Raw genomic sequence first — 56,931 nt, 5'->3', positions numbered from 1 at the left:
GCCTGCCCAACCTGCCGTTCCGCTTTTCCGATTGCGACACCACGATTCACCAAGTCGCCCCCGACCTTGGCCAGCACAACGCCGAAGTGGCCGCCGGGCTTGGCTTCAGCCCTGAAGAAATCACTGCCTTGCAGGCGGATGGCGTGTTGTTTACCCACGGAGATGCACGATGAGCGACCGCTACGCAGTGATCGGCCGACCGATCAACCACACCAAGTCCCCGCTGATTCATGGCCTGTTTGCCCAGGCCAGCAACCAGCAGCTGGAGTACGGGGCTATCGAAGGTTCGCTGGAAGACTTCGAAGCCCAGGTACTGCAGTTTCGTAGCGAAGGCGGGAAGGGCATGAACATCACCGCCCCGTTCAAGCTGCGTGCCTTCGAGCTGGCCGACCGGCGCAGCGAGCGGGCACAACTGGCACGGGCGGCAAATGCGCTGAAGTTCGAGGATGGCCGCATCGTCGCCGAGAACTTCGATGGCATCGGTTTGCTGCGGGATATCGAGGAGAACCTTGGCCAGCCGCTGCGCAACCGCCGTGTGCTGCTGCTGGGTGCTGGCGGCGCGGTGCGCGGTGCGCTGCTGCCGTTCCTGCAGGCGGGGCCAAGCGAGCTGGTGATCGCTAACCGGGACATGGCCAAGGCGCTGGCGCTGCGTAACGAACTCGATCACCCGCGTCTGCGCATCAGCCGCTACGAAGCGCTGGAAGGGCAATCGTTCGACATCGTGGTCAACGCCACCTCGGCGAGCCTGACCGCTGACTTGCCGCCACTGCCGGCTGACGTGCTGGGCGGGGCGGCCTTGGCCTACGAGCTGGCCTATGGCAAAGGCCTGACGCCTTTCTTGCGCCTGGCCCGCGAGCAGGGCCAGGCGCGCCTGGCCGACGGCGTCGGTATGCTGGTGGAGCAGGCCGCCGAAGCGTTCACCTGGTGGCGCGGGGTGCGGCCCGACACTCGTGCCGTGATCGATCAGCTGAAAATTCCCCTGGAGTAGGACGATGGTCGCCAACGGGCTTGAATGGCAGCGAGCACTGGTCGGGTCGACGCAGATAAAGGTGGCACGCGTCAGCAGTCGGCGATGCGCCTGAAGTGACCGTAGGTGTGGCGGGTGTCGTGCTGCCTGCCCATCCAGCATGGATGGAAAGCCAGTAGCGACTTGCGTGACTGCATAGTACGGTCCGCTTTCAACAAGCCACCCGGTTCGTTGCCTCCAACCCCACGGACCGGGGCTCTCATGACCTGGGAGGTCGAATGGAAGTCGCTACAACGATCAGTCAACAAGAACTGGATAACGCCTTGGTCGCGTTTGCACGCTACAAAATCGGAGAGATCAAGATCTTCGACCTGGAGCAGGCAATGAGCTTCGACGCAGGGCTAGCCTTGTCCCAAAGCGGGCTGGTCCGGTTCTCAATTACCAAGATGGTGTCAGGACGTTATCGCATCAGCGATGAAGGAGAGAACGCCATCACAGAGGCTGGCCGGGATCGCCTTGAGGTGATCCGCGCCTGACCCTGGCTTTCCAGCCTTGTGAGGGCCGTAGTCGCGTTCTGGGCGGGCGGCAGCGCGAGGCGAGGCTGCAGGTAGAGTGAGATGAGCCTGCTTGTGCTTGCCTAAAGTCCCGAGCGAACCCGATCAAGGACTGACTGCGCGATTGCGCTGTTTGGCTGGTGCGGTGTCAGGTGGGCATCAGGGCGCTGGAATGGGAATTGCTGTGGTCTTGAGACATTGATCATGCGGAGTACGCAGAAATGACTCAGGATGACCGCTATTACATGATTTTCAGCGTGGTGGCTGTGCTGGTACTGGATCTGGCAGCGACTTATGTGTTCCTCAATGCCATCCCCTGACCCCGGATATGGGGCAGGCCATACTCGTAATCGGGGCCGATGCAGGGTGTGAGGCCCCCCAAAAAACCTATATAGCAAACAAACCTGATGCCCTGTTGTCGTTGAGCAGTAACATGGGCAGGACAAAATCAAAAAAAGGGCAGGCTGCTTGGCTACATTTCCCGGTTTTCGATGGGGATGCAGGAGCGTGTCGCGTGAAAAACTCAAGATCGCTAGCAGGTGCAATACTAGTAACCGGGGCAGCCTCGCTGTTGGTGGCAGGCTGCGCACAAAACCCTGATGTGCGTGACAGCCACGACTATACCGCTGGCACTACAGCGAAAAGCTCACCCGCCTATCTGGGCTGTGTCAAAGGCGAGCTACAAGGGAATGTGAAAACCTATGAAGTCGAGGGTGATAACGCGGTCAGGCTTTTCGTCGAAAGCACTGACCCCGACAAGGCAGAGGGGCTTGTAGAGTTGCGGGGTACGGGAACCGAGCGCCACTTTACGGCCTACCAACGTGATGCCTGGTACGACCATGGCAGATTGCTGGATGCTGCATTGATGTGTTCAAAAGCGTAATCATCCAACCCAACACAAAAAGCCCGCCGTCGAGAGCGGGCTTTTTGCCTGAGGGCAACGGCACGAGGTGTCGATCGCCTGCCCGGCTACGTTCAAAAAAATGGCCAGTGGAACCGACTATGGCTTGAGCAGCGTTACTTTTGCATTTGCCGGCCCCGCCCGTAATAATCGGTGTATTTGGATGGAGCGTCGCAGGTGGAAGCAAGAAGCGTAGTCGCCGAAATGTTCATTGGGATACCGACGCATTTCTGGGTTTTGCCTGTTGCCGGCCTGGTTGCCTACTACGGGCTGAAATGGTCCGCCAGGTCCAGTAAGCGTGCCACCCTGCTGCAAGCCTCGACATACCTGTTACTGCTGGTACTGGCCGTTCTGCCCAACGGCTTTTACGCCCTGTTTCCTCCCGCGCCCGCGCCGGATGTACTGTTGAATCAAACACCGTTGCCCAACTACGCAGGGCGCTTCTACCTGGATGCATTCTATGTCTTCAGTGGCTGGGCGCTGAGCAAAGTGGTCAAGTTAAAGTTCAGCTAAGTCGCAGCTCGCTAGCGGATGGGCTGACTGGCGCCGGAGTATCCTCAGTACTTCAGCTTTTCTCCTGTACCTGCAGCACCGAACCCTTGTCGTCAGTTGCCAGTAACCCACCGGCGTTGGTGTCGTCTGATTGTCGCTCGGCAAGTGCTATATCCTGCGAGCGGAAGATACTACGGCCCTGTTCACCGGTTTTAAGGGTGACGAGTTTGCCGTTCTGATAGAAGAACTGGGTGTGGTTGGCGTTCGTTTGCATGGTATGAAGCCCTGCCGAGTCGTGGTGTGATATGCCTCGGGAGTTTCACTGTTGCAGCGTGACCCTGCTACTGGCAGAAATATCAGGTGCGCTGCACTGATCCCATTTGGGCTTTGTCCTGCAGCAAGACTTTGGTTGATTAGCGACGCGGCGTCACGCCCGTTAGAATGCAGCGTATCCATAACGGTGGATTGCAAATGCCTGACTTTCGTATCTTTATCGCCACGGTGTTGGTGGCCAGCCTTGCTGGTTGCGCAACCCCCGGCAAACCCACTGCCAGCAAACTGACCAAGAAATCGCCGCAGCAGTACGCCGCCTGTGTCCTGCCAAAATGGCAGGCGCTCGCCCCACAGGCCACGCAGAAGTCGATAGCCCACGGCTACCGGCTCACGGCACCAAGCGCGGTGGCAAGCGATGATGTGCTTGATGTGGTCGACGCTCACGAGGGCAGCCGCGCGACCTTCTACAAAGGCAGCTTTCTGTCTGGCGACAAGTTACGCCAGGCTGCCAAGCAATGCCTGGATTGAATCAGTGACCCGAGCGGGTTGAGCCGCCGAGATCTCCTGCAGTTACCCCATCTCATCCCGCTTGTTCAAATGCTCGCACTTCACCTGCGCCTCCATGCGGCTCGGATAACTGGGCCTGAGCCGCTCCTTTGCCTGATTGTCATAAATGTCGAACCCTCCACACACGGTAGCGGCGTAGTAGCGGCTGCCAACGCGGAACGATTCCTTTTCGATCGGCACAGCGGGAACGATAACGAATCTTGGTTGCATTTTCGTGCCTCCCCAGGCAGAGACTTAAGTATTAGTCTTGCAGTTGGTAAGCATCAAGCTGGCTCATGAATAAAGGCCCCGGTCCGATCACCGGTGCGTCAATCGCACTGTCATCAAATGAAAACCCACTGTCGTCCGATGCGAAGCATCCCGCAAGCCAAGGGCATACAGTCCAATCACCAGCACTGACGCCTGACGTCCAGATCGATGATTGGAGAGACAAGCATGTCCAAAGTCGTACGTTTCCATCAGACCGGTGGCCCCGAAGTATTGCGCTACGAGGACGCCGAGGTTGGCGAGCCCGGCCCTGGGCAGGTACGTTTGCGCCAGGTGGCGGTGGGCCTGAACTATGCCGACACCTACTTTCGTAACGGCACTTACCCGATCGCGCTGCCCAATGGCATCGGTGTGGAAGCTGCCGGGGTGGTGGAGGCGGTGGGCGAAGGCGTGACCCAGGTGGTGGTCGGTGACCGGGTCACCTACACCGGTTTCCTCAATACCCTGGGTGCCTATTGCACCGAGCGCCTGATCCCCGCGGCGGCGCTGATCAAGCTGCCGGAAACCATTGCCTTCGAGACTGCTGCCGCCATGACCATGCGCGGGCTGACCTCGGCTTACCTTTTACGCCGGCTCTATGACTTCAAACCCGGCGACAGCGTGCTTTTGCATGCGGCTGCTGGCGGGGTGGGCCTGATTGTCGCGCAGTGGGCGCGGCTGCTTGGGCTGAACGTGATCGGCACAGTATCCACCGAGGCCAAGGCTGAGGTGGCCCGCGCCCATGGCTGCAGCCACATCATCAACTACAGCGTCGAAGACGTCGCCAGCCGCGTGCGCGAACTGACCGACGGGGTAGGGGTGAACGTCGTGTTCGACAGCGTCGGCAAGACCACCTTCACAGGCTCGCTCGATTCGCTCAAGCGTCGCGGGCTGATGGTTTGCGTCGGCACGGCGTCGGGCACCATCCCGCCGTTCGACCCGCAGTTGCTGGCAATCAAGGGTTCGCTGCAGCTTACCCGCCCGGCACTGGCCGACTTCATCGCTGATCCTGCAGAAAAGGCTGATCTGGCCGGCGAGTTGTTCGACCACGTCAGCAGCGGGCGCATACGTATCGAAATCAATCAGCACTACGCCCTGCAGGACGCGGTACAGGCCCACCGTGACCTGGAAGCCCGCAAAACCACGGGCTCGTCGATCTTCGTCATCTGAAGAGGGCAACAGCATGCACATTGAACAACTGACCTGCGCGATCGGTGCCGAGGTGAGTGGCGTCAACCTGGCCGATGCGATTCACGACGACGAACTGTTCGCCCAGTTGCGTCAGCAGTTGCTCCAGCACCGTGTGCTGTTCCTGCGCGACCAGCACTTCAGCCGTGCCGAGCACGTGGCCTTCGCCCGCCGCTTCGGCGAGCTGGAGGACCACCCGGTGGCCGGTAGCGACCCGGAGCACCCGGGGCTGGTGCAGATCTACAAGCGCCCGGACCAGCCCAACGACCGCTATGAAAATGCCTGGCACACCGATGCCACCTGGCGTGAGGCGCCGCCCATGGGGTGTGTGCTGCGCTGTGTGGAATGCCCTCCGGTAGGCGGCGATACCCTGTGGGCGAACATGGTGCTGGCCTATGAAAACCTGCCTGACGATGTAAAGGCCAGAATCGAGGGCCTACGCGCCCGCCACAGCATCGAGGCCAGCTTCGGCGCTGCAATGCCGCTGGACAAACGGCTTGCACTCAAGGCGCAGTTCCCCGATGCCGAGCACCCGGTCGTACGCACCCACCCGGAAACGGGGGAGCAGGTGCTGTTCGTCAACGCCTTCACCACCCATTTCAGTAACTACCACACCCCGCAGCGGGTGCGCTTCGGCCAGGATGCAAACCCCGGTGCCGGCGACCTGCTGCGTTACCTGATCAGCCAGGCCTACCTGCCCGAATACCAGGTGCGTTGGCGCTGGAAGCCCAACAGCGTGGCGATTTGGGACAACCGCAGCACCCAGCATTACGCCGTGATGGACTACCCGCCATGCCATCGCAAGATGGAGCGTGCCGGGATCAAGGGCAGCCGCACGTTCTAAGCCAGCCGTCACGAGTGGTAACCGAACAATAACAATAGCGAGGACTACAGCATGCAATTCTTCGACGATTCGTTGCACCCGGAAAACATGGAAAAGGTGGTCATCACCGTCGCCCCTTATGGCCCGGAGTGGATGCCCGAAGACTTCCCTGAAGACATTCCGCTGACCATGGACGAGCAGGTGCAGAAGGCCGTCGACTGCTACGAGGCAGGCGCCACTGTGCTGCACTTGCATGTGCGTGAGCTGGACGGCAAGGGCTCCAAGCGCCTGTCCAAGTTCAACGAGCTGATTGCCGGGGTACGTGAAGCTGTGCCGGAGATGATCATTCAAGTCGGCGGTTCGATTTCCTTCGCCCCGGAAGGCGAAGGCGAGGCGGCCAAATGGCTGTCGGATGATACCCGGCATATGCTTGCCGAGCTGGCGCCGCGCCCCGACCAGGTGACCGTGGCCATCAACACCACGCAGATGAACATCATGGAGTTGCTGTACCCCGAGTACCTTGAAGGCACCTCGCTGGCCAGCCCTGCAATCCATGCCGCCTACAGCGAAATGACCGTGCCGGCCGGCCCGGCCTGGGTCCGCGAGCACTTGCGTCGCCTGCAGGCCAGCCATATTCAGCCGCATTTCCAGCTGACCGGCATGCATGCCCTGGAAACCCTCGAACGCATCGTGCGCCGGGGTGACTACATGGGGCCGTTGAACCTGACCTGGATCGGTATTGGTGGCGGTTTCGACGGCCCCAACCCGTTCAACTTCTTCAACTTCATCCACCGCGCGCCGGACGGCTGCACCCTGACTGCCGAATCGTTGCTCAAGAACGTGCTGCCGTTCAATACCATGGCGCTGGCCATGGGCCTGCACCCGCGCTGCGGCAACGAAGACACCATCATCGACCAGCACGGCAAACGCTTCACCTCGGTGCAGCAGATCCAGCAGACCGTGCGCGTGGCCCATGAGCTGGGTCGCGAGATCGCCAGCGGCAAGGAGGCCCGCGCCATTTACCGCATCGGGCAGCAGTACGACAGTATCGAGCAGACGCTGAAAGCCAATGGCATGGCGCCGAACCGCCAGGCGGGTGAGAAGGGCGTGCCACAGCGCATTTGATGCGGTTATGGCAGGCCCGGCCTCTTCGCGGGCGTACCCGTGAAGAGGCCACAAAAAGCAACGTGAGTTCTGGCTGTTACCCATAACAACAAAAACAACACCCACGCTTCACACCCAAGGAGGCAACATGGCCACCTATCTCGTCAGCGCCGAAGGCTCCGGCACCGACACTGCCAACAGCATCCCCCGGCGCTATGCCTGGGTAGTCTTCGCCTTGACCTTCGGCCTGTTGATCTCCGACTACATGTCGCGCCAGGTGCTCAATGCGGTGTTTCCGCTGCTCAAGGGCGAGTGGGCATTGAGCGACAGCCAGTTGGGCTTGCTCAGCGGCATCGTCGCGCTGATGGTCGGCCTGCTGACCTTCCCGTTGTCGCTGCTGGCCGACCGTTTCGGCAGGGTACGCAGCCTGGTGCTGATGGCCGTGCTGTGGAGCCTGGCCACGCTCGGCTGTGCCCTGGCGGAGAACTACTCGCAGATGTTCATCGCGCGCTTCCTGGTCGGGGTGGGCGAGGCAGCCTACGGCAGTGTCGGCATTGCCGTGGTGGTCGCGGTATTCCCCCGCGACATGCGCTCGACGCTGGCCGGGGCATTCATGGCCGGCGGCATGTTCGGCTCGGTGCTGGGCATGGCCTTGGGCGGGGTGTTGGCCCAGCACCTGGGCTGGCGCTGGGCATTCGCCGGCATGGCATTGTTCGGCCTGGTGCTGGCGATGCTCTACCCCGTCATCGTCAAAGAGGGGCGCATTGCGCCCAAGTGCGCGCAGCAGGCGCTGGACAAGGCCAGCCACCCGCTGCGCACCCTGTACGGCAGCCGTTCGGTCATCGCCGCGTATGTCGGCAGTGGCCTGCAGTTGTTTGTCGGCGGCACCCTGATCGTGTGGATGCCCAGTTACCTGAACCGCTATTACGCCATGGGCACCGACCGCGCGGGGGCAATCGCCGCCGTCATCGTGCTGTGCAGTGGTATCGGCATGATTCTTTGCGCCATGCTTTGCGATCGCCTTGGGCGACAGCGCCCGGACCGCAAGATCAGCCTGGCCATCGGCTATTGCCTGGGCAGTTGCGCGCTGCTGAGCATAGCCTTTGCGTTGCCTGCCGGTACCGTGCAACTGGTGCTGATCTGCCTGGGCATGATGATAGCCGCCGGCACCAATGGCCCGTCCAGTGCCATGGTTGCCAACCTTACCCACGCCGCTGTGCATGGCACGGCATTCGCCACCCTGACCTTGGCCAACAACCTGCTGGGCCTGGCCACCGGGCCGCTGATCACCGGTCGGGTGTCGGACCTGATCGGGCTTCAGGCGGCGTTGCAGTTGGTGCCACTGACAAGCATCGCAGCGGCGGCTGTGTTCTTGGTTGCCAAACGTCACTACCACCGCGACATGGACCGTCTGCGCTTCAGGAATTGAAACTGTGAAACAGCAGTTGTCCATCGAAATGCTCTTCGATTTCGTCTGCCCCTGGTGCCTGATTGGCCAGCGGCACTTGCAAGCTGCGTTGTTGCTGTTGCAGCGAGAGCAGCCACATATGCAAGTGCAGGTTCGCAGGCAGGGCGTGCAGTTGCTGCCGGGGCTGCCGGCCAATGGGGTACCCTTCAAACAATTCTACCTTCAACGCCTGGGCAGCGAGCAGGCAGTGCGCGAGCGCCAGGCTCAGGTGCGCGCGGCTGCCAGCGTGGTGGGCGAGGACATCGACTTCTCGCGCATCGGCCGCATGCCAAACACCGGCAACGCCCACCGGTTGATGCAGCGGGCCGGTAGCCTGCTTGGCGCGTCGCAACAGCAAGCGTTGTTGGAGCGGCTGTTCATTGCCTATTTCCACCAAGGCCGCGACCTCGGCGATAGCCGCACGTTGCTCGGCATCGCTCAGGGTTGCGGGCTTGAGGCCGCGCAGGTAATCGATTGTTTGCGTGATGATGGCAGCCCGTTCCTCGACGGTGCAGGGCGTGCAGGCAGCGCGGTGCCACGTTATCGCTTCAACCTGGGCCCTCTGATTGCCGGGGTGCGGCCAGCCGAGGCGCTGTTTGCGGCGATGACCGACGCGTTGTCAGAGGGAGTGCAGGCATGAGCCGGCGTATCGCCCTGAACCCCAGCCATGTGCCGGAGCGCAATGGCCGGGTGCTGCTGGCCTGCGAGGGCCGCAGCGTCGCATTGTTCAATGTCGCCGGTGCGCTCTACGCCATCGACGATAGCTGCCCGCACCAAGGGGCGTCGCTGTGTGGTGGGCGCCTGGAAGGGCGGGTGATCCAGTGCTGTGCCCACGGCCTGCGCTTCGACCTGGCCAGCGGCTACCTGGTCAATTCCAACGCGTTGAAAGTTACCTGCTACCCGGTGCATCAGGAGGGTGATGCGGTGTTCATCACCCTCGAGCCTGACGGGGCTGGGGAGCAGGGCTGACACTGCGTGCCCGCCAACTGGCCGGTGGCATGCCGTACTGGGCGATGAACCAGCGGGTGAACGAACTGGGCATCGAGTAGCCGAGCATATCGGCTATGCGACCCAGCGAATAGCTGGGGTTCTCCAGGTAGCGCATCACCAGGTCACGTCGCACGCTGTTGATCAGGTCCTTGAAGGTCAACCCGTTTTCTTCCAGCCGCCGCTGAAGGGTACGTACGTTCATGCCCTGGGTTTGCGCCACTTGCTCGAGGGTGGCCCGGCCCATGGGCAGCAGCAGGTAGATGGTCTTGCGCAGCTCCAGCTCCAGCGATGGCTCGCTGCCTGCGGGCAGCGTGTCCAGGTAGCGTCGTGCCAGGCGGGCCATGGCTTCGTTGGCTTGCGGGCTGGCACTGTCGAGGTCGGCGGCAGGGCAGACGATGCCGTTGAACTCGCTGCCAAACACCAGCGTGCAGCCGAAAATACGCCGGTGAATGGCCGGGTCGGCGGGGGCCGCATGGGTGAAATTGGCGCTGATCGGGTGCCAGTGTGTGCCTAGCAGCGCCGCGCACAAGCGCATCATCACGCCGATAGCCAGCTCGGTGGCCTGGCGGCTACAGGGCGCGCGCTCGCTGATCACCTCTTCGCGAATGACCACGGTCTTGCCAGCTTCTTCGATATGAATGGCCAGCGCGTCATTGAGCAGATGGCGGTACTGCACGATCACCTGTAGCGCATCACGCAGGTTGCGTTGGTGGCTGAGCAGCAGGCTGATTTCGCCGAAGTCCGACAACTGGCGCAGTTCGGCCATGCGCAAGCCGAAGCTCTCGCATTGGCTGGCGCTGGCGGAAGCTTCCAGCAGGTTGATCACGCTGGCCACCGGGATACGCCGGTTGGGGTCATCGAGCAGCGCCGTGCTGAGGCCCATCTGTGCCAGCAGTTTGTGGGGGTTGAGACCCAGGTGGCGAGACACTTCCAGGTAGTTGGTCAAGCTGGCGGCGCGGACGAGGGCAGGCATTTTTTATTGTTATCCCTATTGTTCAGGCAACCTGGCGCTTTCAGACAGCAGCACAAGGCTGTTGCTACAAAAAGCACTTGGCTTGCAGGTGCACGGGTTTTATAGCCTGCGTGTCATCAATTGAAAAGCAAAGCCCTGTTCGTGCCATTGTCATCAAATGAAAAGTACCTGACGCCCAATGTGAAGCACCCGGGGGGAGGGCTGTTTACTGTGAACCTCAACAGCTACACCGCACACGAGGTTCACCGTGGAAAAACTGCAAACCACTGCCACCGTGTTGATCGTCCCTGGCCTGCGCGACCACGTCGCCGACCATTGGCAGACGCTGCTTGCCAGCCGCCTGGCGAAGGTGCGCAGCGTACCGCCGCTGAAGGTTGACGGCCTTTGCTGCAACGCCCGGGTAGAGGCGATCCAGCGTGAACTGGAGCAGATCGACGGCCAGGTGCTGTTGGTGGCACACAGTGCCGGCGTACTGATGGTCGCCCACTGGGCCGCGCGTTACGGGTGGCCGATCAAGGGGGCTTTGCTGGCTGCACCGCCAGACCTCAACGCCCAGTGGCCGGCGCACTACCCAAGCCCGGCCAGCCTGGCCGCTCAGGGCTGGTCGCCGTTGCCAACCACCGCGCTGCCGTTCCCGAGCATTGTCGCGGCCAGCAGCAATGACCACCTGGCCAGCTACGCCGCCGTTAGCGAACTTGCCCGCCGTTGGGGCAGTGAGCTGGTCAACCTGGGCGCCGTCGGCCATCTCAACCCGGCGTCCGGTTTCGGCCCTTGGCCGTTGGCCGAGGCCCTGATCCGCCGTCTGGACGCCGATACCCTGCAGTAACGCATGGACGCCCCAGCCACGCCCGCAACAGACGGGCGGCGTAAAAAACAATAACAATACGTGGAGCCATCGTAATGCCAGAACACCGCATTCACCATGCCGTGAAGCCACAGCGCTGCCTGCTCGCCTGCGCCGTCGCCCTGCTCACGCTGCCCGCCGCCCAGGCCGTCGAAGTCGAGACCGGCAATGAAGACTGGGCCGTGCGCTTCGACAACACCGTCAAATACAATTATGGCGTGCGCACGGAAAGCGCCGACAAGCGCATGCTGGGCACGCCCAACAGCAACGACGGTGACTACAACTTCCGCAAAGCCGGCACCAACATCACCAACCGGGTCGACCTGCTGACCGAGCTGGATGTGGTGTATCAGGGCAACACCGGCTTTCGCATCAGCACTGCCAGCTGGTACGACAAGGCCTACGACAACACCGGTTCCAACAGCAACCCGTTCGTCAATGGCAACGGTGATCAGTCGGGCATCAGCCCCAGCCTCAATGGCCTGCCGGGTACTGGCATACCCTTGGGCAGCCCGCACCTGAGCAACTACGCCCAGCGCTACTACAGCGGCCCCTCGGGCGAAGTGCTGGATGCGTTCGTCTTCATGAGCCGTGATGTGGGCGAAGCGTCGCAGGTCAGCGCCAAGCTGGGCCAGCACAACCTGTTCTGGGGGGAAACCTTGCTCAACCCCGTGCATTCGCTGAGCTATGGCCAGTCCGGCCTGGACCTGGCCAAGCTGGCGGCCTCGCCAGGCACCGAGGCCAAGGAGCTGTTCGTACCTCGCAACCAACTGTCGACCTCGTTTCTGGTCAACTCCGAACTCACCCTGGGGGCCCAGTACTTCTTCGATTGGGATGCTGCCCGCTTGCCCGAAGCGGGCACCTATTATGGCGGCGCCGATGTGGTAGGCGAGGGCGCGCAGAGCTTCCTGCTCGGCCACACCGGCACCCCGGGGTTGATCCCGGTGCGCGGAGCGCTGACCACCATCCGCCGCGGCCATGACCTGACGCCCGGCAAGCGCGGCGACTGGGGCATCATGGCCAGGTGGTCGCCGCAATGGCTGGACGGCACCCTCGGTTTCTACTACCGCAAGACGTCCGAGATTCTGCCCCAGGCCTGGCTCGATGCGCGCGGCATGACCGTGGCCAGTGGCCCTTTCGGCAACCCGCCAGGCAGCCGCCAAGGGGCGGTCGGTAACCTGTACAACTCGCTGCAAAGCACCACTTACCAGTTCGCCTACGCCGACAACATCGACATCTATGGCCTGAGCCTGTCCAAGGATGTGGCCGGCATCAGCGTCGGCAGCGACCTCAACATCCGCCACAACATGCCGCTGGCGAGTATCCCGGCAATCGTCAGTGCCCCCGGCCAAGGTGGCCTGGGTGGTGGCTTCGGTTTACTGCCGGCGCGCCTGCCCGGCAGCGGGGTGGTCTACGACGTGCCCAAGGATGGCGACAGCCTGAGCGCCACTGGCGACACCCTGCATTTCACCGTCAACGGCCTGATGACGATAGGTGACACACCGCTGTTCGACTCGGCAACCCTGCTGGGAGAGCTGTTCTACAGCAACCTGCTCAAGCTCGATAGCCACAACGAGGCGTTGTACAAAGGCAAGGCCAGCTACCGCGGCATCGACAAGGTGACCCGCGACAACTGGGGTATCGCCGTCAACTTCACACCCACCTGGTACCAGGTGTTGCCGGGCATGGACCTGAGCCTGCCGTTGTCGGTCAACGTCGGCCTGGACGGTGTATCGCCGGTGCAAGGTGGCGGGGCCGAAAACACCGGCAATTACGCGGTGGGCTTGAGCGCCGCGATCTACAACCAGTACTTCGTCGACCTCAAGTACGTCGACAGCTTCGGTGAGACCAAGCGCTGCAAGGACGGCCAGACCGACGGCAGCACCCCCAATGCCCTGGACGGCGAACAGGATTACACCTGCTACGGCGGCGGCTACGCCTCCTTCTCTGGCGGTGGCGCCACCACCGAAGACCGTGGCGCGCTGTACCTGACCGTCAAGACGACCTTCTGAGTCCTGTTTCCTACTGCTTACACAGGAAGACAACCATCATGATCTTCGTACGTACCTTGCTGGCTTCGTGCCTGTCGCTGGCCGCGCTCAACGCCGCCCAGGCTGCCGTTTCCCCTGACCAGGCTGCACACCTGGGCACCAACCTGACCACCCTCGGCGCAGAAAAGGCCGGCAATGCCGACGGCTCTATCCCGGCTTACCAAGGCGGCCTGGTTACCCCGCCGGCCAGCTATCAGAGCGGCGCCAGCATGCGCCCCGACCCGTATGCCGGCGAGAAGCCGTTGCTGGTCATCGATGGCAAGAATGCCGATCAGTACAAGGGGCAACTGACCGCCACCACCCTCGAACTGCTCAAGCGCTACCCCAGCTACCACGTTGACGTGTACCCGACGCACCGCAGCGTCGCGCTGCCGCAGGCGGTGCTGGACAACACCCGCAAGAACGCCACCGGAGCCAAAAGCCAGGAGGGCGGCACTGCAGTGGACAATGTGCTGCCGGGCATACCGTTCCCCATTCCGCAGAACGGCGCCGAGGCCATGTGGAACTTCCTGCTGCGCTACCAGGGCGTGAGCATGACCGCCAAGTACGACTCCTGGAACGTCGATGCTGCCGGCAAGCCGACATTGTCGACCACCGGCCAGGCTCACATCAGTTACCCGATCTATGAGGACATGGCCAAGCCGATCGGCGCAAAGGACACCTATTACCAGATGAAACTGGTGTACACCGGGCCCGCACGCCGTGCCGGTGAAGCAATGATGCTGCGCGACGCTGCCAACCCGCTGGTGCAGCCGCGCAGCGCCTGGCAGTACCTGCCGGGCCAGCGCCGGGTCAAGCTGGCGCCTAACCTGGCCTACGACACGCCCAACCCAGGCACCTCCGGCTCTGGCACCTACGATGACGTGTTCGTCTTCAACGGCGCGCTGGACCGCTACGACTGGGCCCTGGTCGGCAAGCAGGAGATGTACGTGCCTTACAACACCTACCAGCTGACCTACAACACCGATGTCAAGCAGTTGATCACCCCCAACCACCTGGCGCCACAGTTTGTACGCTGGGAAAAACACCGCGTATGGGTGGTGGAAGGCAAGCTCAAGGACGGCGCGCGTCACATCTACCACAAGCGCCGCTTCTACCTCGATGAGGACAGCTGGATCGCGCTGGCCTCGGACCAGTACGACGCCCGTGGCCAGCTGTACCGGGGGTCGTTCGCCTTCCTTACCCAGAGCTATGACAAGCAGACCCCGGACGCCACACCGTTCATGATCTACGACCTTATCGGCGGCACCTACAACCTCAACGGCGTGGTCGGTGCCTACGGCGGCATTCGTTACATCGACCCGTTGTCGAAAACCCAATGGTCGCCCGATTCGCTGGCCGGCAACGGCATTCGCTGAACGCACGGAGCAGAGGTTCCAATGTCTGTCTTCAAACGATGCAGCGTGGTAATGCTGGCTCTGGCTGCGCTGCATGGCGCGGCCCATGCAGCGCCATTCACCGATGTGCTGGATGTGCCCGCCATGCCCAGCGCCCTTGCCAGCAGTAGCGCCCTGCGTGATGTGACCTTGGCCGGGCAGCGCCTGGTCGCGGTCGGACCGCGTGGGCACATCCTGTATTCCGATGACCACGGCGCGCACTGGCAGCAAGCCCAGGTGCCGGTCAGCGCAGACTTGAATGCGGTGAGCTTCGCCACGCCCGAGCTGGGCTGGGCGGTGGGCCACGACGGTGTGGTCCTGCACAGCCGCGACGGTGGCATGCACTGGCAAAAACAGCTGGACGGCCGGGTACTGGCCGAACAGCTGCCAGGCGCGGCCACCGACAACGCCTTGCTCGACGTGTGGTTCGACGATGCCCGCACGGGCTACGCGGTGGGGGTGTTCAACCTGCTGCTTCGCACCACGGATGGCGGCAAGCACTGGCAGCCCTGGCTCGACCACAGCGACAACCCGCAAGGCCTGCACCTGACCAGCCTGGCCGCGGTGGGCGACGAGCTGTACATCACGGGCGAGCAGGGCCTGTTGCTGAAGTGGGACGGCAAGCGCTTCGTCCGCGTCGTCACCCCCTACGCCGGCACCCTGTTCGGCGCCGTCGGCAAGCCCGGTGTGCTGCTGATTTACGGCCTGCGCGGCCACGCCTACCGCAGTTCCAATGGCGGCCAGCAGTGGCAACGGATCGACACCGGAATCAACGCCAGCCTCACCGCCGCCGGTGTCGACCGTGACGGGCAGTTCTGGATTGCCAGCCAGGCCGGTGACCTGCTGCTCAGCCGCGATGACGGCGCCAGCTTCAGCCCGGTAGCCCGCAGCCCCCGCAGCCCCGTCACCGCACTCGTCAGCGATGCCGGGAACGGCCTGGTGCTGGTGGGCGAGCGTGGCGTGCGCAACCAGGCCGGTAACCCCACGCAGCACCCCTGACAAGAGAAGACCCTGATGGCCGCTACCCGCCAAGATACGCTTCCGGTAATCCGCAACCTCGCCGATTTCGACCCGCACTCGGGCAATTGCCTGGAACGCCTGGTGTTCAACCATCGCTGGCCATTTCTGCTGTGCATGCTGCTGGCAACGTTGGTACTGGGCTTCATGGCGGCGACGCGCCTTGAGCTGCGCCCCAGCTTTGACAAGATGCTGCCGCAGAGCCATCCCTACATACAGCACTACCTGGAAAACCGCGCTTCGCTGCGCGGATTGGGCAATGCGGTACGGGTGGTGGTAGAGAACACCCACGGCGATATCTTCGACCCGGGTTACTTGCAGACCCTGCGCCATATCAACGACGAACTGTTCCTCAGCCAAGGCGTGGACCGGGCATGGGTGAAGTCATTGTGGAGCCCGGCGGTGCGATGGACCGAGGTAACCGAGGAGGGGTTCCAGGGCGGCCCGGTCATGCCTGACGGGTATCAAGGCGCAGCCGGCGATATCGAACAGCTCAGGCAGAACATCGAGCGTGCCAACATCGTCGGCAGCCTGGTAGCGCGCGACTTCAAGTCGAGCATGCTGGTGGTGCCGCTGCTCGACCAGGACTCAGCCACCGGCAAAGGCCTGGACTACCATGCCTTTTCACAAAAGCTCGAACAACTGCGCAGTCAGTACCAGGCCGGCGGCCAGTACCGCATTCATGTGATCGGGTTCGCCAAGCTGATGGGCGACCTGATCGACGGCCTGATCCAGGTGATGGCGTTCTTTGCGCTGGCTGTGCTGACCAGCCTGGTGATCATCTACTGCTATACCCGCTGTGTGCGCAGCACCTTGCTGGTGGTGGTGTGTTCGCTGACTGCGGTGGTATGGCAGCTGGGTATCGTCGCCTGGCTGGGCTATGCCATCGACCCGTATTCGATCCTGGTGCCGTTCCTGATCTTTGCCATCGGCGTGTCGCACGCGGCGCAGAAGATGAACGGCATCCTTCAGGACATAGGCCGCGGTACGCACCGGCAGATTGCCGCCCGCTATACCTTCCGCCGCCTGTTCGTGGCCGGGGTCACCGCACTGCTGGCCGATGCCGTGGGCTTTGCGGTGCTGATGCTGATCGATATTCCGGTAATCCAGGACCTGGCAATCACCGCCAGCATTGGTGTGGCGGTGCTGATTTTTACCTCGTTGCTGTTGATGCCGGTGGCACTGTCCTATGTCGGTGTGGGCCGCAAGGCTGCCGAGCGAGCGCTACGTATCGATGCTCGCGCGGATCAGCACCGTGGCTTCGGCCGGCTGTGGGACCTGCTTGACCGATTCACCGAACGCAAGTGGGCCTGCGCTGCACTGCTGGCTGCCCTGGCGCTGGCCACCCTGGGCATCTGGGGTAGCCTCCAGCTGAAAATCGGCGACCTCGACAGTGGCGCCCCCGAGCTGCGTGCGGACTCGCGCTACAACCGCGACAATGCTTACATCACCCAGCATTACGCACTGTCCAGCGATACCTTTGCGGTCATGGTCAAGACTGCCCCCGAAGGCTGCCTGCAATACCAGACATTGATCCTCGCCGACCGCCTGGCCTGGGAGCTGCAGCAACTGCCGGGTGTGCAGACCACCGTGTCGCTGGCAAACGCGGTGCGCCAGATCACTGCCGGTACCTACGAAGGCAACGCGCGCCTGAACAGCCTGCAGCGCAACCAGGACGTGCTCAATTACGCCGCCCAGCAAGCCTCGGTCAACGCCCCGGAGCTGTTCAACAACGACTGTTCGCTGATGCCGGTGATCGCCTACCTCAAGGACCACCGCGCCGACACGCTGGCCCAGGTGGCTGTAGCGGCTGAGCGTTTCGCCCAGGCCAACAGCAATGCTGACCACCAGTTCCTGCTGGCCGCCGGCAGCGCCGGTATCGAGGCCGCCACCAATGTGGTGGTGCGCGAGGCCAACCACCGCATGCTGTTGCTGGTGTACCTGGCGGTGACCCTGTTCTGCCTGGTCACCTTCCGCAGTTGGCGAGCGACGCTGGTGGCAATCCTGCCACTGATGCTTACTTCGGTGCTGTGCGAGGCGTTGATGGTGGCCATGGGCATTGGCGTCAAGGTTGCCACCTTGCCGGTGATCGCTTTGGGGGTGGGCATTGGCGTGGACTACGCGCTGTACCTGCTGAGCGTGCAGTTGCACTACCAGCGCGCCGGCCTGAGCCTGGCCCACGCCTACCAGAAAGCACTGGCCTTCACCGGTCGGGTGGTGGGGCTGGTCGGTATCACCTTGGCCGCTGGCGTAGCCGGCTGGGCCTGGTCGCCGATCAAGTTCCAGGCCGACATGGGCCTGCTGCTGACCTTCATGTTCCTGTGGAACATGCTCGGCGCGCTGGTGCTGATACCCGCGTTGTCGCACTTCCTCCTGCGCGGCCAGGGCGCCCCGGCAGCTGCCGATGCCCAGGCGCCGGCGCTTTCGCAAACCCAAGAAACCGAGTGCTCGCCTCATGTCTGATTACCTTGCGCCATTGCGCGACATGGATTTTCTGTTCAACGAAGTGTTCGACATCCCGACCTGGTGGGCGCAAACGCCCCTGCTGGCCGAAGTGGTCGATGCTGACACTGCCCGGGCCATCCTCGAGCAGGCCGGCAAGCTGATTGCCGAGCGAGTGGCGCCGCTCAACCACAGTGGCGACGAGCAGGGCTGCCGCTGGGAGGCTGGCCAGGTACGCACGCCCGACGGCTTCGCCGATGCCTACCGGGCATTTGCCGCTGATGGCTGGGTAGGTGTGGCCGGTGACCCGGCCTACGGCGGCATGGGCATGCCGAAGGTGATCGGCGCCCAACTCGAAGAGATGCTCAATGCCGCCAACCTGTCGTTTGGCCTGTACCCGATGCTGACCGCCGGGGCCTGCCTGGCACTGCGCAACCATGCCAGTGAGGCTTTGCAGGCGCTGTACCTGCCACCCATGTACCAAGGGCGTTGGGCCGGTTCGATGTGCCTGACCGAGCCCCACGCGGGCACCGACCTGGGCCTGATCCGCACCCGGGCACAACCCATCGCCGACGGCGGCTACCGCATCAGCGGCACCAAGGTCTTCATCACTGGCGGCGAGCAGGACCTGACCGAGAACATCATCCACCTGGTGCTGGCGCGGCTACCGGATGCCCCGGCCGGCCCCAAAGGCATCTCGCTGTTCCTGGTGCCCAAGGTGCTGGTCGACGCCGACGGCGTGCTTGGCGAGGCCAATGCAGTGAGCTGCGGCTCGATCGAGCACAAGATGGGCATCAAGGCCTCGGCCACCTGTGTGATGAATTTCGACGGCGCCATTGGCTACCTGGTCGGCGAGCCGAACAAGGGCCTCAATGCCATGTTCACCATGATGAACTACGAGCGCCTGGGCGTGGGTATACAGGGGCTGGCGCTGGGCGAGCGGTCTTATCAGGGGGCCATCGCTTATGCCCGTGATCGTCTTCAAGGCCGCGCGCCGTCGGGTGTCGAAGCGCCGTCGCAGCATGCCGACCCGATCATCGTCCACCCGGACGTACGCCGCATGCTGCTGACCATGAAAGCGTTGAACGAAGGTGGGCGGGCATTTTCCACCTACGTGGCGTTGCAGTTGGACCTGGCCAAATACAGCGACGACCCGGCTACACGTGCCAATGCCGAGGCCAAGGTGGCGTTGCTTACGCCGGTAGCCAAAGCGTTCCTTACCGACATGGGGCTGGAGACTACCCTGCACGGCCAGCAAGTGCTGGGTGGCCACGGCTATATCCGCGAGTGGGGCCAGGAGCAGTTGATTCGTGACTGCCGCATTACCCAGATCTACGAAGGCACCAATGGCATCCAGGCGCTCGACCTGGTAGGGCGCAAGCTGTTTGGTGATCGCGGCAAGGCCTACCGCGGCGTAGCTGACGAAATCGTCAGCTTTGCCCAGGCGCTGCCAGTGGCGCATGCCGAGTTCAGTGCACCACTGCTGGCTGCCGTGCACAACCTTGACGAACTGAGTGCGTGGTTGCTCGACCGCAGCCAAGGCAACCCGCGCGAGCTTGGCGCATCGGCGGTGGAATACCTGCACGTGTTTGGCTACACCTTCTACGCCTACCTGTGGGCGCGCATGGCCGTGGTGTGCCAGGGCCACGCGGCACCTGAGCCATTCCACCTGAGCAAGCTCGGTACCGCGCGCTTCTACTTTGCACGCCTGCTACCACGCATCCATTCGCTTAGCGCCAGCGTCAGGGCCGGCAGCGATAGCCTGTACCTGCTCGAGGCCGTGCAACTGTGATGGCCGCCAACATGCTCACCACACGCGTCATGCCCCGGGCCGAGCAAGCCTATGACTATCCGCTGCTGATCAAACGCCTGCTGCTGTCGGGTGTGCGCTACCAGCCCAACCAGGAAATCGTCTACGCCGACAAGCTGCGCTACACCTACACCACGTTGCTGGAACGCATCCAACGGCTGGCCAACGTGCTGACCACGGCCGGGGTCAAGCCTGGCGACACGGTGGCATTGCTCGACTGGGACAGCCACCGGGCACTGGAATGTTTCTTTGCCGTGCCGATGCTGGGGGCGGTGTTGCATACGGTAAACGTGCGGCTGTCCAGCGAGCAGGTGCGCTACACCATGAACCACGCCGAGGATCGGTGGGTACTGGTGCATGACGACTTCCTGCCATTGATACAGCAGCTGCGTGCAGACCTGCCGACCGTCGAGGGCATCATCCGCCTCAGCGACGGCGCTGCCGCCGCGCAGACAGTGCCTTTGCTGGGCGAATACGAAGCCATGCTGGCGGCGGCAGCACCACAGTTCGAATTTGCCGATTTCGACGAAAACTCGCTGGCCACCCTGTTCTACACCAGCGGTACCACCGGCAACCCCAAGGGTGTGTACTTCAGCCACCGGCAACTGGTGCTGCATACCCTGGTCGAGCAGGGCACCTTGGCCGCATGTGGCGAGGTACCGCTGCTGCGCACTGGCGATGTGTACATGCCGATCACGCCCATGTTCCACGTGCATGCCTGGGGCGTGCCCTATGTGGCCACGGCGTTGGGCATCAAGCAGGTCTACCCCGGGCGTTACGAGCCCAACCGCCTGGTGCGCCTGTTCCATGACGAGGGGGTGACGTTCTCCCATTGCGTACCGACGGTGCTGCAGATGATGCTCGACAGCGAGCAAGGGCGCTGCACCGACCTGACTGGCTGGAAGATGCTGCTGGGCGGCAGCGCCCTGACGCTGAGCCTGGCCCAGCGTGCCAGCGGGCGCGGCATCAGCGTGCATTGCGGCTACGGCATGTCGGAAAGCTGCCCGCTGCTCAGCATCACCCACTTGAGCATCGACTTGCTGGCACAGCCCATGGCGCAGCAACTGCCGCTGCGCATCGATGCCGGTGTGCCGATTGCCATGGTGGACCTGCGTATCGTCGATAGCGAGGGCAGGGAAGTACCGCACGATGGCGCAAGCCTGGGCGAAATTGTGGTGCGCGCGCCTTGGCTTACCCAGGGTTACCTGCACGAGCCGGAGCAAGGCGCGGCGCTGTGGCTGGGTGGCTGGATGCACACTGGTGACCTGGCCTGTATCGACCCGCTGGGCGTGGTGCGCATTCGCGATCGCATCAAGGATGTGATCAAGACCGGTGGCGAGTGGATCAGTTCGGTGGCGCTGGAAAACCTGATCAGCCAGCACCCGTCCGTCGCCTCGGTCGCGGTCATTGGTATTCCTGATCCCCAGTGGGGGGAACAACCTTTGGCCCTGGTGGTCTGTCATGACAGTGTGCAGTTGGACCAACCGGCATTGGCCAGGCACCTGCAGCCGTCTGTCGACAGCGGGCACCTGACCAAGTGGGCGGTACCGCGGCAGGTGCGGTGTGTGGACGAGCTCCCCAAGACCAGTGTCGGCAAGATCGACAAGAAACGCATTCGCCAGACAGCAATCTAGGCTTTTCAGCCAGTACCTAGAGGTGGCTTGCGATGCTTGGGGGCGCTTTGCGCCCCATCTTGTTGCCTGGTGCGGTCTTTGCCAGAGCGACCTTGGGTCGCGATGGGCTGCACAGCAGCCCCAAAACCCCGCCAAACAAGGGAATGGCGGTTGACTTAAGTTCACCCAGGTAAAGTTAGGTTAAAGCGGCCACGGCATATACACGGATCAGTATTGTGGTTTGTACTATCCGGTTAAAGATGCCATTGATGAACACACTTCCGACGCAGCCAAGCGCTGAACGCGGGGCGTTCTCCGGTTTCGAGGCGTGTCGCAATTCCCAGCAGGGCCCCGTGGTGATCCTTGCCTCCGGCGCTTCTGCCAAACATTTCCCGCTGGGCGAGTTTGCGCATTTGCCCATCATTGCCATGAATGGGTCGGTCGCCATGACCGCCGAACACGGCATCAAACCCTTCTTCTACGTGTGCACCGACAAAAGCTTTTGCCAGCAGCAGCCGGCCTTGTTCGCCATTGCCTTGCGCGACAGCGAACGCCTGGCCCTGTGGCCAGAGCAGTATGCGCGCGCCAATGTGCCAGCCCACACCCAGTGTTATGCCTTGCACAAAGCCGACATGCCGAGCCTGCTGGACGGTTTGCGCGGCCATGGGGACAGTTGCGTGTGCAACCGGGCACTGTGGAGCAAACGCAGCCGCTCGATTGCCTTCAGCAAAAACCTGGCCCAAGGCTTTTACGATGCCCGCACGGTGGCTTATGTGGCCTTGCAGTTGGCCTATCACCTGGGTTTCGAAGAAGTGCTGCTGGTAGGTGTTGACCTTGATCAGAGCGTCGGGCGCTTTTACGAGGACGGCCAGGGCCAGTGTTCGCCGTGCGGGCTCGACCAGCACTGGGACAGCCGCATCCTGCCGTCGTTGAAGTTGATGGCCAGGGAAGTGGTCAGCGAGCATTTTCACGTCTACAACCTGTCGGCAATATCACGGATTCCCGCTGAGCTGATCCCCAAGGTCAATCTCAGCCAGGCGCGGCACATTGCGCGCTGCGCAAATACCTGAGCAAGAAAGCGGGTGCATGAAAAACTGTGGATGCGTACAGTGGGCCGATCGCAACTTGCAGGAGCCGGCTATGTCCAGCGCATTCACGATCATGCCATCGCCCGTCGGCATGCTGACCCTGGTGGCCCGTGGCAATTGTCTGGCAGCCGTATTGTGGGAAGAGGAGCGGGAAAACCGCGTTCGCCTGGGCGCAGTGCATCGGGACGACCAGTGCCCGGTACTGCGGGAAACCGCTCGCCAGTTGGGCGAGTACTTTGACGGCAAGCGCCAGCGTTTCGAACTGGCGCTGGACTTTGCCGGAACTGAGTTCCAGCGCCAGGTGTGGGCTGCGTTGCTGGCGATACCGTTCGGCGAAACCCGCAGCTACAGCGACATTGCCCGGCAGCTTGGCAACCCCGGGGCGGTGCGCGCAGTAGGCGCCGCCAATGGCCGCAACCCGATTTCGATCATCGCCCCGTGTCACCGGGTAATCGGCGCGTCGGGCAGCCTGACCGGTTTTGCCGGTGGCCTGGCGGCCAAGCAATACTTGCTGGCGCTTGAGGGCCGGCAGAGCCTGGCGCTGGACCTTTAGGGCTTCAGCCGAACCAGCTGGCGATCAGGCAGGCCAGCACGGCCAGCACCGAACCGGCGATCAGGGTGTATTGCCGCCGTGCCTGACGTGCGCGGGGCTCGACCTCACGCAGGTACTCTCCGGGCGTAGGCGCATCGGGCCGATGGCGCAAGCCCTCGGCCACATCGGCAAGTTGCCCCTGAATCAGCAAGCCGACCAGGCAGTAGGTGCAGGCGTAACTGAGCAACGCTAGAAACAGATAGATCATGCAGGGTACGCGTCCAACGGCAAGGTGATCGCGCTGGCACTGCGGGTGTCGAGTACGATCAGCCCTTCACTGTGGTCATCCAGGCTGGCCAGCAAGTGCCCCTGGCTATCCCATGCTGCCGAACCGCCGGCACCGATGAAGGTGTCGGCCGGCCCCACACAGTTGGCCATCAGCACCGGCATGCCCAGCTCGCGTGCCACCTCTGGGTAGTGCGCGTATCCCTCGCGGATACCCTTGGCGGTTTTCGCAACGCTGACCAGGTACAGGTCGGCACCGCGCTCGCGGGCCAGGGCGGCATGCGCCATGAACATCGATTCGTAGCAGATCGCCGGCGCCAACCGGTGTTCACCCACCTCCAGCAGCAATGCCTGATCACCTGGGGTGAAGTAAGGCAACTCATCATCATGCAAGCGCTGCTTGGCATAGGCCTGGCGCGGCGCCCCAGGGCAGAAGACGGGCATGCCGATACGTATGCCGTGGGGCGTTGGCAATGGCAGGCCCACGGCAAGGGTAATGCCCAGGCGGTCGCAGGCTGCCTGCAGCGGGTCCAGGCGCGCGGAGGTGATGGGCAGGGCGGCCTGGCGCGCCATACCCGGCTCATAGCCGGTCAGCGACAGCTCGGGGAACACCACCAGTTCGGCACCCAGGGCAGCAGCCTGCTCGATGCAAACCAGATGGCGCTGGAGGTTGCCTGGCAAATCGCCCTTGAGCGACACCAGTTGTACGGCGCACAGTTTCATCAAGACCCTTCCCTGGCAGAGGTTCAAACGCCGAGCATACTATCGGCACTAACGCCCGTTCCAGTGAAGGGTTTTTCAGGAAGCCCCGGGTGCGCAGCGAACGCACATCGATCTGCGCAGCCACGGTACCTTGTGCCATGCTGTCCAGTGACAGCGCCATGAGCACGGTACGCGCGAAGGTGGGCAGGGTGCTACCAGCGGAGGAACACTGTAATGGCACGGTTTCGGCGGATGATCGCCAATATCCGGGGACGGGACCTGGCGGTGGGCGATATCCATGGCCACTTCCAGCGCCTGCAACAATGCCTGGATGCGGTAGGGTTCGATCCGGCGGTGGACCGCCTGTTCAGCGTGGGTGACCTGGTCGACCGTGGGCCGCACAGCGAGGCCGCACTGGAATGGCTGGCCCAGCCTTGGTTCCATGCCGTCCAGGGTAATCATGAAGCCTTGGCAATCACCCGCGTGCGCGGTGGGCGGCTGGACCTGGGCATGTACCGCGCCGCCGGGGGGGGCTGGTTTCTCGACTTGCCGCGGCGCGAGCAACTGCGTTTCGTGGAGCGTTTCGAGCAGTTGCCGATTGCCATGGAAGTGGAGAGTGCAGACGGCCTGGTAGGCCTGCTGCATGCCGACAGCCCGTTTGCCGACTGGGCAGACTTACGCTCGTGGCTGGAACTGGATGACGACCCTGAGGTGCGCCAAGTGTGCCAGTGGTCACGTCGGCGCCTGAAGGAGGGGGACACCCAACCGGTGCAGGGGCTGCGAGCCCTGCTGGTCGGCCACACCCCGGTGCTGGAGGCCAAGCTGCTGGGCAATGTGTGGCACCTGGACACGGGGGGCTGGGCCAGCGGCCATTTCACCTTGGTCGACATGCGCACCTTGCAACGGATCAGCCCCGAGCCAGATGCAGCAACAACGCCCCTGCCAACATCACCAGCATGACCCCCGAGGCCCGCTCCAGCCACGCCAGGCTGCGGGCGAATCGCCGCAGTACCCGCTGGTTGCCGATGACCACGGCAACCAGCAAGTCCCAGAGCAGGACGATGCTGAACATCCATAGGGCGTAGGCCGTTTTCCAGCCGGGGCTGACGCTGGCGACCATGCTGGCCAGGCTGGCATAGAACAGCGCGTTCTTGGGGTTGAGAATGCCGGACAAGAAGCCCATGCCCAAACTGCGCCACCAGCCATGAACCCGCTGGCTGCCTGCTACTGTGCCCAGGCTGGTTTGCCCGGCATGGCGCAGGAACAGCGCGCCGATGTACAGCAGGTAGCTGGCGCCGGCCAATTGCAGGGCGGTGAACAGCAGGCTGCCCTGCTGCAGTACCGAAAGCCCGGTGAAGGCGATGACGATGAACGCGCCATTGGCCAACGCTATGCCCAGGCAGGCACCGCTGGCGATGCGCCAGCCGCTGCTGATTGCGTTGCGTGCGACCAGGAAAAAATCCGGGCCAGGTGAGAGCAGGGCAAGGAAGTGGGCCAGGGCGATGATCATGAATTGTTGCATTGGAGGCTGCTCTACGGAAAAAACCGCAGTCTGCTGCCGGGCCTGTTCTGGCGTATTGAACAATATTGCACGTGCAGCAGCCTTCAGTTTCCTCGGTACTGCCCTGGCGTAACCCCCACATGGGCCTTGAACACCCGCTGGAAATGGCTCTGGTCAGCAAAGCCAAGCTGGTAGGCCACTTCTGCCAGGGCCAGCCCTTCACTCAACAGTTGCCGCCCGCGATTGACTCGGGCATTGAGCAGGTAGGCATGCGGGGTAAACCCGGTCGCTGCTCGAAACGCGCGGATCAGTTGATAGCGCCCAAGCCCCGCCTCCCGCGCCAATACCTCCAGGCTCAATTGTGCAGGGTCCTGGTGTTCGATGCGTGCAAGCAATCCGCTCAAGGTGGCTGCTTCCAGGGCGGGGGCCGCTGCCAGCGGTGGGTGCGCGGAGAAATCCAGGTCCCCAAGAAAAGCTATCAGCGCGGCATCTTTCTCGCCGTTGCAGGCACTGGAAAACAGTAACCCGTTCAGATCGCAGAACTGCCGATATACCTCAGCCTCCCTGCAGATACGCACCGGTTCGCCGGCTTCGATACCGCCAAGACCCGACTCCAGGCGTAACTGCGTCAGCCAGTCGGCATCCACATGCAGCATCTGATAGCTCCACGCCAGGCCGGATGCCGGGTTGCAGGCATGCACGCGGTGGGGCGGGACCAGTACCAGTGTGCCAGGTGCCAGGTGTTGCTGCCCGTCGACCGCCCCGGTGAAATGGCTGTGGCCAGCATCCACCGCACCGATGGAAAACGTCGGGTGGCTGTGGGCCTTGTAGCAGGCCCGGCTGTGGCAGGCGCGCCGGCTTTCGACATGTGCCAGGGCCGGGTCGCGCCACAGGGTGGCGTGGGAACGGGGCATTACAGGCTCCTCGGTATTGTCGGCAGGGTAACAGGTGTCGCGCACCCGTACAGTTTTTATCGCCGGCTGTTACTTGACCGCAGGGCCCGGAACGCGCCGAAATAGCGGGCTGTTGTCAGAGGAAAACGAGAATGGACCTTCCAAGCCTGCTGCTCTTCATCCCTGCCTGCTTCGCCTTGAACATGGCGCCAGGACCTAACAACCTGTTGTCACTGCACAACGCCAGCCGTTACGGCCTGCGCACCGCCTGCGTGGCCGGCGGCGGCCGTATCCTTGCCTTCTGCGGCATGATCGCCCTGGCCGCGATGGGTCTGGCAGTGGTGTTGCATACCAGCGAATACCTGTTCCTGGCCATCAAGGTGGTGGGCGCGGCCTACCTGTTCTACATCGCCTGGCAACTGTGGCGCGCCCCCGTGAGCGAGACCGTGGTGGCAAGCGATCACCCAGGCGGCACTTGGCGCCTGGCGCGCCAGGAGTTCTGGGTGGCGGCCGGCAACCCCAAGGCCATCCTGATCTTCACCGCCTTCCTGCCGCAGTTCGTCTCGGTCGGTAGCAGTACCCCGGTGAGTGAGCAGTTCCTTTGGCTGGGTGTGTTGTTCCTGCTGCTGGAATGGGCGGCCATCGCCATCTACTCAGGCCTGGGCGCCTACATGCAGCGTTGGTTCAGCCAGCCCGGCCCACGCCGGATGTTCAATCGGGTCAGCGCTTCCTTGCTGGGCTGCGCGGGCGTCGGTCTGTTGGCGGCGCGCCGCTAGAACTGCCAGCGCACGCCCAGGTTCACGCCGCTGGCTTCCTGCTGGCGGCTGTCCAGGTTGGCGGTGTACTGCACGCCGCCATGCAGGCTCAGCGCTTGGTTGACCTGCGCAACCACTCCGCTTTCCAGTTGCATTGAGGTATAGCGGTAGTCGGTCTTGATCGTGTCTGCGTCATCGAAGGTCAAGGTGTCGCGCCCACCGTCGCCGTGCCACAGGTTGACCTGCGCAAAGGGCTGCAACAGGCGCCCGCTGCTTCCTGTGAACGCACCCTCCAGGCGCAGGCCCAAGCGGCCGGTCAGCTCGACCTGGGCGTCATGACTGATGCGCGAGACGCTGTCGCTGGCGCTGTCCAGCGCGACCTTTTGCGCAATCAGCTGCGCTTGCGGTTCCACGGTCCAACGCTCGGACAGGGTGATGGGGTAGCCCGATTCCAGTGAAGCCGTCCAGGCGTGGCCGTCGAGGTTCAGCGTGTCGCCACGGTCGGAGCGGGCGCGGCCATCCAGGCGGGTGTACTGCAACACCGCGTCCACGTAGGCGCCCTGTGGCCCGACCAGGGTCCAGTACGTGCCCACGCTATCACCATCGAGCTTCAGGTCGCCCACGCTGCGGTTCTGTACGGCCAGGGCAAAACCTTTGACGTCGGCGTTCAGGCGGCTGTGGCTTGCGTAGATACCGACATGCTGGCGGTAACCGCTCTCGCCAACCTTGGCATACAGGTCCTGACCCACTTTGAAACCGTACAGGTCGCCATCCAGGCTCGGGTTGACCGTGCCGCTCCACTGCTGGCGCAGCGTGCCGCCGTAGGCTTGCCCCCAGCTGGCGGGCAGGGCGCTTTCACCCTGCAGTAACAGCTGGTCGCCCTGGCGCTGGTGGAAGGTGCCCAATGCCTGACGGGCGATGATCGCGGCACCCCGTGGCGCTGCGGCATAAACCGGCACCTCGGGACGGTACAGCGGCAGGCTTTGGCCCAGCACCGGCGCAGGCAGCTCGACCTGGCCGGGCGCTGGCGCAGCGACGGGCGGAGTGACGGCCGGGGCGATCACGGGTGGTTCGCCCGGTGCCGGCACAGGGGCCTGAGCGGGTGGCGCAACCAGCGTCGAGCGCAGGTACCAGCTGTTTTCACTGCCGGCAGTGACGCCCCCTTTGAACAGCCGATAGTCGTAGGCACCGGCCGATAGCGTCTGGGTCTGCACAAAGGCGGTGGCCGTGCTGGTGGCGCCGTCACGGGCTTCGACCACCTGGATGCCATTGCGCGCAGTCGCCGCACCTGCGCCGTTGAGGTTGTTGATGAGCATGTGGGTAGAGCCGGCGATGGCGCCGCGGCTGACCACCAGGCGATCGGAAGCCGCGCCATCGCCGGCCAGCACGCTGTTCAGGCGCAGGGTGCCGTTGTCGCCGGTGTAATCGCCCTCGATGTTCAGGCGGCCCATGGCATCATTGCCGGCTGTGAGGTCAAGGGTACCTGCGTTGCTGACCGAGGCGCGCTGGCCTGGGGCAAACGCTGTGATCACTCCTTGGCGTGACGTGATGCTGCTGCTGGCGTCGAGGGCGAGGCTGCCCGTGCTGCTGTTGGTGTCGCCCAGTACCAGCGTGTCATCCAGTGTCAGCCGGCTGCCGTTGTTCAGCGCCACGCGCTCCCAGTTCACATAGTGGGCACCGCCGGCCGGCTGGCTGGCATCGAACGTCAGGCTGTCGTTACCGTCGCCGCCGTCCAGAGTGATACTCAGCACCTCGGGCGTGAGGCCTTTGAGCAGTGCCGTGTCATCACCTGGCCCCGCATCCACGCGCCCGCCAATACGGCCTCCGTCCCAGGTGAAGCGGTCGTTGCCAGTGCTCAGCAACAAATCGCCGCCAACCTGGCCACCGTGCACCAGCACCTGGTCATCGCCACCGCTGACGCTGATGTTGCCGCCGATGTTGCCATCGAAGACTTCGATGTAGTCCTTGTCGAAGGCCGTGATGACGTTCCTGTCGACGCTGCCGCCACGCATGATGAAGGTGTTCTCGTCCAGCCGCATGTTGACGTTGCCGATACGCCCGTCGTCCATTTCGGCATAGTCGCCGCTGTCGAACGTGCCCTTGATCCAGCCGCCGGTCATGTGAAAGGTGTCCAGGCCATCACCCTGGTTGAGGTTGCCTTCGATGACGCCGCCGCTCATGACGAAGTCATCGATGCCGGCGCCCTGGTTGACGTTGCCGCCGATGCTGCCGGAGGCCATGTCGATGCTGTCTTTGCCGGCGCCGAAGGTTACGTCGCCGGTAATGGCGCCGCTACCGGATGCCGGGAATACCAGGCGGCTATCGCCGCTGGTGTCCACCAACGTGGGTGCGGTACCGCTGTCACATGTGTAGGTGTCGTTCCCCGGGCCGGGTGCGAAGGTGCAATTTGCTTGGGCGGGCATGACCATGCCCAGCAGCGGGAGCGAGCCCAGGGTCAGCATCAGGCGTAGACGCATCAGGAAAACCTCCATTCTCCAGGGAGACCTGCGCATCAAGCAGGGCGCGCAGGGTTACCGGGGTTGTATAGAGGAGTGCGTCACGACCACAACTGGCAAAAATGTCAGGTGGCAAAGGGCTAGCGCATTAGTCGCGGTAGAACGTTTGCACCAGGTGGTAGCCGAATTTGCTCTTGATCGGCCCGTGTACCACACGCAAAGGCTTCTTGAAGATCACCTGGTCGATGGCCCCGACCATCTGCCCTGGGCGAATCTCGCCCAGGTCACCCCCACGCTTGCCTGATGGGCACAGCGAGAACTTTTTGGCGAGCACGTCGAAAGCTTCGCCGTTGGCGATGCGCTGCCTGAGCTTTTCGGCTTCGTCAGCGGTCTTGACCAGTATGTGGCGGGCTTGGGCTTTCATGGGCTACCTGTGCATCGGGGAAAAAGGCGGCATTATGCCTGATTGAATCCCGTTGAAGCGATCACGCCCAGATGGCCGCAATGGATGTCAGGTCTTCAGCTCTGCGCGATCGCGAAACTGATCAAGCGCCTCCGGGTTGGCCAGGGCATCGGTGTTCTTCACCGGCAGCCCATGCACCACATCGCGAATCGCCAGTTCCACCAGCTTGCCACTGATGGTGCGCGGTATGTCGCTGACCTGGGCGATCACCGCCGGCACATGGCGGGGTGTGGTGTACTGACGTATCACCTGGCGAATGTGCTGGCGCAGGGCTTCATCCAGCTGCAGGCCGTCGTGCAGGCGCACGAACAGCACCACCCGCACATCCCCGTTCCAGTCCTGGCCGATGGCCACGCTTTCTACGACCTGTTCGACTTTTTCCACCTGGCGGTAGATCTCCGCCGTGCCAATGCGCACGCCGCCCGGGTTGAGCACGGCGTCGGAGCGACCGTGGATCACCATGCCCCCGCTGGCACGCTGCTCGGCGTAGTCGCCCTGGGCCCACACCCCCGGAAACTGGCTGAAGTAGGCATCGTGGTAACGGTGACCGCCCGGGTCGTTCCAGAAACCGAGTGGCATCGACGGGAAGTTGCGCGTGCACACCAGTTCGCCTTTTTCATCCACCACGGGCTGCCCCTGCTCGTTCCACACCTCCACCGCCATACCCAGGCCTTTACACTGGATTTCGCCACGACGCACAGGCAGGGTCGGGTTGCCCAGCACGAAGCAGGAGACGATATCCGTACCGCCCGACATCGACACCAGCCACAGGTCGGCCTTGATCTTGTCGTACACATAGTCGTAGCTGTGCGGTGACAGCGGCGAACCGGTGGACAGCAGCAGCCGCAGGCTGGTCAGGCAGTGGCTGGTGGCAGGTTCCAGGCCTGCCTGCTCCAGTGCCGCCAGGTACTTGGCGCTGGTACCGAAGGCGTGGATGCCCTCGGCCTCTATCAGGTCCAGAAGGCGCCCGGGGCCTGGGTGGAACGGCGAGCCGTCATACAGCACCAGCGTGGCACCCACCGCCAGGCCGCTGGCCAGCCAGTTCCACATCATCCAGCCGCAGGTGGTGTAGTAGAACAGCACGTCATCGGCCTTCAGGTCATTGTGCAGGCCGTGTTCCTTGAGGTGTTGCAACAGCACGCCTCCGGCGCGATGGACAATGCACTTGGGCACGCCGGTGGTGCCACTGGAATAGAGGATGTACAGCGGGTGGTCGAACGGCAGCGGGGTGAAACGGGGCTCGCCGCCGGGCTGGAAGAAGTCATCCCACAGGCTGACGTTGGCTGCCTGGAATTCGTCTGCACGCGTGCCTTTGCGGGTATGGGGCACCACGATCAGCTGCTCCAGGCCAGGCAACTGCGCGCACACCTGGTTGACCTTGGTCACCTGGTCGATGGCCTTGCCGGCATACTGGTAACCGGCGCAGACGATCAGCAGCTTGGGTTCGATCTGGCCGAAGCGGTCGATGATGCCGTGCACGCCGAACTCGGGCGAGGAGGTAGACCAGACCGCGCCAAGGCTGGTGCAGGCGAGCATGGCCACCAGTGTTTGCCAGGTATTGGGCATGATGGCGGCTACCCGGTCGCCCGGGACGATACCTGCAGCCTTGAATGCCGTTTGCAGGCCGGCCACCTGTGCGGCCAGTTCGGCATGGGTGAACACTTCGCGCTGGCCGTCTTCGCGTACGGCGACCACGGCCGGGCGGTCGTCGCGGCGGCGCAGCAGGTGTTCGGCAAAGTTCAGGGTGGCATTGGCGAACCACTGTGCATCGGGCATTTGCGGCCCTTCGCTGAGTACCTGGCTGGGCGGGGTATGCCAATGAACGTGGAAATACTCGGCAAGGGTGTGCCAGAAGGCGGGCCGCTGTTCGATACTCCAGCCGTGCAGGGCCTGGTAGTCGTTGAGTTGCAGGTTGTAGCGCAGGTTGACCCGGCGGCGGAAGGCATCCATCCGGCTGGCCTCGATCTGCGTTGTGGACGGGCGCCAGAGCACATCGTTCATGCCGAATCTCCTTCACCGGATAAAGCAGGCTCAGTGCAGGATCAGCCGTGTGTCGCGGAGGCTGATCCTGCAGAGAAAGCGGTCCTGCTTACTCTACTTTAGCCTTCTGCACATCCTGCGATGCCGACCACACGCGGTAGCGTACTTCGACATCCTTGGGCGCATACACCACCACCGGCAGCTTGCTGTTGTAGCGCAGCAGGAAGCCGTCGCCGACCACCGGCACGAAGGCCTCGGTCTTCTTGCCATCCGGGCAGGCCATCAGTGTGCTGGCCGGGCCGCTGACGTTGCCCAGGCGGTAGTAATTGTAGCCCCAGCCTTCCAGGGTGCGTTCTTCCAGGTTGCCGCCCAGGCGCTGACGATTGCAGTCGACCTGCAGCGTCTTGCCTGCCAGGATTTCCAGTTTATAGGCCGACTCGTCGGCCTGGGCCGGCAGGTGGATAACCTGCCGGGTGAAGCCTTTTTCCGCCTCGGGGTAGGGCGCGATGTCCTTCAGGCTGGCGGCCATCGCAGGTGCGGCGGCGGCCAGGCTCAGGGCCAGAATCGCGGTCATCGGGGTAGGGCGCATAAGGCCTCCTTGCTGATAAACGAATGCGGTGCCGCCGCCAGGCCCAGGCCGCCCGTCACTGGGCCAACCAGCCACCATCGACGTTCCAGGCGGCGCCGCGAACCTGGCTACCGGCCTCGCTGCACAGGAAGAGTACCAGTTCACCGAGGTGTTCGGGGGTGACGAAAGCCAGCGACGGTTGCTTTTCTGCCAGCAGATCGTGCTGCGCTTGCAGCTGATCGCCCCCCTTGGCCGCACGATCGTCGATCTGCTTTTGCACCAGCGGTGTCAGCACCCAACCCGGGCATATGGCATTGCAGGTGACATGACTGGTGGCGGTTTCCAGGCCTACCACCTTGGTCAGGCCGATCACACCATGCTTGGCTGCCACGTAGGCTGCCTTGCCAATCGAGCCGACCAGGCCATGCACCGAAGCGATATTGATGATGCGCCCCCAGTTGCGCGTGCGCATGCCTGGCAGCGCCAGGCGCGTTCCATGGAATACGGCCGACAGGTTCAGGGCGATGATCTTGTCCCAGCTTTCTGGCGGGAACTGCTCAACCGGTGCCACATGCTGGATACCGGCGTTGTTGACCAGGATGTCGACGCCGCCGAACTCACGTTCGGCCAGGTTGAACAAGGCCTCGATCTGCATCACATCCGACAGGTCGGCCGGGTGATGCACAACCTTCACCCCGTGCCGGGCAATTTCCGCCATGGCGGGGCCTGGGTCGCCAAAGCCGTTGAGCACGATGTTGGCGCCCGCCCGGGCCAATACCTGGGCGATGCCCAGGCCAATGCCGCTGGTGGAACCGGTGACGAGTGCAGTTTTGCCTTCAAGGGTCATGCAATGCTCCTTAGACGATGCCAGTGGCGTAGAACGTGGCGATGACCACGAACACCGCCAGGGTCTTGATCAGGGTAATACCAAAAATGTCCTTGTAAGCCTCTCGGTGGGTGAGGCCCGTCACCGCCAGCAAGGTGATCACCGCGCCGTTGTGCGGCAGGGTGTCCATGCCGCCGCTGGCCATGGCGGCTACCCGGTGTAGTACTTCCAGCGGGATGTCGGCCGCGTGGGCGGCGGCGATGAATGTGTCGCCCATGGCCGCCAGGGCGATGCTCATGCCGCCCGAAGCGGAGCCGGTGATGCCGGCCAGCAAGGTCACGGTGATGGCTTCGTTGACCAATGGATTGGGGATGCCGCGCAGGGCATCGGCCAGCACCAGAAAACCCGGCAGCGAGGCGATTACCGCGCCAAAGCCGTATTCCGAGGCGGTATTCATGGCTGCCAGCAACGCGCCGCCCACCGCGCTTTTGGTGCCCTCGGCCAGGCGTGTACGAATGGCGCCAAAGGCGCACACCAGGACCATCAGGATGCCCACCAGCAACGCTGCCTGCACAGCCCAGATGGCGGTGAGCTTGGCCACGTCGCTTTGTACCGGTGCGCTCATGCCTGGCAGGTGCAGGCTGTGACTGGGGCCGTACCATTGCGGTATCCAATGGGTGAACACCAGGTTCATCACCCCCACCAGTAGCAGCGGCGACAGGGCCAGCCAGGGGTTGGGCAGGCTCAGGTCGGCAGCGGTTTCCGGTTCGTTGCGCAAGTCCGTGCCATAACCTTCACCGGCGCGCAGGGCCTTGTTGCGCTGGCGCTGCAGGTAGGCCATGCCGGTAAAGAACACGAACAGCGTGCCGATCAGGCCCAGCCACGGCGCCGCCCAGGCGGTGGTGTTGAAGAAGGTGCTGGGGATGATGTTCTGGATCTGTGGGGTGCCGGGCAAGGCGTCCATGGTGAACGAGAATGCGCCCAGGGCGATGGTTGCCGGGATCAGCCGTTTGGGGATGTTGCTCTGACGGAACATTTCGGCGGCGAACGGGTACACCGCGAACACCACCACGAACAGTGAGACACCGCCGTAGGTGAGCAGGGCGCAGACCAGTACGATGACCAGCATTGCCTGGCGGGTGCCGAGCAGGCGGATGGCCGCAGCGACGATCGAGCGGGAGAAGCCGGACAGCTCGATCAGCTTGCCGAACACTGCGCCCAGCAGGAATACCGGGAAGTACAGTTTGATAAAACCGACCATTTTCTCCATGAACACCCCAGTGAACGCAGGGGCGACGGCAGAAGGGTCGGTGAGCAGGACAGCGCCGAGGGCGGCGATGGGGGCGAAGAGGATTACGCTGTAACCGCGGTAGGCGGCCAGCATCAGCAAGGCCAGAGCGGCGAGTGCGATGAGCACGGTCATCGGGGTGGGTCTCCTGGTGAGTCTTGTTTTTATCGTTGAACAGGAGATAGCGGGAATCGTGCCAATAATGTAACTAGTTGATTTGTAAGGGTTAAATGGTTCTGTTTAAAGCCGATGTCTACATCTAGAGACGCCAGGGGCTGCTGTACAGGCCATTGCTGGCTTGCCGTGTTATCAAGGGCATAGCCCTGACGGTAATCTCAAATCAGAAACAAAAGTCTCCAGTTAGAGACCGAGCGCCGCCATCTTCTTGTACAGCGTCGACCTGCCCAGCCCTAACGCTGCTGCTGCCTCTGGCACTTTTCCTCCCTGTTCGGCCAGCGCCCCGGCAATCAGGCCGCGTTCAAACGCCTCGCACGCGTCACGGTAGCTCTGCTGCACTGGCGCTTCTGCCAGCGGGCTCAATGGCCCCAATGCCGCACGCAGGTCCGCAACCCCCAACCGGGGCTGGTCCGCCAACAGGGTCGCGCGCTCCAGCACATTGCGCAGCTCGCGTATGTTCCCCGGCCACGCATGCCTGGCCAGCAGTTGCTGCGCTTCAGCTTCCAGCTCGTACTGGCTGCCCAGTTCACCCAATATGGCCTCGCACAGCGCGGGTAGGTCCTCCAGCCGTTGCCGCAACGGCGGGACATCGATCGGCAGCACATTCAGCCGGTAATACAGGTCGGCGCGGAAGGCCCCGCGGGCCATCGCAGCCTGCAGGTCGATGGAGGTGGCGGCGATGATGCGCACATCGCTGCGCAGCATCTGGTTCGAACCGACCGGTTCGTATTCCTTTTCCTGCAGCACCCGCAGCAGCTTGCTCTGTAGGGCCAGCGGCATGTCGCCGATCTCGTCGAGGAACAGCGTGCCGCCCTCGGCCAGTTGTAGCTTGCCGCTGCGGCCTTTGCGGTCGGCGCCGGTAAAAGCACCCGGCGCAGTGCCGAAGAATTCGGCTTCCAGCAGCGTCTCCGGGATGGCTGCGCTGTTGATGCTGACAAAGGCCTTGTGCGCCCGTGCTGACGCTGCGTGAATGGCGTGGGCCAGCAGCTCCTTGCCGGTGCCGGTTTCGCCCAGCAGCAGCACGGGCGAATCACTGCCGGCGCCCCGTCGTGCGCGTCGCTTGGCTTCCAGGCTGGGCGCGCTGCTGCCTACGAACTGGGCGAAGCTGTATTTGGCCTGGCGGGCGCGCAGTTGCGAGCGGGTCGAGGCCAGTTCCTGCTGCATGCTGGCGTAGCGTTTGAGCAGCGGCGACAGGCTGCGCAGTTCGTCAAACAGGGCAAAACCGATGGCGCCGATCAGCGCGCCCTGGTCATCGTGGATGGGCAGGCGCATGACCACCAATGGCTCGTTCGGCGTGTCGAGCATGTCCAGCAGGATGGGGCGGCCATTGCTCACCACGTCGCGCATCAGGCTGCCGGGGATCACTGTTTCGCACGGCTGGCCGATGGCGCTGGCGGCGTCGGCCAGGCCAAAGCGTCGGGCGTAGCGTTCGTTCATCCAGACGATACGGGCCTGGCGGTCGACGATTACCGTGCCCTCGCTGGACTGTTCGATGATCTCGAACAGCGAGCGGATCGCCAGTTGCCGTACCTGGGTGTAGTCCTTGAGGCTGTCGCTGTCGTGCATGGGTGAACATCCTGAATCATGTCGTGGCACAAGCCCGCGAAAAGGCCTGGCCTGGAAACTCATCGTCGGGGGTCAAACGCCTCACGCAAGGCATCCCCGATAAATACCAGCAGCGACAGGATCACCGCCAGCGCAAAGAACGCGGTAAAGCCCAACCACGGCGCCTCCAGGTGCTGCTTGCCCTGGGTCACCAGCTCGCCCAGCGAGGCGCTGCCCGCTGGCATGCCAAAGCCCAGAAAATCCAGCGCGGTCAGTGTGGTGATCGCCCCGGTCAGCATGAACGGTACATAGGTCAGCGTGGCATTCATGGCATTGGGCAAGATATGTCGCAACATTACCTGGCTGTCCGGTAACCCCAACGCCCGCGCAGCCTGTACATACTCCAGGTTGCGCCCACGCAGGAACTCGGCGCGCACGACGTCGACCAGGGTCAGCCAGGAGAACAGCGCCATGATCCCCAGCAGCCACCAGAAATCCGGTTCGACAAAACCGCTGAGGATGATCAATAGATACAACACGGGTAACCCCGACCATACCTCCAGCAAGCGCTGGCCGAGCAGGTCGACCCAGCCCCCGTGGTAGCCTTGCAGGGCGCCTGCCACCACGCCAATGAGCACACTGACCACGGTCAGGGCAAAGGCGAACAGCAGCGATACCCGCGTGCCATAAAGCACCCGCGCCAGCACGTCACGGCCTTGGTCGTCGGTGCCTAGCCAGTTGCTGGCGCTGGGCGGGCTGGGGGTGGGCACCTGCAGGTCGTAATTAGGGGTGTCGGCGCTGAACGGGATAGGCGCAAACAGCATCCAGCCGCCCTGGTCTGCGATCAGTTGGCGCACATAGGCGCTGCGGTAGTCGGGCTGAAACGGCAGTTGCCCGCCGAACTGCTGCTCGGTATAGCGCTTGAGCGCCGGAACGTACACATTGCCCTTGTAGCCCAGCAGCAGTGGCTTGTCGTTGGCCACCAGTTCGGCGCCAAGGCTCAGCAGCAGAAGGCCGGCAAACAACCACAGCGACACCCAGCCCAGGCGGTGGCGGCGAAAACGTTGCAGGCGACGGCGCGACAGGGGCGAGAGCATCAGCGCGCCCTCGTATCGAAGTCGATGCGCGGGTCCAGCAGGGTGTAGGACAGGTCACCGAGCAGGCGAATCAGCAGGCCCGCCAGGGTGAAGATGAACAGCGTGCCGAATACCACCGGGTAGTCCCGCGAAACGGCGGCCTCATAGCTCATGCGGCCCAGGCCATCGAGCGAGAAGATCACCTCGATCAGCAACGAGCCTGCGAAAAACACGGTGATCAGCGCCTGTGGCAGCCCGGCTACCACCAACAGCATGGCATTGCGCAACACATGGCCATACAGCACGCGACGTTCGCTGAGGCCCTTGGCCCGGGCAGTGACCACGTATTGGCGGGAAACCTCGTCGAGGAAGGCATTCTTGGTCAGCAGTGTGAGGGTGGCGAACCCACCGATCACCAGGGCGGCGACGGGCAGCACCAGGTGCCAGAAGTAGTCGGCGACCTTGCCCAGCAGGCTGAGCTCATCAAAATTGTCCGAGACCAGGCCGCGCACCGGGAACCAGTTGAGCGAAGTGCCGCCGGCAAACAGTACGATCAGCAGCAGTGCGAACAGGAACGAAGGCAGGGCGTAACCGATCACGATCAACGCGCTGCTCCAGGCATCGAAGCGGCTGCCGTGGCGCATCGCCTTGCGGATGCCCAGCGGGATCGACACCAGGTAGGTGATCAGCGTGGCCCAGAAGCCCAGCGACAGGGTGACCGGCAACTTGTCGAGAATCAGGTCGGTGACTTTGGCGCCGCGGAAGAAGCTGTTGCCAAAGTCCAGCCGGGCATATTGGCCGAGCATCAACCAAAGCCGTTCGGGGGCGGATTTGTCAAAACCGTACAGGCGCTTGATCTCTTCGATCAGTTTCGGGTCCAGGCCACGTGTGGCGCGGGATTCGCCATGGACCACTTCAGCTCGGGCGCCGGGTGCGCCGCCACCGATGCCCTGCAGGCGCGCCACGGCTTGTTCCACCGGGCCACCCGGCGCAGCCTGGACGATGGCGAAGTTGACCAGCAGGATCGCCAGCAGCGTCGGGATGATCAGCAGCAGACGGCGCAGGATATACGCGGTCATGGCGAGGCCTTCCGGCGTTCGGCCATTTGCGCGTTGGTCAGCGGGGTAGCGCTTACCTCCCACCAGGTGTCCAGGCCCTCGTCATAGGTGGCCTGGACCTTGGGCAGGCCGAAGCGGTTCCACCAGGCGGTGGAGCTGCCTGGCGGGTAGTAGTTGGGGATCCAGTAGTAATTCCATTGCAGCACGCGGTCCAGGGCATGGGCGTGGCGCAGCATGTCGGCCTGGGTGTCGGCGCGGATCAGGCCGTCGATGAGGTGGTCTACGGCCGGGTCCTGCAGGACCATCAGGTTATTCGAGCCTGGGTCGTGAGCGGCCGCCGAGCCAAAGTAGTTGTACAACTCGGCGCCCGGCGACAGGGTGACCGGGTAGCCGGTGACGATCATGTCGTAATCGCGTGCCATCAGCCGGTTGACGTACTGGGCCGAGTCGACATTGCGGATGTTCAGGGTCACGCCGATCTGCGCCAGGTTGCGCTTCCACGGCAGCAGCAGGCGTTCAAGGCCCGCCTGGCCGTTGAGGAAGGTGAACGCCAGCGGCGTGCCCTGAGTATTGACCAGGCGGTCGCCTTCGGGGTGCCAGCCGGCTTGTTCTAGCAGCGCCAGGGCCTGCAACTGCTGTTGACGGATGATCCCCGAGCCGTCGGTGACCGGGGCGGTGAACACCGTGGTGAACACTTCATCTGGCACTTGGCCGCGCAAGGGGGCGAGCAGCTTCAGCTCACCCGCATCCGGCAACTGGCGAGCGGCCAACGGCGTATTGGAGAACACGCTCTGCTGGCGGATGTACAGGTTGCGCATCATCTGCCGGTTGCTCCACTCGAAGTCCCATAACATACCCAGCGCCTGCCGCACACGTCGGTCCTTGAACTGCGGCTGGTCGAGGTTGAACACGAAACCCTGGGCCACCTGCGGTTTGGCGGGGCCCAAGTGGGCGCGCTGCAGGCGGCCGTCGTCCAGTTGCGCACCGCTGTAGCCCAAGGTGTAGGCCGTGGCGGAGAACTCACGGTTGTAGTCGTAGCCACCGCCTTTCAGTACCTGGCGCGCCACTTCGGTGTCGCCGAAGTACTCGATGCGCAGCTTGTCGAAATTGTAGCGGCCACGGCTGGCCGGCAGGTCCCGCGCCCACCATGTCGGGTCGCGTTCGAAGGTGATGCTGCGGCCGTTGTCGATGCGCCCGATGCGGTATGGCCCACTGCCGACCGGCCTGTCGAAGCCGGCGCCGTTGGCAAAATCGCGCTGCTGCCAGTCGTGCTCGGGCATTACCGGCAGGCTTGCGAGGTCCAGCGCCAGGGTGCGGCCGTGCTCGGGCTTCAAGTCGAATCGCACGCTGTGCAGGCTTTCCACGGTCACACCGGCCACGTCGGCAAACTGGGTACGGTACTTGAGGCTGCCCTTGCTCATCAGCAGTTCGAAGGTGAAACGAACGTCGTCGGCGCGCACCGGCTTGCCATCGGCGAAGGTGGCGCGTGGGTCGATGTGGAAACGCAGCCACTCATCATTGGGGCCGCGCTCCATGCGCCGGGCGATCAGGCCGTAAACGGTATAGGGTTCATCGTAAGCGCGTACCGCCAGTGGCGCGTACAGCAGACCATCGACTTCGCTGACACCTATGCCTTTGTCGATGTAGGGAAGGATATGGTCGAACTGGCCGATCTCGATGGCCGAACGGCGCAAAATGCCGCCCTTGGGGGCGTCGGGGTTTACATAGTCGAAATGCCGGAAGCTGGCGGGGTAGCGGGGGGCTTCGCCGTAGACGGTGAGGGCGTGGCTGGGAGCGGCCTGGACCGTAAAGCCCATGCACGAAAATACAAGCCCCCACAATACTTGTGGGAGTGGGTTTACCCGCGAATGCGTCGGAGCAGGCAACGAGGTTGTCTGGTCTGGCCTCTTCGCGGGTAAACCCGCTGCCACAGGGGGGCTGATCACCGGGAGGAGGGAATCAGTCCTGGCGGCTGGTCACTTCCAGCAGGTGGTAGCCAAACTGGGTCTTCACCGGGCCTTGCACGGTGTTGACCGGGGCGCTGAAGACCACGGTGTCGAATTCCTTGACCATCTGGCCTGGGCCGAACGAGCCCAGGTCACCACCCTGACGGCTGGACGGGCAGGTGGAGTTGGCTTTGGCGATTTCAGCGAAGTCTGCGCCTGCTTCGATCTGGGCTTTGAGTTCGTTGCACTTGTCTTCGCTGCTGACCAGAATGTGGCGGGCGGTTGCACGGGCCATGGTTACTGCTCCTTGGGGTAAAAAGGCAAGCCTAGCGCACTTGTCCGGGGTATGTCTCGCCAGGCTTACAACCTTCGGCCTACAGTTTTTGTGCCGCCTCACGCAACAGGGTTTCGGTCGAAGCCCAGCCCAGGCAGCCGTCGGTAATCGACACACCGTATTTCAGCGGGCCCTTGCCCAGCGCCTGGCAGCCATCGAACAAGTGCCCTTCGATCATCACACCGACCAGCGAACGGTCGCCGGCCAGGCGCTGTTCCAGCACATCATTGAAGACCGCAGGCTGGCGCGCCGGGTCCTTGCCGCTGTTGGCGTGGCTGCAATCGACCATGATCCGTGCCTGCAGACCGGCCTTGGCCAACGCCTGGCGGGCCATGGCGATGCTATTGGCATCGTGGTTCGGGCCTTTGTGGCCGCCGCGCAGTACCAGGTGTGTATCCGGGTTGCCCAAGGTCTCGATGATCGCCGGGTGGCCCTGAGCATCCATACCGAAGTGGCGGTGCGGGTGGGCAGCGCTGCGCATGGCGTCGCTGGTGATGGCGATGCCGCCGTCCGTACCGTTCTTGAAGCCGACCGGCAACTCCAGGCCACTGACCATTTCGCGGTGGATTTGCGATTCGGTGGTGCGTGCGCCGATCGCGGCCCAGGCCAACAGGTCGTCGAAGTAGCCGGCGGCCATCGGTTGCAGCAACTCGGTAGCGATCGGCAGGCCGCGTTCGATCATGTTCAGCATGAGCCCGCGGGACAAGGCGATACCCGAGTGCATGTCGTCACTGCCATCGAGGTGCGGGTCGTAGGCCAGGCCTTTCCAGCCCACTGTAGTACGCGGTTTTTCGACGTAGGCGCGCATCACCAGCAGCAGCTTGTCGTTGACTTCGCGGCCAAGGGCGGCCAGGCGGTCGGCGTATTCCAGGGCCGAGCGTGGGTCATGAATCGAGCAGGGACCGACGATGACCAGCAGGCGCGGGTCGCGGCCTTCGAGGATGTTGCGGATGGCCAGGCGATGGGCCTGGACTTGCTGGGCCAGTTCGCTGGACAGTGGCATCTGTTGCTTGAGCAGGTGCGGGCTGGGCAGGCGCTTGCTGACAGTGGTATTGGCCGCTTGCGGCTGGGTCAGGGGCAGGGCGAGGGTGGAAGCGTGCATGGCGTTTTTCCCTGGGCGGACGGCGGGTTCAAGCCCGCGTGGTCGGCCCTATCGAGGTGTTCGACAGATCGTTGAATTCGTATTGGCTGCTGCATTGCCACCAGTAGAAGACCGATCGGAGGCGGCAGGCTGGCCCGAACGGGATTGGCTAAATCGCCAGGCGGAGGTGTTTGCGTAGTAGTAAGTGGCGTAGTTCATGAATCTGTCCTCAAGGTGAATCGGTGTTGGTCAAAGGCCTGAAAAGCAAAACCCCCGGTCGGGAAGCCGACCGGGGGTTTGAGTATTCTCATGTTCGGCGGCCCCTCGAAGGTGGGCGCCGGGTGGGTATCGGCGCCTAGTGGCTAAACCAATACCCGAAGTAATAGCTGGCAGGTGCCACGCAGCCGGCAACGGCCAGCACAGGGCGCAGGCTGCGACCGGTGTGGTTGGCGTGGTTGCGGGTGTGTTTGGGCATGTTGCTCTCCATTGAATGAGCCCGAGCTTACTGCAGTTCGGGCGGGCCATTCAATGGATAAATGCTATGGGGACGATCATTTGTTTTTGTACTGAATGGTTCAATGGCCGTAGCGCCCGACCAGGCTCTGGGCCCCCAGGGCGTGGCCTTGCAGCAGCTGCAGCAGGCCGCTGCGATCCAGCCCCTCAGGCAAGGTAGCCAAGGGCAGGTCGGTGGCAATCAGGGTCAGTGCGTAATGATGGGGGTTGTCGCCGGCGGGTGGACAGGGCCCGCGGTAGCTCTGGGTGCCACGGGAGTTGCGGCCCACTGTCACGTAGGGCCCGCTCAACCCCGCCATGCCTTCCTTGAGCCCCTCCTGTTCGGGATCGATGTTGTAGGCCACCCAGTGCACCACACCAACGCCCTTGCCACCGTCCGGGTCGAACATGATCAGGGCCAGCGACCGCGTACCTGCGGGCAGGTTGTCCCAGCTCAATTGCGGAGTCTGCTCCTCGCCGGCACCGCATGCTGGGTCCTGACCGACCTGTTGCAGGGCGATGACGCCGCCATCGGTGAAAGACGAGGAACTGATCGACATCGCGCCTTGGTTGCCTGCGGCGGCTACCGCTGTGCAGGGCAGCAACGCGGCGAACAGCCAATGTCTGAGGTGCATGATCATTCCTTGGCAGGGCGTTTCGGCGCAGTTTAGTCCAGGTTAGCTTCAGTGGCTGTCCTGGTCCTCGGCAGTGCCTCCGCTGGTTCCGGCACCAGAGCCTGTGGCTTCGCCGGTACTGTTGGAGCCGCCAGTGGCACCGTCGGCGGCATCGGCGTTGCTGCCTGTGTCACTGCTGTCGTTACCTTTGCTGCTACCGGGGCTGTTGACGCTGCTGCCTTCACCGGCGGTCTTGCCGCCGGACTGGTCGGTTTGCGGATGGCTGTCGGTATGAGTGTCGGTATGAGTATCGGTGGCGGCGAAGGCGATGCCGGTGAGGCTGGTTAGGGCCAGCGCCAGGCACAGCGGGCGAATGCGGATCATGGGACTTCTCCTTTGCGCAAGATCTGTCATTCGTTGGGCTGGCGGCGGCTGGCGGGGTGCCTTCTGGGCGACGAGTGGTAATCAGCAAGATTCCGAGCGCTGTGCGGGTGCCGGGGTTTCGACCGGCTCCAGCGGCGGATGCTCCTGCGCCGCATGCATCAGGTCTTCGGTCACCCGCAACTCGGCACCGGTTGGCGAGAAGGTGGTCGAAGCGGTGAACGGCGCCGGGTGCTCTGCCGCCGGGCGTTTGCCGCGGCGCCACATGAAGAAGCACACCATGGCCAGGTTGACCACGGCAAACGCCCAGAACAGCCCAGCCTCGCCAAACTCGGTCATCATCGGCGACATGGCCACCGGTGCCATGGCCGAGCCCAGGGAGTTGATCAGCAGCAGGCCCTGGATCATCGGCACCAGGGCGTCGGACGGCGCGCGGTCGGCCGCATGGCTGACCGCCACCGGGTACAGGGTGAACACACCGCCCCCCAGCAGGAACAGCGTGGCCGGCAGCAGGAACGAATCCGCTGGCAGGAACACCGTTACAAGCGACAGGACAACGCACAACGCGGCCAGCGCGAGCAGTACATCGAGGCGGTCCTTGCGGTCGGACCAGCGCCCGACCGGGTATTGCAACAGCATCGCGCCAAGGATCACCCAGGCCATCATGTTGCCGACCTCACCCACCTCCAGGCCGATACGTTGCAGGTACAGCGGCAGCAGGGCATAGATGCCGGCAATGGCCACGCCCGAACCGAAGCAGCCGACCAGGCCCGACGGTGCCACGCCCAGCAACTGGCGGGGTTTGAGGGGCTCGACCTGATCCAGCAGCGGCGACACCCGCGGCAGGATCACGATCGGCAATACCGACAGGGCGGCCAGCACGCCGGCCAGCATGAACGGGGCGGTATCGCCTAGCTGGGTGATCTCGCCAAGGCCGGCCTGGGCGATAACGCCGGCGCCGTAGAAGGCGATCATGTACAGCGCCAGCAGGCGGCCACGGATCTTTGCGTCGCCGGCCAGCAGCAGCCAGCTTTCGATCACCAGGAACACGCCCACTGCGGCCCAGCCGTTGATCAGGCGCAGCACCGACCACCAGGTGACCTCGTAGAACAACCCTTGCAGCAGGATGGTCACGGCGATCAGCGAGGCAAAGCTGGTATAGGCGCGGATGTGGCCGATGCGCAGGATCAGCCGGTCGTTGAAGATGGCGCCGAGGGTCAGGCCGATGAAGTAGGTCGACGACACGATACCAATGGTGGTGGCGGACTCACCAGCAGCGCCCAGGCGCAGGGTGGTCAGGGAAGACATGAAGCCGTTGCCCAGGGCGATGATGAACAGCCCGAGCAGGGGCGCCAGCGCCATGGCCAGCAAACGCGGAGACATACGTACCTCTAGTTGGATGAGCGGAATGAGCACCTTCTCGGCGCGCACACCGGCTCGACCCGGCAAGGGGCGAGTGGCGACACGGATGCGACCTGGGCAAGACTCAACCGCTGGGCGCTATGGGAGATGGGCCGGGCGGGGAGGGTTGAGCCTACTTCACATGTGCGTGCATGTGTTCAGGCGCTGACTCTGTCATTGCTGCTGGTTGCCACCGTTCAAGGCGACGGGCGAAAAGGAAGCGGGATTCTACGGGGTTGGACGCTTTTGCCCAAGGGGCCTGGGTGTGCGACGAGACGCCGCAGTCTCAGCGCGACATCAACATGTCTTCCACAGACATTTTTGAGGGCGGCTCCTGCGGGCGGTGAGATCGGCCCGGTAACCTCACTGAGTGTTGCATAATGCCGAACCCCACCAAGGAAGGCCCCCATGTTCGCATCGCTGTTCGCCGTCCTGGCCCCGGTTTTCATCGTCGCCGGAATTGGTTTTGCCTGGGCCCGCAAGGGCCTGGATTATCCCACTGATTTCATCGCCCGGGTGGTGATGACCGTCGGCACACCTTCGTTGGTGCTGTCCACCCTCAGCCGTACCGAGCTGGACCCGAATGCCTTTACCAGCATGGCCGTGGCCTGCTTGCTGTGCACCCTGGGTATGGCCCTGGCCGCTTGGCTGGTGTGTCGCGCATCGGGCATGCACTGGCGGGTACTGCTGCCGGCGTTCATGTTCCCTAACACGGGCAACATGGGCCTGCCGATCAGCCTGTATGCCTTCGGTGAGCATGGCCTGGCCCTGGCCGTGGCGTTTTTCCTGACCCTGTCCATCGTGCAGTTCACGATCGGCATGGCCATCGCCGGCACGGCGGCTTCGCTCAAGGCGTTGCTGCGCAACCCTATCGTCATCAGCCTGGCCGGCGGAATGCCCATCATTTTTCTCGATTTCGAACTGCCGCGTTGGCTGGCCAACACCGTAGACCTGCTGGGCGGCATGACCATTCCGCTCATGCTGCTGACCCTGGGGGTATCACTGGCCAGCATTCGCCTGCGTCACGTGGGCAGCGGCATGTTGCTGGGCGGTTTGCGCATTGGCCTGGGGGCTGCGGTGGGCTGGGCAGTGGGCGCGGTACTGGGTATGGACAGCCTGGAGCGTGCAGTGCTGATGGTGCAGTCGGCGATGCCGGTAGCCGTGTTCAACTACCTGATGGCGGTGCGGGCCAACCGTGAGCCAGAGCAGGTGGCGAACCTGGTGATGTGTTCTACGATGCTGTCGTTTGCCTGGTTGCCGGTGGTGCTGGCTTGGTGGATGTAAGCTATAGGCAACGACAGCAATTTCCGTTGAGTCAATGCGCAAGGTTCACAAGGCCTTGGCCAAAAACGCCGCCGTGCGGCTGTCGGTACATGCCGCCACCACCTGCGGTGTGCCACTGACCACTACCTTGCCCCCGGCATCGCCAGCTCCCGGCCCGATATCGATCACCCAGTCGCTCTGCGCCACCACGCGCATGTCGTGTTCGACCACCACCACGCTATGCCCGCTTTCTACCAGGCGGTTCAACTGTACCAGCAGCCGGTCGATGTCCTGCGGGTGCAAGCCGTTGGTGGGCTCATCCAGCACATACAGGGTCGCCCCGCGGGCCATGCGCTGCAATTCGGTCGCCAGCTTGATCCGCTGCGCTTCACCACCGGACAGTTCGGTGGCCGGTTGGCCCAGACGCAAGTAGCCCAGGCCGATATCCTGCAGTACTTGCAGGCAACGGCGGGCAGGCGGTTGCTCGGCAAAAACCTGAAGAGCCTGGTCGACGGTCAACTGCAGCACTTGCGCGATATTCATGCCTTGCCAGCTCACCGCCAGGGTTTCAGGGTTGTAGCGGGCACCCTGGCAGGTCGGGCAGGGCGCGTACACGCTGGGCATGAACAGCAACTCGACGCTGACAAAACCCTCTCCCTCGCAGTTGGCGCACCGGCCCTTGGCAACGTTGAACGAAAAGCGCCCGGCGTCGAAGCCCTGTGCCTTGGCCTGCTCGGTAGCCGCGAAGCGTTTGCGCACGTGATCGAACAGGCCAGTGTAGGTGGCCAGGTTGGAGCGCGGCGTGCGTCCGATCGGCTTCTGGTCAACTTGTACCAGCCGCTTGATGCTGCCAAGCCCGGCGCTCACGTGGCCACTGCTGGTCTGTTCAGGTTCATCTTCCAGGCTTTGCGCTTCTGGCTCGCCACGTTGCTCGGCATGGCCCAGGTGTGCCCCCACCAGTTCCAGCAGGGCCTGGCTGACCAGGCTGGACTTGCCCGAGCCGGACATACCGGTAACGGCGGTAAAGCAACCCAGCGGAAATGCGGCGCTCAGGTTCTGGAGGTTATTACGGGTGATGCCTTCAAGCTTCAGCCAGTCGCGGGCCTTGCGCGGGGCGCGTGTTGCCTGTACCGGGGCGCTGAACAGGTAGGTACGGGTACAAGACTGTTGCACCTCGGCCAGGCCGGCAGGCGGCCCGCTATAGAGGATGGTGCCGCCATGCTCGCCGGCAGCTGGCCCTACATCCACCAGCCAGTCGGCGCGGCGCATGGTGTCCAGGTCGTGCTCGACCACATACACCGAGTTGCCAGCCTGTTTCAGGCGCTGCAGGGCTTCGAACAGCGCTTCACTGTCGGCCGGGTGCAAGCCGGCCGACGGCTCGTCGAGTACGTAGACCACTCCAAACAGCTGCGAATTCAGCTGGGTGGCCAGGCGCAGGCGTTGCAGTTCACCAGAAGACAAGGTTGGGGTGCTGCGCTCCAGGGCCAGGTAACCGAGGCCGAGGTCAAGCAGCGTATCAATGCGTTCGAGCAGCTCGTTGGCGATGCGTTGGGCCGCCAGGCGTTTTTCCAGTGTTAGCTCCTCCTGCTGCCGGGTCAGGTAGTCGGCTGCCGCCACCTTGCGCAACACCTCGGCCAGCGCCTGCAACGACAGGTGCGACAGTTCGGCGATGTCCAGCCCGGCGAAGGTCACGCTCAGCGCTTCGCGCTTCAGGCGTTTGCCCTGGCACAGCGGGCAGGGGCTGGGGCGCATGTACTGGGCCACACGCTTGCGCATCTGCGCACTCTGCGAGTGCATGAAGGTATGCAGCACGTAACGGCGGGCACCCATGAACGTGCCTTGATAGCTGGGCTCCAGCTTGCGCTTGAGCGCTTCGCGGGTCTGCGCCGGGGTCAGGCCGGCATACACGGGGGCGGTGGGCGTCTCTTCAGTGAACAGGATCCAGTCGCGCTGCGCCTGAGGCAGGTCGCGCCAAGGGATATCGACGTCATAGCCCAGCGTGACCAGGATGTCGCGCAGGTTCTGCCCTTGCCACGCCATCGGCCACGCCGCCACCGCACGCTCACGGATGGTCAGCGACGGGTCGGGGACCATGGTCGCTTCGGTCACCTCGTAGACACGCCCCAGGCCATGGCACTGCGGGCAAGCGCCCTGGGGCGTGTTCGGAGAAAAGTCTTCGGCGTACAGCATCGCTTGCCCGGCCGGGTAGTGGCCCGCGCGGGAATAGAGCATGCGAATCGAACTGGACAGGGTGGTCACGCTGCCCACCGAGGAGCGTGCGCTCGGCGTGCCGCGTTGCTGCTGCAGGGCCACCGCCGGCGGCAGGCCATCGATGGCATCGACATCCGGCACGCCCACCTGGTCGATCAGCCGCCGGGCATAGGGCGCCACCGATTCGAAATAACGCCGCTGGGCTTCGGCATACAGCGTGGAGAACGCCAGCGAAGACTTGCCCGAGCCGGACACGCCGGTGAACACCACCAAGGCGTCGCGGGGGATATCGACATCGATGTTCTTCAGGTTGTGCTCGCGGGCGCCACGGACGCGGATGAAACCGCTTGGGGTGGTCGGGCTTGGAGGCATGATGCAGTCCTTGTCTGAAGCTGAGCAGTGAGCCCAAGGTAACAGCAACTGCAGCGGCCCTCCAAAAGGCGCGCAAACATTCCGAATGTTGAGCGCGTCCTTGCTGACACCGCTTTCTCTCTCCGACTGGTTCCGCTGGGCGGAACCACATTCGTTTGTGATCCCGCGTCACTCGCGCTTATCTGTGAGCCAAGCACGACCTGCCTCACCTGTCGTGACCTGAAGGCGAACAACAAGAACGGGAACCCACCCGCGCAAGGAGACTCCACATGTCCCGACATCAGCACATCCTGGCCTGGCTCGACGACGTGGCCAGCGACCTGCACGCGATCCGTCACGCTATTCACGCTCACCCGGAACTGGGCTTTGAAGAACGCCGCACCTCAGCATTGGTCGCCCGACTGCTTGAGGAATGGGGCTATGAAGTGCACACCGGTATCGGCAAGACCGGCGTGGTCGGCGTGCTGCGCAATGGCAGCAGCACCCGCCGGCTGGGCCTGCGCGCCGACATGGACGCGCTGCCCATCCACGAGGCAACAGGCGCGGCATACAGCAGCCAGCACCCAGGCTGCATGCACGCCTGTGGTCATGACGGGCACACCACCATGCTGCTTGGCGCCGCGCGCTACCTGGCGGCAACCCGGCAGTTCGACGGCACGCTGACACTGATCTTCCAGCCGGCCGAGGAGGGCCAGGGCGGTGCCGAGGCGATGCTGGCGGACGGCCTGCTGGAACGCTTCCCCTGCGATGCGCTGTTCGGCATGCACAACATGCCCGGGCTGCCGGCCGGGCATCTTGGTTTTCGCGAGGGGCCGATGATGGCTTCGCAAGACCTGCTCACGGTGACCCTCGACGGAGTGGGCGGCCATGGCTCGATGCCGCACCTGACTGTCGACCCGCTGGTGGCGGCGGCCAGTGTGGTGATGGCGCTGCAAACCGTGGTGGCACGCAATATCGATGCGCAGGAGGCGGCGGTGGTCACCGTCGGTGCGTTGCAGGCCGGCGAAGCGGCCAACGTGATCCCGCAACAGGCGCTGTTGCGCCTTAGCCTGCGCGCGCTGAACGCCGAGGTGCGGGCGCAGGCCCTTGAGCGGGTGCGGGCAATCATCCTCAGCCAGGCCGAAAGCTTTGGCTGCCGCGCCAGCATCGAGCACCGCCCGGCCTACCCGGTGCTGGTCAACCATGCCGCTGAAAACGCCTTCGCCACCCAGGTAGGGGTGGAGTTGCTGGGCGCCCAGGCGGTGGATGGCAACACCCGCAAGCTGATGGGCAGCGAAGACTTCGCCTGGATGCTGCAGCGCTGCCCGGGTGCTTACCTGTTCATCGGCAATGGTGTATCGCGGCCGATGGTGCACAACCCGGCCTACGACTTCAACGACGACATCCTGCTGACCGGCGCCGCCTACTGGGGCGCGCTGGCAGAGCGCTGGCTGGCACCTGCCTGATTGCCTCTTTTTGACCACTGCCGCTGGAACCCGGGCGCGACTGCGCCTGGGTGATCACCCAATCATTGTGTGGAGTGTTCCCTATGCAGACTTCGAGCACCGGCGTGTCGCGTATCCGGCAAGTGGTGGCCGCCGTTATCGGCAACGCCCTGGAATGGTATGACTTTATCGTGTATGGCTTTCTGGCCAGCATCATCGCCCGGCAGTTCTTCCCGTCCGACGACGCGTACGCCTCGCTGCTGATGGCCCTTGCCACCTTCGGCGTCGGTTTCTTCATGCGCCCGGTGGGTGGCGTGCTGCTGGGCATGTATTCCGACCGCAAGGGCCGTAAGGCGGCCATGCAGATGATCATCCGCCTGATGACCGTGTCCATCGCCATGATCGCCTTCGCGCCTGACTACCTGGCCATCGGCATGGCGGCGCCGCTGCTGATCGTGGTGGCGCGCATGCTGCAGGGCTTTGCCACCGGTGGTGAATACGCCAGCGCCACGGCATTTCTGGTGGAAAGCGCGCCTGACCACCGCAAGGGACTGTATGGTTCGTGGCAATTGGTAGGGCAGTGCCTGGCGGTGTTTTCCGGGGCGGCAATGGTGGCGTTGGTTACCCACCTGTGCTCGCCCGAGGCGCTGGACAGCTGGGGCTGGCGCATCCCGTTCGTGCTGGGCCTGCTGATCGGGCCGGTCGGGCTGTGGATTCGCAAGCATATGGAGGAACCTGAGGCGTTTGTCGAGGCGCGTCGCCAGGCCAAGGGCCCGTCGCCCAGCCTGTGGCAGGTGCTGCGTGAACACCGGCGCAGCCTGCTGGTGTCGATGGGGTTGGCCTGCGGCGCGACGGTATCGTTCTACGTGGTGCTGGTGAACATGCCGACCTTCGCCCACAACAGCCTAGGCTTGCCGCTGGACCAGGTGCTGCTGGTGCAGATGCTCGCCGTGGGGCTGATGACCCTCGTGATTCCGTTGTCCGGGGCGCTGTCTGACCGGCTGGGGCGGCGCCCGGTGCTGATGGCCTTCACCCTGGCGTTCTTCGTGATGGTCTACCCACTGTATGTGTGGGTGGCCGCTGCGCCTTCCCTGGAGCGCCTGTTGGTCATGCAACTGCTGTTGTGCACGGCCATCGGTGGCTTCTTCGGCCCGGCACCTACTGCCCTGGCCGAACAGTTCCCGGTCCAGGTGCGTTCCACCGGCGTGTCGGTGGCCTACAACGTGGCGGTGATGGTGTTCGGTGGCTTTGCCCCGTTGATCGTGACCTGGCTCACCCAGGTGCTCGGCACCCCGGTGGCGCCGGCGTTCTACGTGCTGTTTGCCTGCCTGCTGACATTGCTGGGCACCTATTGCCTGAAAGAAGCACCGCGGGCAGTCAAGCCTGCCGCCTTCAACCTTGGAGTAAAACCGTGAAGTCGCTCGCCATCGACCCCATTGTTGCCCTCGATGCCGAGGCACTGTCCCAGGCCATCCATGCCCGTCAGTTGTCATGCCGCGAGGTGATGCAGGCCTACCTGGGGCAGATCGAGCGCTTCAATCGGCAGGTCAATGCACTGGTTTCGCTGCGCCCGGCCGAAGCGCTGCTGGCCGAGGCCGAGACGCGTGACCGCGAACTGGCCCGTGGCCACTCGCGCGGCTGGATGCATGGCATGCCGCAGGCAATCAAGGACCTCGCGGCCACGGCCGGGCTGCGTACGACGCTCGGCTCGCCGCTGTTTGCCGAGCAGGTACCCGAGCAGGATGCGATCAGCGTGGCGCGGGTACGGGCGAGCGGGGCATTGATCCTGGGCAAGAGCAATGTGCCCGAGTTTGGCCTGGGCTCGCAAAGCTACAACACCTTGTTTGGCACCACCACCAACGCCTACGACCCGTCGCGGGTGGCGGGTGGCAGCAGCGGTGGGGCTGCAGCGGCGCTGGCCATGCGCTTGCTGCCGGTGGCCGACGGCAGCGACATGATGGGCTCGCTGCGCAACCCGGCGGCGTTCAATAACCTGTTCGGCCTGCGCCCATCGCAGGGCCGCGTGCCGCATGGGCCGGCGCCCGAACTGTTCGTGCAGCAGTTGGCCACCGAAGGGCCGATGGGCCGTAGTGTGGTCGACGTGGCGCGGCTACTGTCGATACAGGCGGGTGTTGATGCCCGGGCACCCCTGTCGCTGAGCGAAGGCCGGCGCGATTTTGCCGTTGACTTGCCGCGCGATTTTCGCGGCGTACGGGTGGGCTGGCTGGGCGACTACAACGGCTATCTGCCGATGGATGACGGGGTAATGAGCCTGTGCGAGTCGGCGCTGGCCGACTTTGCCGAGCTGGGCTGCCGGGTCGAGGCCTGCCAGCCGGCATTCGACCTGGCGCGCTTGTGGCAATGCTGGCTGACCCACCGCCACTTCCTGGTGCATGGCAACCTCGGTGCAGCCTTTGCCGACCCCGGCAAGCGCGCATTGCTCAAGCCCGAAGCACAGTGGGAGGTGGAAGGTGGCTTGCAGCTAAGTGCGGCGGCGCTGTACCAGGCCTCGTTGGACCGCAGCGACTGGTACCGCGCCATGGGCAAGCTGTTCGAGCGTTACGACTTCCTGCTGTTGCCCTCGGCCCAGGTGTTCCCTTTCGATGCACGCCAGCCATGGCCGGCGGTGGTCGGGGGGCGGGCAATGGACACTTACCACCGCTGGATGGAAGTGGTGATCGGGCCGACCCTGGCCGGCTTGCCGAGTATCAGCGTGCCGGTGGGAGTCAATGCCGCCGGGTTGCCCATGGGCCTGCAAATCATAGGCCCGGCGCAGGCCGACCATGCCGTGCTGCAGCTGGCGTATGCCCATGAACAGCTCACCCGCTGGGTGGTGCGCTGCCCGCCACCGCGCCTGCTTGCACCATGAAAACATGGGCAGGCGCGGATCTTGCTGGCTATCCTGACCATCCCGCTACAAGGAGGTCATACCCATGGGCATCACGGCAGACAGCGCCGGCGTGCGCTCGGTGGAGCGGGCGCTGGCCATCGTCGACCTGCTCGGCGAACACCAGGCATTGGGCCTGGAGGAACTGCACTACCTGACGGCGCTGCCCAAGGCCACGGTGTCGCGCATGCTCGCCACCTTGCAGGCTCAAGGCTGGGTGTACCGCGGCCTTGGCGACCGGCGCTACCGACTGTGCGCGCGACGCCTGTTCGGTGACCGCCAGTTGCGTTTCAAGCGGCGCCTGGTGGAAAGCGCAGCGCCCATGCTGCTGGATCTGAGTGAGCGCACCGGGCTGGTCGCTGACCTGTCGTGTTTCGATGGCCAGCGGCTGGAGGTGATGGAAAGCGCCATTCCCCAGGTGCTGCGCAAGCGCTATCCGCACACCTGTCAGATCGTCGGGCAGCATGCCAGCCTGTTTCATTCGGCGATGGGGCGAGCGTGCCTGGGGGAGCTGGCGGTGGACGAAGTGCTGCGCCTGGCGGCCCATGAGCGGCTGGGTGGCGACGGGGTGTTGCGCGATATCGAAGAGCAAGCGCACAAGGGCTTTGGTCAGCGCACCGAAGGCTACTGGGAATACCCGGTGCGCCTGCCGTTCCTGATCCGCGCCATTGCCTTGCCGGTATATGCCGAAGGGCGCCTGGTCGGCAGCATTGCCTTGCAATGGCCGCTGGATCAGGCGCCGGTGGAGCGGGTGTCGAACATGCACCTGAGCAGTTTGGCGAACACTGTGGCTGAAGTGCAGCGGGCCTTGGCTGATTGATTTCCTGCGCCGTTTTTTCGCGGGTAAGCCACAGATGCGTTACTGGCACTCCCGAAATGCGCTAGGGCTCACCCCCGCCTGCTTGCGAAAGAACCGGCTGAAATACCCCACGTCGGCAAACCCCAGCTCATGGGCGATCTCTTTTACGCTCAGGCTCGAATGCCCGAGCATGCGCTTGGCCTCCAGCACCAGTCGGGCATTGATCACATTCATCGGCGTCATGCCCAGGTGTTCCTGGCACAACCGCCCCAACGTCACCAGGGTCATGCCCAACTCGGCGGCGTATTCCGCCAGTGGCCAGTGCGCGCGGTAGTGCATGTCTACCAGCTCGCGAAAAGCAGTCAGTTGCTGGCTGCGTCTTGATACCGGGCGTTGCTCACCTGCGGGTATGTACGGCTCATGGCGCAGCACATGGATCATCAGTGCCAGCAGTAGCGCCATGCTGCTGGCCACATGCTCGCGGGCGCGGTTGTGGTATTCCTCGCGCAGGGCCCGACACAGGGGCAACAACGGGTCTTCATCGGCGGCCCAGTGGGGCAGGGCAATCACCTGTGGTTTGCGCAGTTGCACCAGCACGCTGGGTGCCAGCACCTGGGCGATGCTATCCAGCGGGTGCTGCGCAGCCGTGATTACCTGGCCTTCTACCTGGCTGGACCAGTGAAATCCATGCACCACCTGCGCCGGGACGTACACCACGCAGGGCGCATGAACCTGAAACCGGTCACTGTCGAACAGCACCTCGCCGCCACCGCTTTGCAGGTACAACAGCTGCAGCAAGCCTTCGTGACGGTGTGCGGCAATCTCCCAGTTGTGCGCGCCAGAGCGCTGGGATATCTGCTCCACATGCAAGGCTTCGTGCCACACCGGCTGCGCGGTTTCACCGTACAGGGCGTAATTGGGGATCTTGTTCATGATGTTGTAATTGTTCTGTTCACTGCCCGCTACTGTGCCATAGCTGCACGCAGGCTTCAGGGCGCAGTGGGCAAATTGACGGGAATGTGGAGCTGGTTGCAGGTTTTGTCCATTCTGCCGATGGGCCTGCCGGCCATAGCCTGTTGCCCAGAACAAGCAACGCTCTGGAGAGCAGCATGCACAACAACAAGATCCTTTCTCAGTGGCTAGGCCTGGAGTCGGCCGTCTGCGTGGTCACCGGCGCGGCCGGCGGCATTGGCGCAGCGCTGGCCGCAGCCTTGGTGGAGCAGCAGGCCCACGTGGTGCTGCTTGACCGCGACCTGGACAAATGCCGCGAACTGGCGGCCACCCTGGGGGAACACAGTGCAGGCGAAGTGAGTGCCCTGGCCTGCGACATTGCCGACCCGGCCAGCGTGGAGCAGGCTGCGGCCCAGGTACAGGCGCTGCATGGGCGCTGCGATGTACTGGTCAACAATGCCAGCGTACTGCGCCCCGGTGCGCTGGACACGCTAAGCCTGGATCAATGGAACCAGGTGCTGGCGGTCAACCTCAGTGGCTACCTCTTGTGTGCCCAGGCCTTTGGCCGTTCCATGCTGGACTGCGGCCAGGGCCGTATCGTGCATGTGGCCTCGATTGCAGCGCATTACCCGCAACCCAACAGTGGTGCATACAGCGCGGCGAAGGCAGGCGTCAGCATGCTGTCGCGGCAGATTGCCGTGGAATGGGGGCCACGCGGTGTGCGCAGCAACGCCGTATGCCCGGGCTTGATCCGCACGCCATTGTCGGCGGCGTTCTATGCCGACCCACAGGTGGAGCGCCGGCGTAGCGCCATGACCGCCAACCAGCGCATCGGTGAGCCGCAAGACATTGCCGACGCCGTACTGTTTCTGGCCAGCCGCCGCGCCGACTACATCAACGGCGCCGAGCTGACCGTGGATGGCGGACTGGAAAGCATGCCCATGGCATTGATCCCGCGCCCTGGCTTCGAGGGGGCAGGCCAATGAGTACACGTAGCTGCGATGTACTGGTCATTGGTGCGGGTGCTGGCGGCCTGGCGACAGCCATCACGGCGAAAAAGCTTGGCCTGGATGTGATCGTCATCGAAAAGGAGGCGTGCTTTGGCGGCACCACGGCGTTTTCCGGCGGCGTATTGTGGGTGCCGGGTACCCATCACGGGGGCAATGACAGCCAAGCAGCGGCCATGACCTACCTGCGCAACGAAACCGGTGCCTGCTTCGATGCGGCCGGGGTGGAGGCATTCTTGCGCTACGCGCCGCAGATGGTTGAATTTTTCGAGCGCGAGACGGCAGTCAAATTCGTGCCCACGCTGTACCCCGACTATCACCCTCAGGTGGAAGGCGGCGTCGATGTGGGCCGCTCGATACTGGCCGCACCTTACGACATCCGGGGGTTGGGGCCCGACATGGCGCGGTTGCGCCCGCCGCTGAAGACCATCACCTTCATCGGCATGATGTTCAACTCGTCGAATGCCGACCTCAAGCACTTCTTCAATGTCACCCGTTCATTGACCTCGTTCGCCTACGTGGCCAAACGCCTGCTGACCCATCTGAAGGAGCTGGCCTTGTACCGACGCGGCACCCAGGTCACCAGTGGCAATGCGCTGGCGGCACGGCTGGTACGCTCGGCACTGGACCTGGGCATTCCGATTCTCACAGGTACCCCGGCGCGGCAGTTGTTGCGCGAAGGTGGGCGGGTAGTGGGGGCGGTGACCGGGCAGGCCGGCAGCGAGCAGCGCATCGAGGCCCGGCGCGGGGTGGTACTGGCCTGTGGCGGTTTCTCCCATGACCTGCAACGGCTGCGCCAGGCCTATCCGCATGTACGGCGTGGCGGCGAGCATTTTTCACCGGTGCCAACAGGCAACACCGGCGATGGTGCGCGCATGGCCGAGGCGCTGGGAGCAA

General features: G+C 63.6%; 54 protein-coding genes (2 of these 54 cut by a window edge). 30 read left to right on the top strand and 24 right to left on the bottom strand.

Annotation, left to right across the window (positions count from 1 at the left end; all coding sequences use genetic code 11):
* The 5 genes from LVS58_RS12870 to LVS58_RS12850 all read left to right on the top strand — a co-directional run.
* Positions 1-173, top strand: partial view of a CaiB/BaiF CoA transferase family protein gene (locus LVS58_RS12870; RefSeq protein WP_233691409.1) — the final stretch only. Its footprint begins 1,060 nt before the window's first position; 173 of the gene's 1,233 nt are visible here — the last part of the coding sequence; its start codon lies off the left edge, out of view; it ends in the stop codon at positions 171-173.
* A complete protein-coding gene (gene aroE, locus LVS58_RS12865; RefSeq protein WP_233691408.1) occupies positions 170-988 on the top strand; it encodes a shikimate dehydrogenase in 819 nt (272 codons plus the stop codon). The genes LVS58_RS12870 and aroE overlap by 4 nt, the downstream gene beginning before the upstream one ends.
* Before the next feature lie 257 nt (positions 989-1,245).
* A complete protein-coding gene (locus tag LVS58_RS12860; protein WP_233691407.1) occupies positions 1,246-1,503 on the top strand; it encodes a hypothetical protein in 258 nt (85 codons plus the stop codon).
* Between the two features lie 532 nt (positions 1,504-2,035).
* Positions 2,036-2,404, top strand: a complete 369-nt coding sequence (locus LVS58_RS12855; protein ID WP_233691406.1) for a hypothetical protein — start codon at positions 2,036-2,038, stop codon at positions 2,402-2,404.
* Positions 2,405-2,626: 222 nt separating this feature from the next.
* A complete protein-coding gene (locus LVS58_RS12850; RefSeq protein WP_233691455.1) occupies positions 2,627-2,935 on the top strand; it encodes a hypothetical protein in 309 nt (102 codons plus the stop codon).
* Positions 2,936-2,987: 52 nt separating this feature from the next.
* Here LVS58_RS12850 and LVS58_RS12845 read toward each other — a convergent pair whose 3' ends face one another.
* Entirely contained in the window at positions 2,988-3,188 is a 201-nt protein-coding gene (locus LVS58_RS12845) for a hypothetical protein (RefSeq protein ID WP_233691405.1), read from the bottom strand.
* A 167-nt stretch (positions 3,189-3,355) separates the two neighbouring features.
* On the opposite strand from LVS58_RS12845, the gene LVS58_RS12840 reads away from it, so the two are divergent.
* Positions 3,356-3,715 (top strand): hypothetical protein, encoded by a 360-nt coding sequence (locus LVS58_RS12840; RefSeq protein ID WP_233691404.1) that lies wholly within the window; start codon positions 3,356-3,358, stop codon positions 3,713-3,715.
* 42 nt (positions 3,716-3,757) lie between these two features.
* On the opposite strand, the gene LVS58_RS12835 is transcribed toward LVS58_RS12840, so the two are convergent.
* On the bottom strand, positions 3,758-3,964 hold the full coding sequence (locus tag LVS58_RS12835) for a hypothetical protein (RefSeq protein ID WP_233691403.1): 207 nt from the start codon (positions 3,962-3,964) through the stop codon (positions 3,758-3,760).
* 225 nt (positions 3,965-4,189) lie between these two features.
* Between LVS58_RS12835 and LVS58_RS12830 the strand changes: the two genes are divergently transcribed.
* From LVS58_RS12830 to LVS58_RS12805, 6 genes are all read left to right on the top strand, one after another.
* Positions 4,190-5,170, top strand: coding sequence for a quinone oxidoreductase family protein (locus LVS58_RS12830; RefSeq protein ID WP_233691402.1), 981 nt, complete (start codon positions 4,190-4,192; stop codon positions 5,168-5,170).
* Positions 5,171-5,183: 13 nt separating this feature from the next.
* On the top strand, positions 5,184-6,032 hold the full coding sequence (locus LVS58_RS12825) for a TauD/TfdA dioxygenase family protein (RefSeq protein ID WP_233691401.1): 849 nt from the start codon (positions 5,184-5,186) through the stop codon (positions 6,030-6,032).
* Positions 6,033-6,083: 51 nt separating this feature from the next.
* A complete protein-coding gene (locus LVS58_RS12820; RefSeq protein ID WP_233691400.1) occupies positions 6,084-7,136 on the top strand; it encodes a 3-keto-5-aminohexanoate cleavage protein in 1,053 nt (350 codons plus the stop codon).
* A 127-nt stretch (positions 7,137-7,263) separates the two neighbouring features.
* The gene (locus tag LVS58_RS12815) at positions 7,264-8,544 is read left to right on the top strand and encodes an MFS transporter (RefSeq protein WP_233691399.1); all 1,281 of its coding nucleotides are present in this window, start codon (positions 7,264-7,266) and stop codon (positions 8,542-8,544) included.
* Between the two features lie 4 nt (positions 8,545-8,548).
* Positions 8,549-9,202: a DsbA family protein gene (locus LVS58_RS12810; RefSeq protein ID WP_233691398.1), complete on the top strand. Its 654-nt coding sequence runs from the start codon at positions 8,549-8,551 to the stop codon at positions 9,200-9,202.
* Entirely contained in the window at positions 9,199-9,531 is a 333-nt protein-coding gene (locus LVS58_RS12805) for a Rieske (2Fe-2S) protein (protein WP_233691397.1), read from the top strand. Before LVS58_RS12810 ends, LVS58_RS12805 begins: the two co-directional genes overlap by 4 nt.
* Here LVS58_RS12805 and LVS58_RS12800 read toward each other — a convergent pair.
* A complete protein-coding gene (locus LVS58_RS12800) occupies positions 9,494-10,525 on the bottom strand; it encodes an AraC family transcriptional regulator (protein ID WP_233691396.1) in 1,032 nt (343 codons plus the stop codon). The genes LVS58_RS12805 and LVS58_RS12800 overlap by 38 nt on opposite strands.
* A 247-nt stretch (positions 10,526-10,772) precedes the next feature.
* On the opposite strand from LVS58_RS12800, the gene LVS58_RS12795 reads away from it, so the two are divergent.
* From LVS58_RS12795 to LVS58_RS12755, 9 genes are all read left to right on the top strand, one after another.
* The gene (locus tag LVS58_RS12795) at positions 10,773-11,351 is read left to right on the top strand and encodes an RBBP9/YdeN family alpha/beta hydrolase (protein ID WP_233691395.1); all 579 of its coding nucleotides are present in this window, start codon (positions 10,773-10,775) and stop codon (positions 11,349-11,351) included.
* Positions 11,352-11,425: 74 nt separating this feature from the next.
* The gene (locus LVS58_RS12790) at positions 11,426-13,381 is read left to right on the top strand and encodes a DUF1302 domain-containing protein (protein ID WP_233691394.1); all 1,956 of its coding nucleotides are present in this window, start codon (positions 11,426-11,428) and stop codon (positions 13,379-13,381) included.
* Between the two features lie 38 nt (positions 13,382-13,419).
* The gene (locus LVS58_RS12785; protein ID WP_233691393.1) at positions 13,420-14,778 is read left to right on the top strand and encodes a DUF1329 domain-containing protein; all 1,359 of its coding nucleotides are present in this window, start codon (positions 13,420-13,422) and stop codon (positions 14,776-14,778) included.
* Between the two features lie 21 nt (positions 14,779-14,799).
* Positions 14,800-15,795, top strand: a complete 996-nt coding sequence (locus LVS58_RS12780; RefSeq protein ID WP_233691392.1) for a WD40/YVTN/BNR-like repeat-containing protein — start codon at positions 14,800-14,802, stop codon at positions 15,793-15,795.
* 15 nt (positions 15,796-15,810) lie between these two features.
* The gene (locus tag LVS58_RS12775; protein ID WP_233691391.1) at positions 15,811-18,276 is read left to right on the top strand and encodes an efflux RND transporter permease subunit; all 2,466 of its coding nucleotides are present in this window, start codon (positions 15,811-15,813) and stop codon (positions 18,274-18,276) included.
* Positions 18,269-20,047 (top strand): acyl-CoA dehydrogenase C-terminal domain-containing protein, encoded by a 1,779-nt coding sequence (locus LVS58_RS12770; protein ID WP_233691390.1) that lies wholly within the window; start codon positions 18,269-18,271, stop codon positions 20,045-20,047. Before LVS58_RS12775 ends, LVS58_RS12770 begins: the two co-directional genes overlap by 8 nt.
* Positions 20,048-20,058: 11 nt before the next feature.
* A complete protein-coding gene (locus LVS58_RS12765) occupies positions 20,059-21,699 on the top strand; it encodes a fatty acid--CoA ligase (RefSeq protein WP_442796458.1) in 1,641 nt (546 codons plus the stop codon).
* Positions 21,700-21,947: 248 nt separating this feature from the next.
* A complete protein-coding gene (locus LVS58_RS12760; RefSeq protein WP_233691388.1) occupies positions 21,948-22,748 on the top strand; it encodes a lipopolysaccharide biosynthesis protein in 801 nt (266 codons plus the stop codon).
* A 70-nt stretch (positions 22,749-22,818) separates the two neighbouring features.
* Positions 22,819-23,319, top strand: coding sequence for a methylated-DNA--[protein]-cysteine S-methyltransferase (locus LVS58_RS12755; protein WP_233691387.1), 501 nt, complete (start codon positions 22,819-22,821; stop codon positions 23,317-23,319).
* A gap of 4 nt (positions 23,320-23,323) precedes the next feature.
* Here the strand turns inward: LVS58_RS12755 and LVS58_RS12750 are convergent, their stop codons facing one another.
* Positions 23,324-23,566, bottom strand: a complete 243-nt coding sequence (locus tag LVS58_RS12750) for a hypothetical protein (protein ID WP_233691386.1) — start codon at positions 23,564-23,566, stop codon at positions 23,324-23,326.
* Positions 23,563-24,306, bottom strand: a complete 744-nt coding sequence (locus LVS58_RS12745) for a carbon-nitrogen hydrolase family protein (protein WP_233691385.1) — start codon at positions 24,304-24,306, stop codon at positions 23,563-23,565. Before LVS58_RS12745 ends, LVS58_RS12750 begins: the two co-directional genes overlap by 4 nt.
* A 213-nt stretch (positions 24,307-24,519) precedes the next feature.
* Here LVS58_RS12745 and LVS58_RS12740 point away from each other — a divergent pair, with 213 nt between their 5' ends.
* Positions 24,520-25,245 (top strand): serine/threonine protein phosphatase, encoded by a 726-nt coding sequence (locus LVS58_RS12740; RefSeq protein WP_233691384.1) that lies wholly within the window; start codon positions 24,520-24,522, stop codon positions 25,243-25,245.
* Here LVS58_RS12740 and LVS58_RS12735 read toward each other — a convergent pair.
* Together LVS58_RS12735 and LVS58_RS12730 are read right to left on the bottom strand one after the other, a co-directional pair.
* Positions 25,193-25,807, bottom strand: coding sequence for a LysE family translocator (locus LVS58_RS12735; protein ID WP_233691383.1), 615 nt, complete (start codon positions 25,805-25,807; stop codon positions 25,193-25,195). The two genes, LVS58_RS12740 and LVS58_RS12735, sit on opposite strands and share 53 nt — an antisense overlap.
* Positions 25,808-25,890: 83 nt before the next feature.
* On the bottom strand, positions 25,891-26,700 hold the full coding sequence (locus tag LVS58_RS12730) for a helix-turn-helix transcriptional regulator (RefSeq protein ID WP_233691382.1): 810 nt from the start codon (positions 26,698-26,700) through the stop codon (positions 25,891-25,893).
* 131 nt (positions 26,701-26,831) lie between these two features.
* Here LVS58_RS12730 and LVS58_RS12725 point away from each other — a divergent pair, with 131 nt between their 5' ends.
* Positions 26,832-27,455: a LysE family translocator gene (locus tag LVS58_RS12725; RefSeq protein WP_233691381.1), complete on the top strand. Its 624-nt coding sequence runs from the start codon at positions 26,832-26,834 to the stop codon at positions 27,453-27,455.
* Here the strand turns inward: LVS58_RS12725 and LVS58_RS12720 are convergent.
* The 15 genes from LVS58_RS12720 to LVS58_RS12650 all read right to left on the bottom strand — a co-directional run bounded on the left by LVS58_RS12720 (position 27,452) and on the right by LVS58_RS12650 (position 45,102).
* A complete protein-coding gene (locus LVS58_RS12720; RefSeq protein ID WP_233691380.1) occupies positions 27,452-29,926 on the bottom strand; it encodes an autotransporter family protein in 2,475 nt (824 codons plus the stop codon). The genes LVS58_RS12725 and LVS58_RS12720 overlap by 4 nt on opposite strands.
* A gap of 112 nt (positions 29,927-30,038) precedes the next feature.
* Complete coding sequence (locus LVS58_RS12715) at positions 30,039-30,314, bottom strand: peptidylprolyl isomerase (protein ID WP_014860332.1); 276 nt, start codon at positions 30,312-30,314, stop codon at positions 30,039-30,041.
* An 87-nt stretch (positions 30,315-30,401) separates the two neighbouring features.
* Positions 30,402-32,354: an acetoacetate--CoA ligase gene (locus tag LVS58_RS12710; protein WP_233691379.1), complete on the bottom strand. Its 1,953-nt coding sequence runs from the start codon at positions 32,352-32,354 to the stop codon at positions 30,402-30,404.
* Positions 32,355-32,442: 88 nt separating this feature from the next.
* On the bottom strand, positions 32,443-32,922 hold the full coding sequence (eco, locus tag LVS58_RS12705; RefSeq protein ID WP_233691378.1) for a serine protease inhibitor ecotin: 480 nt from the start codon (positions 32,920-32,922) through the stop codon (positions 32,443-32,445).
* A gap of 55 nt (positions 32,923-32,977) precedes the next feature.
* Positions 32,978-33,748, bottom strand: a complete 771-nt coding sequence (gene hbdH, locus LVS58_RS12700) for a 3-hydroxybutyrate dehydrogenase (protein ID WP_233691377.1) — start codon at positions 33,746-33,748, stop codon at positions 32,978-32,980.
* 10 nt (positions 33,749-33,758) lie between these two features.
* Positions 33,759-35,150, bottom strand: a complete 1,392-nt coding sequence (locus LVS58_RS12695) for a GntP family permease (protein WP_233691376.1) — start codon at positions 35,148-35,150, stop codon at positions 33,759-33,761.
* Between the two features lie 225 nt (positions 35,151-35,375).
* Positions 35,376-36,758 carry a sigma-54 interaction domain-containing protein gene (locus LVS58_RS12690; RefSeq protein ID WP_233691375.1) on the bottom strand — a complete coding sequence of 461 codons (1,383 nt, stop codon included), beginning with the start codon at positions 36,756-36,758 and terminating at the stop codon, positions 35,376-35,378.
* 59 nt (positions 36,759-36,817) lie between these two features.
* Complete coding sequence (locus LVS58_RS12685; RefSeq protein WP_233691374.1) at positions 36,818-37,834, bottom strand: ABC transporter permease; 1,017 nt, start codon at positions 37,832-37,834, stop codon at positions 36,818-36,820.
* A complete protein-coding gene (locus LVS58_RS12680) occupies positions 37,834-38,892 on the bottom strand; it encodes a microcin C ABC transporter permease YejB (protein WP_233691373.1) in 1,059 nt (352 codons plus the stop codon). The genes LVS58_RS12685 and LVS58_RS12680 overlap by 1 nt, the downstream gene beginning before the upstream one ends.
* On the bottom strand, positions 38,889-40,688 hold the full coding sequence (locus LVS58_RS12675; RefSeq protein WP_233691372.1) for an extracellular solute-binding protein: 1,800 nt from the start codon (positions 40,686-40,688) through the stop codon (positions 38,889-38,891). Before LVS58_RS12675 ends, LVS58_RS12680 begins: the two co-directional genes overlap by 4 nt.
* Positions 40,689-40,830: 142 nt before the next feature.
* Positions 40,831-41,112 (bottom strand): peptidylprolyl isomerase, encoded by a 282-nt coding sequence (locus LVS58_RS12670; RefSeq protein WP_003248318.1) that lies wholly within the window; start codon positions 41,110-41,112, stop codon positions 40,831-40,833.
* A gap of 79 nt (positions 41,113-41,191) precedes the next feature.
* Complete coding sequence (locus LVS58_RS12665) at positions 41,192-42,253, bottom strand: 3-deoxy-7-phosphoheptulonate synthase (RefSeq protein WP_233691371.1); 1,062 nt, start codon at positions 42,251-42,253, stop codon at positions 41,192-41,194.
* Between the two features lie 554 nt (positions 42,254-42,807).
* Entirely contained in the window at positions 42,808-43,359 is a 552-nt protein-coding gene (locus tag LVS58_RS12660) for a YbhB/YbcL family Raf kinase inhibitor-like protein (protein WP_233691370.1), read from the bottom strand.
* 48 nt (positions 43,360-43,407) lie between these two features.
* On the bottom strand, positions 43,408-43,722 hold the full coding sequence (locus tag LVS58_RS12655) for a hypothetical protein (protein ID WP_233691369.1): 315 nt from the start codon (positions 43,720-43,722) through the stop codon (positions 43,408-43,410).
* Positions 43,723-43,803: 81 nt separating this feature from the next.
* Complete coding sequence (locus LVS58_RS12650) at positions 43,804-45,102, bottom strand: MFS transporter (protein WP_233691368.1); 1,299 nt, start codon at positions 45,100-45,102, stop codon at positions 43,804-43,806.
* A 426-nt stretch (positions 45,103-45,528) separates the two neighbouring features.
* Here LVS58_RS12650 and LVS58_RS12645 point away from each other — a divergent pair, with 426 nt between their 5' ends.
* Positions 45,529-46,404: an AEC family transporter gene (locus LVS58_RS12645; RefSeq protein WP_233691367.1), complete on the top strand. Its 876-nt coding sequence runs from the start codon at positions 45,529-45,531 to the stop codon at positions 46,402-46,404.
* A gap of 45 nt (positions 46,405-46,449) precedes the next feature.
* Here LVS58_RS12645 and LVS58_RS12640 read toward each other — a convergent pair whose 3' ends face one another.
* Complete coding sequence (locus LVS58_RS12640; RefSeq protein WP_233691366.1) at positions 46,450-48,966, bottom strand: excinuclease ABC subunit UvrA; 2,517 nt, start codon at positions 48,964-48,966, stop codon at positions 46,450-46,452.
* Between the two features lie 269 nt (positions 48,967-49,235).
* Here LVS58_RS12640 and LVS58_RS12635 point away from each other — a divergent pair, with 269 nt between their 5' ends.
* The 4 genes from LVS58_RS12635 (at position 49,236) to LVS58_RS12620 (ending at position 54,097) form a co-directional block, all read left to right on the top strand.
* Entirely contained in the window at positions 49,236-50,411 is a 1,176-nt protein-coding gene (locus tag LVS58_RS12635; RefSeq protein ID WP_233691365.1) for a M20 aminoacylase family protein, read from the top strand.
* A gap of 83 nt (positions 50,412-50,494) precedes the next feature.
* A complete protein-coding gene (locus tag LVS58_RS12630) occupies positions 50,495-51,805 on the top strand; it encodes a citrate-proton symporter (RefSeq protein WP_233691364.1) in 1,311 nt (436 codons plus the stop codon).
* The gene (locus tag LVS58_RS12625) at positions 51,802-53,259 is read left to right on the top strand and encodes an amidase (RefSeq protein ID WP_233691363.1); all 1,458 of its coding nucleotides are present in this window, start codon (positions 51,802-51,804) and stop codon (positions 53,257-53,259) included. Before LVS58_RS12630 ends, LVS58_RS12625 begins: the two co-directional genes overlap by 4 nt.
* A gap of 64 nt (positions 53,260-53,323) precedes the next feature.
* Positions 53,324-54,097, top strand: a complete 774-nt coding sequence (locus tag LVS58_RS12620) for an IclR family transcriptional regulator (RefSeq protein WP_233691362.1) — start codon at positions 53,324-53,326, stop codon at positions 54,095-54,097.
* A gap of 39 nt (positions 54,098-54,136) precedes the next feature.
* Here LVS58_RS12620 and LVS58_RS12615 read toward each other — a convergent pair whose 3' ends face one another.
* Positions 54,137-55,009 carry a helix-turn-helix domain-containing protein gene (locus LVS58_RS12615; RefSeq protein ID WP_233691361.1) on the bottom strand — a complete coding sequence of 291 codons (873 nt, stop codon included), beginning with the start codon at positions 55,007-55,009 and terminating at the stop codon, positions 54,137-54,139.
* A 176-nt stretch (positions 55,010-55,185) separates the two neighbouring features.
* On the opposite strand from LVS58_RS12615, the gene LVS58_RS12610 reads away from it, so the two are divergent.
* Both LVS58_RS12610 and LVS58_RS12605 read left to right on the top strand, forming a co-directional pair.
* Positions 55,186-56,013: an SDR family NAD(P)-dependent oxidoreductase gene (locus LVS58_RS12610; protein WP_233691360.1), complete on the top strand. Its 828-nt coding sequence runs from the start codon at positions 55,186-55,188 to the stop codon at positions 56,011-56,013.
* Positions 56,010-56,931, top strand: partial view of an FAD-dependent oxidoreductase gene (locus LVS58_RS12605; protein WP_233691359.1) — the 5' portion only. 794 nt of this gene lie beyond the right edge of the window; only the first 922 of its 1,716 coding nucleotides appear in the window; its start codon is at positions 56,010-56,012; its stop codon lies off the right edge, out of view. The genes LVS58_RS12610 and LVS58_RS12605 overlap by 4 nt, the downstream gene beginning before the upstream one ends.

This window comes from Pseudomonas sp. JR33AA, from assembly GCF_021378985.1.
Classification (GTDB): Bacteria; Pseudomonadota; Gammaproteobacteria; order Pseudomonadales; family Pseudomonadaceae; genus Aquipseudomonas; species Aquipseudomonas alloputida.
Note: the sequence above shows the minus strand (reverse complement) of the source record. Positions and strands in the feature narration are given on the sequence as shown.

Coding starts and splice junctions, on each gene's coding strand:
- aroE (WP_233691408.1), top strand. CDS start 170: ATGAGCGACCGCTACGCAGTGATCGGCCGACCGATCAACCACACCAAG.
- LVS58_RS12860 (WP_233691407.1), top strand. CDS start 1,246: ATGGAAGTCGCTACAACGATCAGTCAACAAGAACTGGATAACGCCTTG.
- LVS58_RS12850 (WP_233691455.1), top strand. CDS start 2,627: ATGTTCATTGGGATACCGACGCATTTCTGGGTTTTGCCTGTTGCCGGC.
- LVS58_RS12845 (WP_233691405.1), bottom strand. CDS start 3,188: ATGCAAACGAACGCCAACCACACCCAGTTCTTCTATCAGAACGGCAAA.
- LVS58_RS12840 (WP_233691404.1), top strand. CDS start 3,356: ATGCAGCGTATCCATAACGGTGGATTGCAAATGCCTGACTTTCGTATC.
- LVS58_RS12835 (WP_233691403.1), bottom strand. CDS start 3,964: ATGCAACCAAGATTCGTTATCGTTCCCGCTGTGCCGATCGAAAAGGAA.
- LVS58_RS12830 (WP_233691402.1), top strand. CDS start 4,190: ATGTCCAAAGTCGTACGTTTCCATCAGACCGGTGGCCCCGAAGTATTG.
- LVS58_RS12825 (WP_233691401.1), top strand. CDS start 5,184: ATGCACATTGAACAACTGACCTGCGCGATCGGTGCCGAGGTGAGTGGC.
- LVS58_RS12820 (WP_233691400.1), top strand. CDS start 6,084: ATGCAATTCTTCGACGATTCGTTGCACCCGGAAAACATGGAAAAGGTG.
- LVS58_RS12815 (WP_233691399.1), top strand. CDS start 7,264: ATGGCCACCTATCTCGTCAGCGCCGAAGGCTCCGGCACCGACACTGCC.
- LVS58_RS12805 (WP_233691397.1), top strand. CDS start 9,199: ATGAGCCGGCGTATCGCCCTGAACCCCAGCCATGTGCCGGAGCGCAAT.
- LVS58_RS12800 (WP_233691396.1), bottom strand. CDS start 10,525: ATGCCTGCCCTCGTCCGCGCCGCCAGCTTGACCAACTACCTGGAAGTG.
- LVS58_RS12790 (WP_233691394.1), top strand. CDS start 11,426: ATGCCAGAACACCGCATTCACCATGCCGTGAAGCCACAGCGCTGCCTG.
- LVS58_RS12785 (WP_233691393.1), top strand. CDS start 13,420: ATGATCTTCGTACGTACCTTGCTGGCTTCGTGCCTGTCGCTGGCCGCG.
- LVS58_RS12780 (WP_233691392.1), top strand. CDS start 14,800: ATGTCTGTCTTCAAACGATGCAGCGTGGTAATGCTGGCTCTGGCTGCG.
- LVS58_RS12775 (WP_233691391.1), top strand. CDS start 15,811: ATGGCCGCTACCCGCCAAGATACGCTTCCGGTAATCCGCAACCTCGCC.
- LVS58_RS12770 (WP_233691390.1), top strand. CDS start 18,269: ATGTCTGATTACCTTGCGCCATTGCGCGACATGGATTTTCTGTTCAAC.
- LVS58_RS12765 (WP_442796458.1), top strand. CDS start 20,059: ATGCTCACCACACGCGTCATGCCCCGGGCCGAGCAAGCCTATGACTAT.
- LVS58_RS12760 (WP_233691388.1), top strand. CDS start 21,948: ATGAACACACTTCCGACGCAGCCAAGCGCTGAACGCGGGGCGTTCTCC.
- LVS58_RS12755 (WP_233691387.1), top strand. CDS start 22,819: ATGTCCAGCGCATTCACGATCATGCCATCGCCCGTCGGCATGCTGACC.
- LVS58_RS12750 (WP_233691386.1), bottom strand. CDS start 23,566: ATGATCTATCTGTTTCTAGCGTTGCTCAGTTACGCCTGCACCTACTGC.
- LVS58_RS12745 (WP_233691385.1), bottom strand. CDS start 24,306: ATGAAACTGTGCGCCGTACAACTGGTGTCGCTCAAGGGCGATTTGCCA.
- LVS58_RS12740 (WP_233691384.1), top strand. CDS start 24,520: ATGGCACGGTTTCGGCGGATGATCGCCAATATCCGGGGACGGGACCTG.
- LVS58_RS12735 (WP_233691383.1), bottom strand. CDS start 25,807: ATGCAACAATTCATGATCATCGCCCTGGCCCACTTCCTTGCCCTGCTC.
- LVS58_RS12730 (WP_233691382.1), bottom strand. CDS start 26,700: ATGCCCCGTTCCCACGCCACCCTGTGGCGCGACCCGGCCCTGGCACAT.
- LVS58_RS12725 (WP_233691381.1), top strand. CDS start 26,832: ATGGACCTTCCAAGCCTGCTGCTCTTCATCCCTGCCTGCTTCGCCTTG.
- LVS58_RS12720 (WP_233691380.1), bottom strand. CDS start 29,926: ATGGAGGTTTTCCTGATGCGTCTACGCCTGATGCTGACCCTGGGCTCG.
- LVS58_RS12715 (WP_014860332.1), bottom strand. CDS start 30,314: ATGAAAGCCCAAGCCCGCCACATACTGGTCAAGACCGCTGACGAAGCC.
- LVS58_RS12710 (WP_233691379.1), bottom strand. CDS start 32,354: ATGAACGATGTGCTCTGGCGCCCGTCCACAACGCAGATCGAGGCCAGC.
- eco (WP_233691378.1), bottom strand. CDS start 32,922: ATGCGCCCTACCCCGATGACCGCGATTCTGGCCCTGAGCCTGGCCGCC.
- hbdH (WP_233691377.1), bottom strand. CDS start 33,748: ATGACCCTTGAAGGCAAAACTGCACTCGTCACCGGTTCCACCAGCGGC.
- LVS58_RS12695 (WP_233691376.1), bottom strand. CDS start 35,150: ATGACCGTGCTCATCGCACTCGCCGCTCTGGCCTTGCTGATGCTGGCC.
- LVS58_RS12690 (WP_233691375.1), bottom strand. CDS start 36,758: ATGCACGACAGCGACAGCCTCAAGGACTACACCCAGGTACGGCAACTG.
- LVS58_RS12685 (WP_233691374.1), bottom strand. CDS start 37,834: ATGCTCTCGCCCCTGTCGCGCCGTCGCCTGCAACGTTTTCGCCGCCAC.
- LVS58_RS12680 (WP_233691373.1), bottom strand. CDS start 38,892: ATGACCGCGTATATCCTGCGCCGTCTGCTGCTGATCATCCCGACGCTG.
- LVS58_RS12675 (WP_233691372.1), bottom strand. CDS start 40,688: ATGGGCTTTACGGTCCAGGCCGCTCCCAGCCACGCCCTCACCGTCTAC.
- LVS58_RS12670 (WP_003248318.1), bottom strand. CDS start 41,112: ATGGCCCGTGCAACCGCCCGCCACATTCTGGTCAGCAGCGAAGACAAG.
- LVS58_RS12665 (WP_233691371.1), bottom strand. CDS start 42,253: ATGCACGCTTCCACCCTCGCCCTGCCCCTGACCCAGCCGCAAGCGGCC.
- LVS58_RS12660 (WP_233691370.1), bottom strand. CDS start 43,359: ATGCACCTCAGACATTGGCTGTTCGCCGCGTTGCTGCCCTGCACAGCG.
- LVS58_RS12655 (WP_233691369.1), bottom strand. CDS start 43,722: ATGATCCGCATTCGCCCGCTGTGCCTGGCGCTGGCCCTAACCAGCCTC.
- LVS58_RS12650 (WP_233691368.1), bottom strand. CDS start 45,102: ATGTCTCCGCGTTTGCTGGCCATGGCGCTGGCGCCCCTGCTCGGGCTG.
- LVS58_RS12645 (WP_233691367.1), top strand. CDS start 45,529: ATGTTCGCATCGCTGTTCGCCGTCCTGGCCCCGGTTTTCATCGTCGCC.
- LVS58_RS12640 (WP_233691366.1), bottom strand. CDS start 48,966: ATGCCTCCAAGCCCGACCACCCCAAGCGGTTTCATCCGCGTCCGTGGC.
- LVS58_RS12635 (WP_233691365.1), top strand. CDS start 49,236: ATGTCCCGACATCAGCACATCCTGGCCTGGCTCGACGACGTGGCCAGC.
- LVS58_RS12630 (WP_233691364.1), top strand. CDS start 50,495: ATGCAGACTTCGAGCACCGGCGTGTCGCGTATCCGGCAAGTGGTGGCC.
- LVS58_RS12620 (WP_233691362.1), top strand. CDS start 53,324: ATGGGCATCACGGCAGACAGCGCCGGCGTGCGCTCGGTGGAGCGGGCG.
- LVS58_RS12615 (WP_233691361.1), bottom strand. CDS start 55,009: ATGAACAAGATCCCCAATTACGCCCTGTACGGTGAAACCGCGCAGCCG.
- LVS58_RS12610 (WP_233691360.1), top strand. CDS start 55,186: ATGCACAACAACAAGATCCTTTCTCAGTGGCTAGGCCTGGAGTCGGCC.